The organism is Streptomyces sp. NPDC085937 (assembly GCF_044540535.1).
Lineage (GTDB): Bacteria > Actinomycetota > Actinomycetes > Streptomycetales > Streptomycetaceae > Streptomyces.
On sequence record NZ_JBITSH010000007.1, the window covers coordinates 1 to 57,671 of the forward strand.

Sequence of the window (57,671 nt, forward strand, 5' to 3'; positions counted from 1 at the left end):
TCTCAGGCCGGCTACCCGTCGTCGCCTTGGTGAGCCATTACCTCACCAACAAGCTGATAGGCCGCGGGCTCATCCTGCACCGCCGGAGCTTTCGATCATCCAAGATGCCTAGGATGATCAGTATCCGGTATTAGACCCCGTTTCCAGGGCTTGTCCCAGAGTGCAGGGCAGATTGCCCACGTGTTACTCACCCGTTCGCCACTAATCCCCACCGAAGTGGTTCATCGTTCGACTTGCATGTGTTAAGCACGCCGCCAGCGTTCGTCCTGAGCCAGGATCAAACTCTCCGTGAATGTTTACCGGTAATCCGGTGCACACATCACGAGAGCGGAACGTCGGGAGGAATAGTCCCGACGTTCACAGCGTCCTCGCTGTGTTTATTTCAAAGGAACCTCGACCATCCGAAACCGGATGGACGGGGTATCAACATATCTGGCGTTGACTTTTGGCACGCTGTTGAGTTCTCAAGGAACGGACGCTTCCTTTGTACTCACCCTCTCGGGCTTTCCTCCGGGCGCTTCCCTTCGGTCTTGCGTTTCCGACTCTATCAGATCTTTCCGATCCGATTTCCTCGGTGCTTTCCAGCGCCAGCGCTTTCGCGCTTTCCCTTTCCGGCGGTTCCGACTTTATCAGATCCAGTTTCTCGCTCTGACCCCCAGTCAGCGGGGCTTGTCTTCCCGGCCGTTGGGCCGTTCCGACGTCTCAAACCTTAGCGGACTCTCTCCGTGTTCCCCAAATCGGGAGTGCGGAATTGAATTCGGACATGCCGATGTCGATCCCGCTGGGAGGTCGTACTGAGGTGTGATGCCGCTGTCGCGGCGGAAGTGCTGCCGGAGAACCGTTACGGCCCCGTGGCAACCCGAAGAACCTTACGGATCGGGTGGGGGCGCGTCAAGTACCCACGCCCAAGATCTTTCGTACCGGGGTCGAGCCCCGGTCAGTCCAGGTCGGTGAGGCGTCCGCCGGCGTCCGGCTGGGCGTCCTCCACCCGACGCAGGAGGCGGGTGAGGACGTCGCCGAGGGTCGCCCGCTCGTCGTGGTCGAGGTCCTGCAGGAGGTCCGCCTCGAAGACGGTGGCCATCCGCATGGCCTCCTGCCACTTCTCCCGGCCGGCCGGGGTGAGCTCCACGATGACACGCACCCGGTTGTTCTCGTCCCGCTCCCGGGTGACCAGACCTTCCGTGACCATGCGGTCGATGCGGTGGGTCATGGCGGCCGGCGTCAGACCCAGGCGCTTGGCCAGGTCACTGGGGCCCATGCGGTAGGGGGCGCCGGAGAGGACGAGGGCCTTGAGGACCTCCCAGTCGGCGTTGGTGATGCCGAGCTCGGCGGTCTGACGGCCGTAGGCGACGTTCATGCGGCGGTTCAGCCGGGACAGCGCGTTGACGATCTTCTCGACCTGGGGGTCGAGGTCCTGGAACTCGCGCTGGTAGGCGGCGATCTGCTCTTCGAGTGTCGGCTCTTCGACGCCGGGGGTGTCGCCCATGCCCCGCAGTATGGCACGACCCTTCTTTGCCTTGAAGTCCTTCTCTATGTACTCTTTAGCTTCGAACTTTAGCTTCTAAGTCTTCACTCCTAACGTGTGAGAGAGGTGAACGTGACCAGGGCGATGGGCGCAGCGATGCGCCGGATTCACGTGGGCAACGCACTCAGCGCTTTCGGGCTGGGCTTCACGGTCCCGTACCTGTACGTCTACGTGGCGCAGGTGCGCGGGCTGGGACCGGTGACGGCGGGGCTCGTCCTCGCCGTCTTCGCCGTGGCCGCGCTGATCGTGCTGCCGCTGGCCGGGCGGGCCATCGTCCGGCGTGGCCCGCTTCCGGTGCTGCTCGCCGCCTTGGTCACCGCCGCGATCGGGGCGCTGAGCCTCGGACTGTCGGGCAGCGCGGCGACCGTGCTGCTGTCGGCGGCGGCGCTCGGTGCCGGACAGGCGGTCATGCAGCCGGCGCTCGCGACGATGATCGTGGAGTGCTCCGGTCCGGAGACCCGGTCCCGGGCGTTCGCCATGCAGTTCTTCCTGCAGAACCTCGGGCTCGGCGTCGGCGGTCTCATCGGCGGTCACCTGGTGGACCCGAGCAAAGCGGGCTCCTTCACCCTTCTCTTCTCCCTCGAAGCGGCGATGTTCCTGCTGCTCGTCGTGGTGATGGCGACGGTGCGGACGCCGCGCTCGCCGCGGCTCGACGGCGCCCCCGCCCAGTCGGGCGGCAGCAGCTGGAAGCAGCTGTTGGGCAACCGGGCGATGGTGCAGCTGTGCGTGCTGGGCTTCGTGCTGTTCTTCGCCTGCTACGGCCAGTTCGAGTCGGGCCTGAGCGCCTACGGCGTCGAGGCCGCCGGGATCTCCACGTCCGCGCTGGGGACGGCACTGGCGGCGAACACGCTGGTGATCGTCGTCGCGCAGTTCGCGGTGCTGCGCTTCGTGGAGCGGCGCAAGCGGTCGCGGGTGATCGCCTCGGTCGGTCTCATCTGGGCCGTGGCGTGGGCCGTGGCCGGGTACGCGGGCCTGGGCCACGGGAGCCAGACGATGGCGACCGCCGCGTTCGTGTCGACGTACGCGCTCTTCGGGCTCGGGGAGGCGATGCTCTCGCCGACGCTGGCGCCGCTGGTGGCCGATCTCGCGCCGACCGGCATGGCCGGTCAGTACAACTCGGCCTTCGCGCTGGTGAAGCAGCTCGCGCTGGCCGTGGGACCGGCCGTGGGCGGCCCGCTGGGCGCCTCGCTGCACGCGCCGTACATCGTGGTCTTCCTGTTGTTCTCGCTGGGCATCACCGTGCTGGCCGTGCGGCTGGGGCGGCAGCTCACCGAGGTGCAGGACCATCCGTCGATGGCGCGCAGCCGGGTGGTGGCGCAGGGCGGTGCGGAGCAGGCAGCGGCGCGCGCCTGACCGCACGCCCCACCTGTCACACGGCGACGCCGGCGGGCTGGGGCAGCAGGAACTCGCACCAGACCGCCTTGCCGCCACCCGGTGTGCGCCGGCTGCCCCAGGTGGAGGCGATCGTCGCGACGATGGCGATGCCCCGGCCGGCCTCGTCGCCGGGCTCCGCGCGACGGCGCCTCGGCAGGTGGTCGTCGCCGTCGGTGACCTCGATGATCAAACGGCGGTCTGTGCGGCGCAGCCGCAGCCGCATCGGGGGTGTGCCGTGCTGGAGGGAGTTGGCGACCAGTTCGCTGGTCGCCAGCACGCCCAGGTCGTGCAGTTCGGCGGGGAATCGCCAGCTGGTCAGCACGCCCGACGCGAAGGCACGCGCGCGGGGTGCCGCCTCGACCCCGCCCAGCAGTTCGAGCGCGGCGTTGCGGAACAGCTCGCTCTCCGCCCCCGTACGCGCGGGATGCTGCAGGACCAGGACGGCGACGTCGTCGTCGTGGTCCGGGGTGACGCCGGCCGAGCGGACCAGGCGGTCGCAGACGACCTGAGGGCTGCCGGTGGCTCCGGCCAGGGCCCGCTCCAGGGCGGCGATGCCCTCGTCGAGGTCCTCGTCACGGCGCTCGACGAGCCCGTCGGTGTAAAGGACGGCGGTCGAGCCCGGGCCGAGCGGCACGGACCCCGAGGAGTGCATCCAGCCGCCGGTGCCGAGCGGGGGGCCGGTCGGTTCGTCGGCGCGCCGCACGGTGCCTTTCTCGTCCCGGACCAGGATGGGGAGGTGGCCCGCGGAGGCGTACACCAGGCGTCCCTCGTTGGGGTCGTGGATGGCGTACACGCAGGTGGCGATCTGGTTGGCGTCGATCTCCATGGCGAGGCCGTCGAGCAGCTGCAGCACCTCGTGCGGCGGGAGGTCGAGGCGCGCGTAGGCCCGGACGGCCGTGCGCAGCTGGCCCATGACGGCGGCGGCCCGCACGCCCCGGCCCATCACGTCGCCGATGACCAGGGCGGTGCGGCCGCCGCCGAGCGTGATCACGTCGTACCAGTCGCCGCCGACGGCCGCCTCGGTGCCGCCGGGGTGGTAGGTCGCCGCGATCCGCAGGTCGTCGGGCTCCTCGAGCTCCTGGGGGAGGAGGGAGCGCTGCAGGGTGACGGCGGTCTCGCGCTGTCTGCGCTCGCTGGCGCGCAGCCGCTCGGCGGCCTCGGCGTGGTCGGTGACGTCGGTGGCGAAGACCAGCACCCCGCGGCCGTCGCCCTCGCCGGCCGGGGTGCAGGTGAACGTGTAGGAGCGGCCGTCGGGGGCCTTGCGTGACTTCACCGTGCGGGGCTTGCCGCTGCGCAGGACCTGGTCGAGGAGGGGAAGCAGCCCCAGCTCGTCGAGTTCCGGGAGCGCTTCCCTGGCGGGCGCGCCGAGGGGGCGGACGCCGAAGGCGGCCGTGTAGGCGTCGTTGACGTAGGCGATGCAGTGTTCCGGGCCGTGCACCAGGGCGACGAGGTAGGGGACGCGGTCCAGGACCTCGCGCACCGCGAGTTCGTCCACCGCGGGCGCGGGGCGCTCGCCGTCGGTGAGCTGTTCGGCGCGGGCCGCGGGCACGGAGCCCTCTCCCCGCCGGTCCGGGGAAACCGTCTGCTCGGTCCGCGCTGCGGCGCGGCGCTGCGTTCCGGGGAGCCGGGCGCTCCAGCGCGTGAAGTTCACGAATGTTTGCCTCGTGTAGTTGTCGGCGGCCGGATACCGGGACCGGCCGGGGCCCGGGGGCCGCACCGGGGGCGGGCCGTCCCGCCCCGCGGTGGTGGCCCAGTCTGGCAGGGTCCGGCCGGGCCGACATCCGCTAGACGCCGGTCCGGCCGCGAGAGTTCCTGGGTCCGGTCAGGACGACCCCTTCGGGTCGTGCGGTGGGTCCTGGGAAGGCTTTCCACCGGCCGCCAGTTCGAACTCCGCCCGAGGATGTTCGAGTGAACCGAGCGAGACGATCTCCCGTTTGAAGAGCCCCGCGAGCGTCCACTCCGCGGCCACGCGCGCTTTCCGGTTGAAGGTCGGCACCCGGCTGAGGTGATAGGTCCGGTGCATCAGCCAGGCGGGGTAGCCCTTCAGCTTGCGCCCGTAGACCTGGGCGACCCCCTTGTGCAGCCCCAGGGAGGCGACGGAACCGGCGTACTTGTGGGCGTACGTCTCCAGGGGTTCGCCGCGCAGGGCGTGGACGACGTTGTCACCGAGCACCCGGGCCTGGCGCAGGGCGTGCTGCGCGTTGGGGGCGCACTCCCGCCCCTTCTCCCCCGCGGTGACGTCGGGCACGGCGGCGGCGTCACCGGCGGCCCAGGCGTGGGCGGCACCCTCGACGGCCAGTTCGGCGGTGCAGCGCAGCCGGCCCCGCTCGTTCAGCGGCAGGTCGGTGGCCGCCAGCACCGGGTGCGGCTTCACCCCGGCCGTCCATACGACCGTCCGCGTCGGGAAACGCGATCCGTCGCTCAGTACGGCCACCCGGTCGGCGCAGGACTCCAGGCGCGTCTCCAGACGTACGTCGATGTTGCGCCGCCGCAGTTCGGTGACCGTGTAGCGGCCCATCTCCTCGCCCACCTCGGGCAGGATCCGGCCGGACGCCTCCACGAGGATCCACTTCATGTCCTCGGGGCGGAGGTTGTGGTAGTACCGCGCGGCGTACCGGGCCATGTCCTCCAGCTCGCCGAGCGCCTCCACGCCCGCGTAGCCGCCGCCGACGAAGACGAACGTCAGCGCGGCGTCCCGGACGGCGGGGTCGCGCGTGGAGGAGGCGATGTCCATCTGCTCCAGCACGTGGTTGCGCAGTCCGATGGCTTCCTCCACCGTCTTGAAGCCGATGGCGTGGTCGGCGAGGCCCGGGATCGGCAGGGTGCGCGCCACGGAGCCGGGGGCGAGGACCAGTTCGTCGTACGCGATCCGCTGCCCGTCCGTGCCTTCCTCGTCGGTGGCCGGCGTGCGCACGGTGGCCGTCCGCGCGGCGTGGTCGACGGCGGTGGCCTCCCCGATGACGACGCGGCACCGGTCGAGGACACGACGCAGCGGTACGACGACATGGCGAGGGGAAATGGCACCGGCGGCCGCTTCGGGAAGGAAGGGCTGATACGTCATGTACGGATCCGGCGTGACGACCGTGATCTCGGCGTCGCCTCTCGCGAGCTCCCGTTTCAGCCTTCGTTGCAGGCGCAGGGCCGTGTACATCCCGACGTAGCCGCCGCCGACAACGAGAATGCGCGCACGTTCCTTCACCATCCCATGACGCACCCGTCGCTTCCGTTTGTCCACAGCCTCGACGAATTGTGTGACCGGAGGACTTCACCGGCCGTGGTTGGCCGATTTACCGACCCACACCCCCTTTCCGCAGGTCACACCGGATGATCGCCACCCATTCGGGGGAACATTCAGGACGTATACGACTCGTGCTCCGATCGAGGGGCGCTCCGTGCGGAACGTGCCCCTTCTGAATTGACTCCCGCTCAACTATGTTCGTGTGTCGACGGGGTGCAGGGGGATGTGCTCATCGGGTCCGCGACGGGCGGGACCGACAGGCCGGTCCCGTTCCACACGCCCCGGTCGTCAATGGCGGGGAGAGTCTCCGGGGGGAGACGTCATTACCGGGGGAATACACATGCATGTTCAGGACTCTCATTGGTCGTCCGCTGTCGCCGCCGGCGCCACGATGAGCGCGGCCTCGGGCGGACGCCCGGACGGCGGACGCACCACACCGCTGCGCGTGGACGCGCAGCGGAACCTGGAGCACGTGCTGCGCGCCGCGCGTGAGGTCTTCGGCGAGCTGGGCTACGGCGCGCCCATGGAGGACGTGGCCCGCCGGGCCCGGGTCGGTGTGGGCACCGTGTACCGGCGGTTCCCGAGCAAGGACGTGCTGGTACGGCGGATCGCCGAGGAGGAGACCTCCCGGCTGACCGAGCAGGCGCGTGCGGCGCTGGGCCAGGAGGACGAGCCGTGGTCGGCGCTGTCCCGCTTCCTGCGCACGTCGGTCGCCTCCGGCGCGGGGCGGCTGCTGCCGCCGCAGGTGCTGCGGGTCGGTGTGGCGGAGGAGCGGGGTCTGCCGGAGCACGCGCGGCTGCCGCAGCAGCGGACGCAGCCGGCGGGGGAGTTGCGGCTGGTGCCGGAGGAGCGGGCGGAGGACGACGCGGGGGCGGCGGAGCTGCTCGACGTCGTCGGTCAGCTGGTGGACCGGGCGCGGGCGGCGGGTGAGCTGCGGGCGGACGTGTCCGTGTCGGACGTGCTGCTGGTGATCGCCACGTCGGCGCCTTCGTTGCCGGATGCGGCGCAGCAGGCGGCGGCGTCGGCGCGGTTGCTGGACATCCTCCTGGAGGGCCTCCGCAGCCGCCCCTCCTGACCCAGGGTCACTTTTCCGCCACCCAGGCCGGCACCCGCGGGGCCCATACCCCCCCCCCGGGCGCCGGCCTGCGTACGTGAGCCCCAGGCGGCACGACTGCCCGCGGCTAGCGGTGCTGTGGCCGCGTACGGCGGGGAGGGGACGGGGTGGGGGTGGGCGCCCGCAGCGGCCGGCACGTCAACACCCCGCACCCCACAGACACGCCCCATCGCGCCAGACCGAGGACGACCACCCCCCCCCCGGCCCCGCACCACCCACCCCACCGTGGGCGGTCCACCAGCCCCGGCGGCAGCCCTCGGCGACAGCCCTCAGCGCAGCCCCCTCAACGGGACCCCGCTGCCCCCGCCCCCAGCGCCCCCCGCTGCGGCGCGATCCCCCCCGGCACCGCCCGCTGCCGCGCCGGCGTCCCCGTCCAGCACGTCCCCCGCCGCGCCAGCAGCCTCCGCAGCCACACCTCCAGCGCCACCAGATCCGCCAGCCCGTCCAGCGGCAGCGCCTCCCCCTCCGCCGCCCCCCGCAACGCCTTGCGCACCACCCGCGCCTCCACCAGCCCCGCCTCCGCCAGCAACGGCGTGTCGAACAGCGAGATCAGCGTTCCCGCCGCCACCCGCAGCCCCGTCCGCGCCGCGACCGCCGACGTGGCCACCCCCGGCGTCCCCCACCCCGCCGGCAGATCCCGCACTCCCGCACCCTCCAGCACCGACCGCAGGATCGACGCCCGGGCCCCCGGCTGCACCCGCAGCGCCTCCGGCAGGGCGCGGGCCGCCCGCACCACCTGGTTGTCGAGAAACGGCGTGTGCAGCCGCTGCGACCGGATCTCCGCCGCCTGCTCCAGCACCCGCACGTCCGCCGCGTACCGCGCCAGCGCCGCCCGCGCCCGGAAGTCCCCCGGCCGCTGCCCCGGCCCGACCTCGGACCGCCATGTCGACGCCTGGAGGCGAACCGATACTTCAGCCAGCGCCTCACCGGTCAGCCAACGCGCCGCGGGCCCGGGTCTCCCCCAGGTCAGCGCTGCCAGCGAGGCGTCCGCGGCCCCGCCCGGCCCGTCGTCGCCGAGCTTCCGCCGCAGCAGCCGCTCCGCGAGGGACTCCAGCCCCGTCCGGTACGGCGTCCGCGCCAGCCGCCGCGCCGCGGCGTAGACGCGCGCCGGCACCATCACGGACCCGTCCGCCTTGGCGAGGGCGGCGACCGGCCGCACCAGGTGCCGCCGCTTGCGGTCCAGCAGCAGGTCGGCCAGGCGCGCCGGGTGCGCGTCGAGCACCTGCTTGGCGCCGTACCCGGTGAAGTGGTCCGCGCTGCCCGCCGCGAGCCGCGCCCGGTGCCGCGCGGCAGCGACCAGGGACGGCCCCGGCTCGTCGGTCAGCGGCCCGTCCAGCTCGACGTACGGAAGCGTCGACTCGCCGCCCGTGACCACCACGTGGTGCAGCCGCGGGTTGGCGGCCAGCGCACCGGCCCGCTCCAGCTCGCCCTCGTCGCGCCCGCCGGCGTCGCCGGCCGCGAGGTCGTTGAAGGTGACGGCCAGCAGCCGCTCCCCCGCGCCGGTGCCGTGCCCGAGGACGGTGCCCGGCATCCCGGGGAGCCCGGCGGCCAGCAGAGCGAGCGCCCCCGAGGCCGGCCCGCCGGACAGGTCGGCCCCGATCCCCGCGACCGGCGTGCCCCGGGCCGCCCGCCGTTCGGCCGGCCCCATCCCCGGTACGGGGCCGGGGTCCATGTCGGCCCCGGGGACGTGCCGGGGAGCGGCCAGCCGGGTCCGTACGGCCTCCACCAGCGCGTCCCGCACGGCGTCCACCGCGTGATCGGGGTCGGCGGGCGGGGCGGCGACGGCCAGCGAGGCAACGGGTTCGTACCCGGCGACCTCACGGGCACCGGCACGCAGGATCAGCGCGTGCCCCGGCGGAATGCGTTTCACGCCGTCGTACGGGGTGGAGTCCTGCAGCGCGGCGGGCACGTCGGGCGCCGCGAGCAGTGCGGCGAGGTGCCCGAAGTCGAGGTTGGCCTCGACGAGGTCGGCGAGCGGCAGGGCGGCGGTGGCGTACGCGGTGCCGCCCGCCCAGGGGGTGTAGAAGACGGGCCGGGCGCCAGCGAGGTCGCCGCACACGGTGACCCGGCGGCCGACCTGGACGACGGCCGTGTAGCTGCCCGGCCAGGCGGTGAGGTGCCGCAGCGCCCCGCCCCGGGCGGCGAAGAGGGCGACGCGCAGCTGTTCGTCGGAGGCGCCGCAGGTGCCCAGGACGGCGATGCGGGTCTGCGCGTCGGACGAGACCACCCGTACCTCGTCGGGGCGCCAGTCGCCGACCGCCCACAGGGGATCGGGGTCGCCCCACAGCAGGTGGGAGCCGACCGGCTGCACGGTCTCGCCGTCGACGCCGGTGGCACCGGCGGAGCCGACGGGGCCGTAGCCCCCGGCCGCCGCGGCGGTGCTGCTCCATCCCACCAACCACCGCATCGCCGCCTCCACAAGCTGTGGACAACCAGTGCACCGTACGAACCGGTTCCCCATGCTGCCATGAAGGAGGCGCTCGGTAACGCCGCCGGAGCGGTGTGTGCTCCGCCGAATGCGCCCCGGCGGATACACCCACCCTCCGCGGGCGTTGACCCGGTGCGCACCCGAACACCCGCCCGAGACAGGGAGATCGACGTCAGGGCGCCCGCCGCCCACCAGGCCACTTCGACGCGAATGCGCCCCCGTAGCGCGCCCCCAAAGCCACCAACGCGCCCTCAACTACCTGGGTAGAAAGGCGGATACGCCGAAAAGAGTGGCAACGATTTTCGGCCATTTCGAAGCGGTGAGATCACACTCGAACACGCTCCGTGCAGGCTCTGCGCACCACCGCGGGGCGCACGGTCCGGGAGGCGGAGCACGCCTCCCGGACCGTTCCGCCGCCCGCGGGGATGTAGGCGGCGGTGTTCCCCCAGCCCACTGGATCCAGTACAGCGGGCCGACCCACGCACCGACCATGGAACCGCTCCCGTGATGGCCGGAGAAGAGCGCACGGACGGGCGCACGGCCACACACCGGGAGCACGCCGCAACTGCGCGTATCGGACCCGTACTTCAGTACGGACCACAATCCCGCCATCCGGAAGAATGCCCCTTAACGCTTGGGATGCGGCGAACTACGCTGGGTTTACGAATGCCGCGTGGTTATGCCAGTGCGGCAGCCGTCTGTGTCGAGGGGTGGCGCATGTCCAGGGAGCAACGCGGGCCGAACGAAAAACTCGGCGCCGTTCTCGCCCTCGCGGGAATCTCGAACGCCGGCCTCGCGCGGCGCGTCAACGACCTTGGCGCACAGCGAGGACTGACGCTTCGCTACGACAAGACGTCGGTGGCGCGCTGGGTGTCGAAGGGAATGGTGCCCCAGGGTGCCGCCCCGCACCTGATCGCCGCCGCCATCGGCCAGAAGCTGGGCCGTCCCGTGCCGCTGCACGAGATCGGTCTGGCGGACGCCGATCCCGCGCCCGAGGTGGGTCTCGCCTTCCCCCGTGACGTCGGCCAGGCGGTGCGCAGCGCGACGGAGCTGTACCGGCTGGACCTCGCGGGCCGCCGTGCCGGCTCCGGCGGCATCTGGCAGTCCCTGGCCGGGTCGTTCGCGGTGAGCGCGTACGCGACCCCCGCCTCACGGTGGCTGATAACCCCGGCCGACAGCTCGGTGGCGCGCGAGGTGAGCCCGTCCGACGGCTCCGGCGCACCGCTCAAAGTCGGCCACAGCGACGTACGGAAACTGCGTGAGGCCGCGGAGGACGCCCGGCGCTGGGACTCCAAGTACGGCGGCGGCGACTGGCGTTCGTCGATGGTGCCCGAGTGCCTCAGGGTCGAGGCGGCCCCGCTGCTGCTCGGCTCCTACTCCGACGACGTGGGCCGCTCCCTCTTCGGCGCGTCGGCCGAACTCACCCGCCTCGCGGGCTGGATGGCCTTCGACACCGGTCAGCAGGAGGCGGCCCAGCGCTACTACATCCAGGCCCTGCGGCTGGCCCGCGCGGCGGCCGACGTGCCGCTCGGCGGCTACGTCCTCGCCTCGATGTCGCTGCAGGCGACCTACCGCGGCTTCGGCGACGAGGGCGTGGACCTCGCCCAGGCGGCACTGGAGCGCAACCGGGGCCTGGCCACCGCCCGCACCCTGAGCTTCTTCCGTCTGGTGGAGGCACGCGCGCACGCACGCGCCGGTGACGCCCACGCGGCCGGCGCCGCGCTGAAGGCGGCGGAGAGCTGGCTGGAACGGTCCCGCCCCGGCGACAGCGACCCGACCTGGCTCGGCTTCTACTCCTACGACCGTTTCGCCGCCGACGCCGCGGAGTGCTACCGCGACCTGAAGGCGCCCCGCCAGGTCCGCCGCTTCACCGAGCAGGCGCTGTCGAAGCCGACCGAGGAGTTCGTGCGCTCGCACGGCCTGCGCCTGGTGGTCTCCGCGGTCGCCGAACTGGAGTCCGGCAACCTGGACGCGGCCTGCGAGCAGGGCGTACGGGCCGTGGAGGTGGCGGGCCGTATCTCCTCCGCCCGCACCACGGAGTACGTCAGGGACCTGCTGCACCGTTTGGAGCCCTACGGCGACGAGCCGCGCGTGGTCGAGCTGCGCGAGCGCGCCCGCCCGCTGCTGATGACGACGGCCTGACCGCTCCGCCGGCCACGGCGGGACCGTCCGGCCCGGGCCTCCCCCTGGTTTGAAGCCGTTGTCAGTGGCGCAGTGCACTATCGACACGGGAGGTGGCACAGGTGGTGGCGGGGTCGTACGACTGTGACGTGGTGGTGATCGGCGGCGGGATCGTCGGCCTGTCGACGGCGTATGCCCTCGGGCGGGCGGCCCCCGGGACGCGGGTGACGGTGCTGGAGAAGGAGCCCGGCCCGGCCCGGCACCAGACGGGCCGCAACAGCGGGGTGATCCACAGCGGCATCTACTACCGCCCAGGCTCGCTGAAGGCGCGGTACGCGGTGCGGGGCGCGGCGGAGATGGTGAAGTTCTGCGCCGAGTACGACATCCCGCACGCGGTGACGGGCAAGCTGATCGTCGCCACGGCCCGCGAGGAGCTGCCCCGGCTGCACGCCCTGGTGCAGCGCGGCCGGGAGAACGGCCTCGCGGTGCGCGAGCTGTGCGGCGCGCAGATCGCGGAGTACGAACCGGAGGTCGAGGGCCTCGCCGCGATCCACGTCGGCACCACCGGCATCTGCGACTACGGCACGGTCGCCCGCCGGCTGGCGGAGGCGTCCGGCGCCGGCCTGCGTTACGGCGCCGAGGTGGTCCGCGTGGACCGGCGCCCCGACCGGGGCGTGGCCGTCCTGACGGCGGCCGGCGACATCGTGCGCGCCCGCATGCTGGTGAACTGCGCGGGACTGCACTGTGACCGGATCGCCCTGCTCACGGGCGACGAACCCGGCGCCCGCATCGTGCCCTTCCGTGGCGAGTACTACGAACTGGCCCGCCCCGACCTGGTGCGGGGCCTGGTCTACCCGGTGCCCGACCCGGCGTTCCCCTTCCTCGGCGTCCACCTCACCCGCGGCACGGACGGCGGGGTGCACGTCGGGCCCAACGCGGTCCCGGCCCTGGCCCGCGAGGGCTACGACTGGCGGACGGTGCGTCCGCGCGAGCTGGGCGCCACCCTGGGCTGGCCGGGCTCCTGGCAGCTGGCCCGCCGCCACTGGCGGTACGGCACCGGCGAGCTGCACCGCTCGCTGTCCAGGCCCGCCTTCGCCCGGGCGGTGCGCCGGCTGCTGCCCGCCGTGCGGGACGAGGACCTGGTGCCGACGGCGGCCGGGGTGCGGGCGCAGGCGGTGCTGCGGGACGGCACACTGGTCGACGACTTCCTGATCCGGGAGGCCCCCCGCGCGGTGCACGTGCTGAACGCCCCCTCGCCCGCCGCGACGGCCTCGCTGCCGATCGGCCGGGAGATCGCCCGCCGGGCGCTGGACGGCCTCGCCGCGAGCGAGCGATGAGACCCGGGCCGCCGCCCGCGCCGTCCCCGTAAAATCGAGGGCACTGTGTCTGAATCCGTGATGAGCACCCCCGAAGCACCGCACGCCGACATGCCGGCCGGCGAGCCGGCCCACCGCGCCCGCGCGAAGGGGGAGCCGCGCTTCCCCGACGGCCCGAAGGCCGACCCCGCCGGGTCGCACTTCGAGCGGCGCATCCGCTCCTTCCAGCCGCGCCGCAGCCGGGTCACCGCCGGTCAGGCGGACGCCCTGCAGCGGCTGTGGCCGGTATGGGGGCTCGACATCGACGGCAGCCGCCGCCTGGACCTGGCCGAGCTGTTCGGGAACGACCACCCGGTCGTCCTGGAGATCGGCTTCGGCATGGGCGAGGCGACCGCGCGGATGGCCGCCGCCGACCCGGGGACCAACGTCCTCGCCGTGGACGTGCACACCCCCGGCCAGGGCCATCTGCTGCACCTCGCCGAGGAGCGCGGGCTGAGCAACGTCCGCGTGGCGAACGGGGACGCGATCATCCTGCTGCGCGAGATGCTCACGCCGGACGCCCTGAGCGGGCTGCGCGTCTACTTCCCCGACCCCTGGCCGAAGAAGCGGCACCACAAGCGGCGGCTGATCCAGCCCGAGTTCCTCACCCTCGCCGCTACCCGCCTCGCCCCGGGGGCCGTGCTGCACTGCGCCACGGACTGGGAGCCGTACGCGGAGCAGATGCTGGAGGTGCTCACGGCGCACCCCGCCTTCGAGAACACCCGGGCGGACGGCGGTTTCGCTCCGCGTCCGGAGTTCCGGCCGCTCACCCGTTTCGAGCGTCAGGGCCTGGACAAGGGGCACGTGGTGAACGACCTGCTCTTCCGCCGCGTACCGCACGACCACCCTGCCGGGCACCGGGACGGGGACCGTCCCTGAGACCCCGCGCCCCCGAGGCCCCGAGCCGGCACGCCGCCCTGCCCCTCCCTCGTTAGGGTCGATCCCGTGGCCAGCAGCCCTCCGTACCCGCCGTACCCCGGCGCAGCGCCCGGCCCCGGTCCGCGGCACCCGCACTGGTGGCAGCGACCCGCGGTGCGCTACGCGGCGCTGGTCACCCTGCTGGCCCTGTCCGGGCTGGTGATCCTGGCGCTGGTGCGGGAGCAGACGGGCACGCGGGGCTTCCTGGTCGGGCTGGGACTGGCCGTGCTGCCCGTCCCGCTGCTCCTGGCCGCCTTCCGCTGGCTGGGCCGGGTCGAGCCGGCCCCGTGGCGGAACCTGCTGTTCGCCTTCGCCTGGGGAGCGTGCGCGGCGGCGCTCATCGCCATCGTGGCGAACAGTTTCGCCACCCGGTGGATCGCGACGACGACCGCCGACCCGGCCGGCGCCGACACCCTGGGCGCGACGGTCATAGCGCCGGTGGTGGAGGAGTCCGCGAAGGCCGCGGCGGTCCTGCTGCTCTTCCTCTTCCGCAGACGCGACTTCACCGGGATCCTCGACGGCGTGGTGGTGGCCGGGGTCACCGCGACCGGGTTCGCGTTCACCGAGAACGTCCTCTACCTCGGCAACGCCTTCGGCGCCGACCAGCTCACCGGCGGCAGCGGCATCGCCTCGGTGACCGCGGCGACCTTCTTCGTCCGTATCGTCATGTCGCCGTTCGCGCACCCCCTGTTCACCGTGCTCACCGGCATCGGTTTCGGTGTCGCCGCGCTGGCCACGGACCGGCAGCGGGTGCGCCGGGTGCTGCTGCCGCTCGCCGGGCTGCTCCTGGCGATGGGCATGCACGCGCTGTGGAACGGCTCCGCGACGCTCGGCCAGTTCGGCTTCATCGCGGTGTACGGGGCGTTCATGGTGCCGGCGTTCGGGCTGCTGACCTGGCTGGTGGTGTGGACGCGGCAGCGGGAGCTGCGGACCGTGCGCACGGAGCTGCCCGCGTACGCGATCGCGGGCTGGCTGAGGCCCGCGGAGCCGTTCGCGCTCGGCTCGATGCGGGCCCGTCGCCTCGCCCGGCGGTACGCGCGCGAGCACGGCGGGAAACCGGCGGCGCGCGCGGTCGCCCAGTACGAGGCGTACGCGACCTCGCTGGCGTTCCTGCGGCACCGGGGCCGGACGGGGAAGGCCGGGGCGGACTTCGTGACCCGGGAGCGGCAGCTGCTGCTGGAGCTGTGGCACCGGCGCGCGGCGGCCCGCCCGGCGCTGGACCACGCGGCCCGCCTCACGGCGCCCCGCGTTCCGTACGGCGCCGCGTGGACCGGCCAGGCACCGCACGGGATGTACGGACGGACCCCTTACGGGCAGGCCGGGCAGGCCCCACACGGACAGCCCGCCCTGCACGGACAGCCCCCGTACGGACTGCCCTCGCACGCGCCGTTCCCCTACGGACCGCCCCCGCAGGGGCGGCCGCCCCACGGCGGGCCGTATCCGGGCCCGGCGGCGAGAACCCCTACCGTCGCTGACCGCACGGGCGGCGCCCCGGACATGCGTGACCGGCAGCCCTGACGTCGGGGGGTCGTCGTCGGGACTGCCGGCGTTCACGGCGTGGACGGCCGGGACCGGCCGCCCGTGGATCAGATGCTGAGGCCCTTGCCCGCCAGCCAGGCCGCCGGGTCGATGCCGGAGGAGGAGCCGCCGGTGTGGACCTCGAGGTGGAGGTGGGCGCCGGTGACGTTGCCGGTGGCGCCGACGCGGCCGATCACCTCGCCGGTGCTGACCTTCTGGCCGACGCTGACGTTGATCGACGACTGGTGGGCGTACCAGATCTCGGTGCCGTCCTCGAGGGTGAGCACGGTCTTGTAGCCGTAGGAGCCGTCCCAGCCCGCGGAGGTGATCGTGCCGGTGTGCACGGCCTTGATCAGCGTCCCCGTGGGGGCGGCGAAGTCGAGACCGGTGTGGTAGCCGGAGGACCAGTAGGCGCCGGCCTGACCGAAGGTCGAGGTGATGGTGTACGAGGAGGTCGGCAGGGCGTACTGCTTGGCCAGCTCGGCGAGGCGCTCGGCCTCGGCCTTCTTCGCGGCCTCTTCCTCCGCCTTCTTCTTCGCCGCCTCGGCCTTCTCCTTGGCCTCCTTCTCCGCCTTGGCGGCCGCGTCGGCGGCCTCCTTCTCGGCGGCGGCGAGGGCGGCGGCCTCGGCCTTGCTCTGGGCCTGGCCCTGCTGCTGCTCGACCTGGGCCATGATGCGGGCGCGCAGCGCCTCGCCGGCGTCGGCGGCGCCCTCCTCGGTGTCGGCACCGGTCATGCCGATGCTGCTGAGGGGGGTGGCCGAGCCCTTGGGTGTTTCCTCGTCGGAGATGAGGGAACCCACGTTGGGCAGGTCGGGCATGGAGATGGAGACGGGCGGCTTGCCGGTCTGGGCGCTGGCCATGCCGCCGGCGCCGACGGCGGCTATGACGCCGACGCCCAGGACGGTGGAGCTGCGGGCGAGTCCGCCCCCGCGCTGCTTGGCGACGCGGTGCCGGCCGCGTACCGGGCGAACGGACTCCGCGGTGGGGTTCCACTCCTCGAAGGGTCCCTCTTCGGCACCGTAGGCGAAGGTGTCGCTCGGCTTGAACGGGGCCTCGGGGGCAGGCGGGTTGGACGCCACGTGGGCGCGCTCCTTTCCTTCCTTCTCGCCTACCGGGTTAGCTGACGGGTTCGGAGCAGGAAGGTCTCCTACGCGCGTATACGAGCCGTGTCTCCACGGCGGTATCCGCACGATTCACCCCAAGAGGTGGTTCCCCGGTTCCCTCGCGGGATTCGGCGCGTGCGCACGGAGCCGACTTCTGTGACGGCTGGGACGACCGCGCTGCGTTATCGAACGTTAATAGACCCGGGGGGCGGATTCCAAGCCGTTCCTCTTGATCATTAACGATTTCCGCCCGGACTTAAGCGCCACGAGCGGGCGAAAACGGGCGAGTTGACCGCCCCTCAGGCGACCGGGCAAACCTGACGGTTCGTCAGTTGTTATGCGTTGAGACTCCACACGATCACGTTCGGTGACGCGCGACGGCAGAGCACGCAGGAGACCGGGAAACACCGAGGGCCGGAACCCTTTCGGATTCCGGCCCTCGGCCTTCAGTAGCGGGGACAGGATTTGAACCTGCGACCTCTGGGTTATGAGCCCAGCGAGCTACCGAGCTGCTCCACCCCGCGTCGTTGAACACAAGTGTACGGCATCATCGGGGCAGGTCGCACACCCCTCGGGCGGGGGGCGCGGTCAGCGGCCCAGGAGATGCCCGTTCGGCGCCTTGGCCCGCTCCTCGTACTCCGGCAGCACCACCACGGTGGCGCCCCCGTCGGCCAGTACCGCGCTGCCGTCGGCGTCCGCCACGAACGTGTCCGGCTCCCGCCAGGCCGTGACCACCCGCCGCACCCCCGCGTCCAGGATCAGCCGCGCGCAGGGCGCCGGCCGGGACGCGCGGCGGGCGCAGGGTTCCAGGCTGGAGTAGACGGTCGCACCGGCCAGCCGGGGGTCCATGGGGTCGGTCTTGGCCAGCGCGGCCTCCTCGGCGTGCACCACGGGGTCGTCCCCCTCACGGGAGTACCCCCGCGCCAGCTCGGTGCCGTCGGCGGCCACCACGACCGCGCCCACGCTGAACGCGGTCCGTGAGGGAGGGCACCGCTCCGCCAGCTCGCAGGCGAGGGCGAGCCAGTGGTGGTCGGCCGCGGACGGCAGCGGACCGGTGCCGGGCGCGGTGGGCTCGTAGCGCGTCAGGACGACGTCGCCGACGGGCCGGGTCTCGACCAGGCGCAGCCGCCCACCCTGGTAGGGGCCGGGGCCGAACAGGCGGGGGGCGTCCGGGTCGCCGACGAACAGCGGGGCGAGGACCAGCTGAAGCTCGTCGGCGAGCCCCTGGGTGATCAGCTGGGTGTGGATGCGCCCGCCGCCCTCCACCATCAGCCGCCGCACCCCCCGCACGTCGTGCAGGTGCTCCAGCAGCCGCCGCCAGTCCAGTTCCGTGCCGAGCGGCACGACGTCGGCGGCGATGCCCAGGGCGTGGGCCCGCTCGGCGCCCTCGTCGGTGGTGTAGAGCACCTTCTCGCCGCCGGTGTGCCAGAAGTTGGCCGTCGGGTCCAGGTCGCCCGAGCCGCTCACCGTGACCTTCAGCGGGTACTCGGGGCGGCCGTCCGCGACCCGGGCGGCCCGGCGCTCGGGCGAGTTGACCAGCAGGCGGGGGTTGTCGGCGCGGATCGTGCCGGCGCCGACCAGGATGGCGTCCACGGACGCCCGTACCTCGTCGACGCGGTCGAAGTCGGCCGGGCCCGACAGCAGCAGCCGCTCCGGGCCGGAGTCGTCCAGGTAGCCGTCGAGGGAGACGGCGGCGGACAGCAGGACGTACGGATGCGGCATCGGCGGGCTCTCCGGGTGCGGGGCGGCGGCGGGACCGCTGCGCGGTCCGGCTCCAGTCTGGCAACCCGTGCGGCGGGGAGCCGGCCGCGCCCCGGTCCCACGGGCCGCGGGTCAGGGCTCGATCAGGCCCACGCGGATGGCGTAGCGGGTCAGTTCCAGGCGGTCCCTGAGGCCGAGCTTGGCCAGCAGGTTGGCGCGGTGCCGCTCCACCGTCTTGGGGCTGATCACCAGCATGTCCGCGATCTGCTGCGAGGTGTGGCCCTCGGCCACGAGCTTGAGGATCTGCTCCTCGCGGTCGGTGATCGCCTTGGCGGGCAGGGAGCGGCCCTCCCGTGCGAGGTCGAGGTAGTTGTGGATGAGGGCGTTCACGGCCCCCGGGTAGAGGAAGGGCTCGCCGCGCATCGTCGCGCGGCAGGCCTCGACGAGATCGCGGTCGGCGACCGACTTCAGGACGTAGCCCGAGGCGCCGGCGGCCAGCGCCTCGAAGAAGAACTGCTCGTTGTCGTACATGGTCAGTACGAGGATCCGGGTCTCCGGCGCGGTGCGGGAGAGCTCACGGGCCGCCTGCAGACCGGTCAGGCGCGGCATGGCGATGTCGAGGATGGCCAGGTCGGGGCGGTGCTCCCGGGCCAGTTCGAGGGCTTCGGCACCGTCGGCGGCCTCCGCCACCACGGTCAGATCCGGTTCGCCGTCCAGGATGAGTCGAACCCCCCGGCGGACCAGTGCGTGGTCGTCGGCGAGGAGGATGCGGGTGGGGGACGGGTCGGTCATGGTTCAGCGTTTCCGGTCGAGGGACATCGGTCACGGGGGCGGGGCGTGCGCGGGCGCGGACCGGCGCAGGACGGCGGGGGTCTTCGAGGGGGCGGACTCCCGTACGGGCCGTACGGGAACGGGGACGTGCGCGGGGAAGCGCGCCGGGACGGGGACGGCCAGCCGCAGCTCCGTGCCGCCGCCGTGCCCGGGCTCCACGGTCAGGTCGGCGCCGACGAGCAGGGCCCGTTCGCGCATCCCGCGGATGCCGGCGCCCTCGTCCGCGCCGCCGATGCCCCGGCCGTCGTCACGGACGCGCAGCTCGACACCGCCGGGTGCGCGCCGCAGGGCCAGCTCGGCCCGGCGCGCACCGGCGTGCCGGACGATGTTGGTGAGGCCCTCCTGGGCGACCCGGTAGAGCACCAGCTCGGACTCCCGGTCCAGCTCGGGCAGGTCGGGGTCGAGACTGTGCTGCACGCCCAGCCCCGGCCCGCCGAACTCGGTGGCGAGGGCCTTGAGGGCGCTGGCCAGCCCCAGCTCGTCCAGCACGCCGGGGCGCAGCCGGCGGGCGATCCGCCGGATCTCCTCCAGGGAGTCCCGGGTGGTCTCCTGCACCTGGCGCAGTTCGTCACCCAGTCCGGCCGGTGCGTGGTCGGCGGCCCGCTTGAGCTGGAGCAGCACGGCGGTCAGCGACTGGCCGACCTCGTCGTGCAGCTCGCGGGCGATGCGGCGGCGCTCCGCCTCCTGCGCGGACAGCGCGCGGGCGCTGCTGGTGGCCCGCTCGTCCTCCAGCCGGTCGAGCATCGTGTTGTACGTGGTGATCAGCTCGGCGATCTCCCCGCGCCCGCCGACGGCCGGCCGGTGTCCCGGGCGCAGCAGGTCGGTGGTGGTCATGGCGCGGGTGAGGCGCTGCAGCGGGGCGAGCCCGACGCGCAGCAGCAGCGCGTTGGCGACGAGCATGGCGGCCAGCCCGACGGTCAGCACCGCGGCCTCGGTGAGCAGCACCGGGGTGGACACGGTGACGGGTCCGAGCAGCAGGGCGGTGGCGACGATGAGCACGACGGCGTTCAGCAGGAAGATGCGCCAGAACAGAGGCACTCAGTTCCGCCTCCTCGCCGTCGGTATGCTCACAAGGCTCCGACAGCCCGCGACCGGGGGCGCGGCGCGGGCCGTCACCGTCCAGCCTCCGCCTCCCGCCGGGGCGGCGCCATCGGTGACAGTCCCCATTTTCCGGTCGTCCGCCGACCCGTGCCCCGCGTCTCCTGCATACCGGCCCCCCATGAGGATGGGGCCCGCGACGGATGGCCCCGGGGGGTGTCGCCGGGCGAGGGTGGAGGCACCGTACCGGGCGGGTGACGACGTCGGCGCACGGGCAAACTCCTTGAAACCGGCCCGAGTTCGCGGCAAGCCGGCGGTTCGCGCATGTCCCGGTGCTCGGAGCGACGGCCGTCGGCGGTGTGACCGGGCGGCCACCCCCTGGGAAGGAGGAGCCGTGCCCCAGTCCGACGACGATCGTCTGGTCGACCTCGCGGCCCGACTCGAACACGAGGACCCCCGTTTCGCCCGTTCCCTCGCCGCCGGCCGTCCGGCCCGTCCGCGCGAGTACCGGCGCGCCGGCGCCTGGTGGGTGCTGATCGCCGGGCTGGGCATGCTGGTCGCGGGCATCGTCGTCCCCGACGGACTGCTGATCGCGGCGGGCCTCGTGACCAGCGGAATCGGCGTGCAGCTCATCGACCCCTACCGGCGCCCGGGCGAGGAGGACGTCCGCCGCCCGTCGCGTCGCTGAACCGCCCGCGCGACGACGACGGCGCTCGTACCGGCCGGGCCGGTACGAGCGCCGTCTCGCGCGTCGGAGGGGGTGCGCCCCTCCCGCGGGAAGTAGGCCCTGTGGGACTCGAACCCACAACCAATGGATTAAAAGTCCACTGCTCTGCCAATTGAGCTAAGGGCCCCTGGCGATGTTGCCTCCCCGAGCATAGCCGGACGCGGCCGGGGAGCCGATCGGGTATCGGGCAGGCGCGTGGCGGACACATGCCGCACACATGCGCGAGGGCCCGCGCGACGGAGTGTCGCGCGGGCCCTCGGGCTTGCGGATGAGGCGGTGTCAGCCGTTGCGCTTCCAGCGCGGCTTGTCCTCGCGGCGGCCGAAGGAGCCGCCACCACGGTGGTCGTCACGACGGCCGTACGGGCGGTCGTGGCCGCCGGAGCGGAAGCCCGGGCGGTCGCCCTGACGGTCGCGGTTGAACGGGCGGTCGCTGCCCCGGTGGCCGGTGCGGTCGTCCCGGCGGAAGCCGCCGCGGTCGCCGCCCTCACGACGCTCGAAGGAACGGCCGCCACGGTCGCCGCCGTCACGGCGCTCGAAGGAACGCCCGCCACGGTCACCACGCTCGTCACGGCGGAAACCGCCACGGTCGCCGCCCCGGTCACCACGGTCACCACGGTCGTCACGGCGGAAGCCACCGCGGTCGTCCCGCTCGTCCCGGCGGAAGCCGCCACGGTCGTCACGGCGGAAGCCACCGCGGTCGCCGTCACGGCGGTCGTCACGGCGGAAGCCGCCGCGGTCGTCGCGACGCTCGAAGGAACGTCCACCGCGGTCACGGTCACCGCGGTTGAAGCCGCCACGGTCGCCGCCGTCACGGCGCTCGAAGGAACGCCCGCCACGGTCACCACGGTCGTCGCGGCGGAAACCGCCACGGTCGCCGCCCCGGTCACCACGGTCACCACGGTCGTCACGGCGGAAGCCACCGCGGTCGTCCCGCTCGTCCCGGCGCTCGCGCCGCTCGTACGGGGCCGCGGCCTCCGTGCGCTCGGTTCGCTCGACGTCCGGCGCGGCCGGCTGCTCCGGGAGGGTCACCTCGGCCTCGGCGGACGCCACGACGGCCGCCTCGGCCACCGCGGCCTGCGGGTCCTCGCCGCGCTCGCGGGCGGAACGGGCCAGCAGGCGGTCGGCCTCCTCGCGCAGCTCGGTGGCACGGCGCTGGGCCCGCTCCAGCTCCTTGGTGAGCTGGGCGACCTCACGCTCGGCCTGCTGGGCGGCGTTGCCGGCCGACTCGGCCTGCACCTCGGTCATGGACCGGGCGCCGGTGATCTCGGCGACCTCCGGGTCGAAGGCCGCGCCGCCCTGGATGATGTGGCGCGTGGCGTCGACGCCCGCGTCCTCCATCAGCCGGAAGATCTGGCGCCGCTGGTGCGGCAGCGACAGGGAGACGACCGTGCCGGTGCGGCCGGCGCGCGCCGTGCGGCCCGCGCGGTGCAGGTAGTCCTTGTGGTCGCCGGCCGGGTCCACGTTGAGGACCAGGTCGATGCCGTCGACGTGGATGCCCCGGGCGGCGACGTCGGTGGCGACCAGGACGTTGACGTAGCCGTCCTTGAAGTCGGCCAGGGTGCGGGTACGCGCGCCCTGGGTCATGCCGCCGTGCAGGGCCTCGGCCTTCGCGCCGGCGTCCCGCAGCTGCTCGGCGACGCGGTCGGCGCCGAGCTGGGTGCGGACGAAGATGATGGTGCGGCCCTTGCGGGAGGCGATGGCCGCGGTGACCGGCGCCTTGTCCTTGGGCTTCACGACGAGGATGTGGTGCGACATGGTCGTCACCGCGCCCTGGGCCGCGTCGACCTCGTGGTGGACCGGGTCCTTGAGGTACCGGTCGACGAGGGTCTTGATCTCGTTCTCCATGGTGGCGGAGAACAGCATGCGCTGGCCGCCGGCCGGGACCTGGTCGAGCAGCTCGGTGACCTCGGGCAGGAAGCCCAGGTCGGACATCTGGTCGGCCTCGTCGAGGACCGCGATCTGCACGTTCTCCAGGGAGCAGGCGCCGCGGTTGATGATGTCGCGCAGGCGGCCGGGGGTGGCGACGAGGATGTCGACGCCGCGCTCGAGGGCGTAGATCTGGTTGCCCATCGAGGTGCCGCCGCAGACGACCTTCATCTTCAGGCCGAGGACGTCGCCGTAGGGCTGGAGGGCGTCGGCCACCTGCATGGCCAGCTCGCGGGTCGGCGTCAGGATGACGGCGCGCGGCTTGTGCTTCTCGGTGCGGCCGCCGGAGAGCTGCGCCAGGGTCGGCAGACCGAAGGAGAGGGTCTTGCCGGAGCCGGTGCGGCCGCGGCCGAGGATGTCCTTGCCGGCCAGGGCGTCCGGGATGGTCGCGGCCTGGATCGGGAAGGGGCTGGTCACGCCGTTCTGCGCGAGCTTGCGCACGACGCCCTCGGGCAGGCCGAGATCGGCGAAGGTGAGTTCGGGGGCCGCCGCCTCGGTGGCGGCGGTGGTGTCGGTGTCCTCGGTGTTCTCGGGCACGACGACGTGATCAGTACTGGCGATGGGCATACGAATGCGAAACCTTCCGGAGTCTCTTCGGCACGCGCCCGTCAACTCCGTGATTCGCAGTTCGCAATTACGACCGCCTCAATGCGGTCCACCACGGCAAGGGAGAGAGTACGCGCCACACGGCGCGCTCTGCAGTGGCGCCGGGCAAATAGGATCAAACGATCTGCCACCATACGCACTCGGGCCCCTCGAATGCAAACTGGCAGGTGAGCGGGGTGCCGCTGAGCGGCGGGGCCGCTGCCCAGGTTACGCCGGCGCGCCCGCTTTCGGCGCGGGCTCCCGCTGCGCCAGCTGGGTGTCGGGCGGCTGGTGGGCGGACGACGACGGCTCGGCCTGGGTCGGCTCGTGCGAGGGCCCCGGGTCGGGCTGCGTGGCGGAGGGCTGCGGGTCCGGTGTCCGGGTGGGCTCAGGCGGGTCGGGCCGGTCGTCGGGGGTGGGACGCGCGGGCTCGCCGGGCCCGTCGGCGGGTGCGCTGCGGCTCGCCCCCGCGGACGGCCGCTCACCGGACGGGGACGGCTCGGCGTCCTCGCCCTTCTTCCGGCCCTTCCCGCGCTTGCCCTTGCCCTCGTTCCCGCGCTCGCCGTCGGCCGCCGCGGCCCCGTACCCGGCGCCATCGCCCGACCGTGCCGTGCCGCCGTCCGGGGCCTCACCGCCCTGACGGCCCGCGGAGTGGGACGGACCGGCCTTCCCGCCGGCGCCGTCGTCACCCACGCTCACGCATCCGGCGGCAGCGGCGACGGCCAGGGCGGTGGCGGCCAGGCGGACGGGTACGTACAAGCGGCGCACGGGGCCACCTCCGGTTGGAGTGCAGGGTCGACAACCCCAACTCCCGCCACCCGCAAGAAGACACGCGGACGGCCTATCCGTAGCCGAGCGCGTGCAGCCGGGCGTCGTCGATCCCGAAGTGGTGCGCGATCTCGTGCACCACCGTGATCTCGGTCTCGGCGACCACGTCCTCCCGGGACTCGCACATCCGCAGGGTCGGCCCCCGGTAGACGGTGATCCGGTCGGGCAGCACCCCGGCGTACCACTCGCCCCGCTCGGTCAACGGCGTCCCCTCGTACAGCCCGAGCAGCTCCGGGTCGTCCGCCGGCGGCTCGTCCTCCACGAACACCGCGACGTTGTCCATGAGCCGCGTCAGCTCCGGCGGGATCCGGTCCAGCGCCTCGGCGACCAGCTCTTCGAACTCCTCGCGCGTCATCTCCAGCACGATGCCATTGTCGGGGACGATCGGTCCGTACGAGAGGCGGGCGACGCCCGCATATCCGGCCGCCCGTACGGGCATAGGGGATCAATGGCCCGCGTCCCGACTGCCGTCATGAACCTGTTCCACCGCGTCCCCCGGCTCCCGCAGGCCCTGACCCACCGCCGCTCCACCCGTCCCCCGGCCGTACCGGCCGCCGCCCTGGGCCCGCGGCCGCGCCCCTGGGCGCGGGCCTTCGGGCTGGTCGCCGTGGTCCTGCTCGGCGCCTGGCTCGGCCTGCTCGTCGTCGGCAACGTCCGGGTGCCGGTCGGCCCCATGAACACCACCATGACCCTGCGGCCGTCCTTCACCGGCGGCACGAAGATCAATGTCTCGCCGCTGGGCGCGCTCCAGCTCGACAGCCACATCGCCCCGGTACGCCTGGACGTCAACGTCGACCAGCTGGACCCCGAGCGCTCCCGGGCCCTGGTCGACCACCCGGAACGCCTCTCCGGCCTGCAGGACGAGGTCACGCAGGACATCGCCCGCGGCACCGCGGACCTCGCCGTGCGGTCCTGCGTCGCCGTCGTCACCGGCGCCGCCACGCTCGGGCTGCTCGTCTACCGCCGCCCGCGCCGCGCCCTCGCCGCCGGGGGTCTCGCCCTAGGCCTGCTGGCCGCGTCCGGCGGCACCGCGTACGCCACCTGGAACCCGGACTCGGTGCTGGAGCCGAAGTTCTCCGGGCTGCTGTCCTCCGCGCCCTCCCTGGTCGGCGACGCGCGCAGCATCGTGACCGAATTCAACGTCTACCAGCAGGAGTTGGCCCGCCTCGTCACCAACGTGACCAAGCTCTACGACGCCACCTCCACGCTTCCCGTCTACCAGCCGGACCCGACCACCATCCGCGTCCTGCACGTCTCCGACATCCATCTCAACCCCGCGAGCTGGAAGATCATCGCCTCGCTGGTGGAGCAGTACCGGGTGGACGTGATCGTGGACTCGGGCGACACGATGGACCACGGCACGGCCGCCGAGAACGGCTTCCTGGACCCGGTCGAGAACCTCGGCGCCCCGTACGTCTGGGTGCGCGGCAACCACGACTCGCTCGTCACCCAGCGCCACCTGGAGGGCATGAAGAACGTGCACGTCCTCGACGACGGCCGGGCGACGACCGTCGCGGGACTGCGCTTCGCCGGCATGGGCGATCCGCAGTTCACCCCCGACCGCACCCAGCGGACGGGCGCCGAGCAGTCCCAGGAGCTGGCGGGCGCCCGCCTCGCGTCCTCGATGCGGGACCAGCGCAGGGCGGGCACCCCCGTGGACGTCGCCGTCATCCACGAGCCCTCGGCGGCCCGGGAGGTCGACGGCACCGTGCCGCTGGTGCTCTCCGGACACATCCACCGCGAGGAGTCCGAGGTCATGCGGTACGGCACCCGGCTGCGGGTCGAGGGGTCCACCGGCGGCAGCGGGCTGCGCGCGATCGAGGGCAAGTACCCCGACCCGATCGAGACGTCGATCCTCTACTTCGACCGGGACACCCGGCGCCTCCAGGCGTGGGACTCGATCGAGCTCGGGGGTCTCGGTCTGACCACGGCGGAGGTCAGCCGGCACCTCCCCGAGGAGAACCAGCCGGGCGCGGACACCTCCCCGTCGCCCTCCGGGAGCCCGTCCGGCTCCCCCTCCGGCACCCCGTCGGGAAGCACCCCGTCGGCCGCCTCCGCCACGCCGTCGCGACCTCGCCCCTGAACCGTTTTGGCGAACCATCCCGCCATCCCATATGCTTCTCACGTCCCCGACGCGCTGAGAAGCGCCAGGCGGGCCGATAGCCCTCATCGTCTAGCGGCCTAGGACGCCGCCCTTTCAAGGCGGTAGCACGGGTTCGAATCCCGTTGGGGGCACGCACCACCCTGTGCGACACTGTCGTACGACACGCTTGGTCCTGTGGAGCAGTTTGGAGTGCTCGCCACCCTGTCAAGGTGGAGGCCGCGGGTTCAAATCCCGTCAGGACCGCTGGTGTTTCACGTGAAACACCTCGGCTGGGTAGCTCAGTTGGTACGAGCGATCGCCTGAAAAGCGATAGGTCGCCGGTTCGACCCCGGCCCCAGCCACCGCAGACAAGGCCCCGATCTCTGATCGGGGCCTTGTCGTGTGCCCCGGCAAAATGACTCGCCGCGTTTTTCCGCGGTCTGAGATCCTGGAGTCCGTATGTCTACGCACTCTGCCCCCGCCCTCGGCTCCCTCGCCTCCCGCCTCACCGCACTGTCGCTGCGCGATGCGCACCGGCTCGGACGGCGGCTCGAAGGGGCCCGCAAGATCCGTAAGCCGGAGGCCCGTGCCGCCGTGATCGGTGAGATCGAGGCGGAGGTCGCCGCGGCCGAGGAGCGGATGGCCGCGCGCCGGGCCCGGGTGCCGGAGGTCCGGTATCCCGAGCAGCTGCCCGTCAGCCAGAAGAAGGACGCCATCGCCGAGGCCATCCGCGACCACCAGGTGGTGATCGTCGCCGGCGAGACGGGCTCCGGGAAGACCACGCAGATCCCGAAGATCTGCATGGAGCTGGGCCGGGGCGTCCGCGGCATGATCGGGCACACCCAGCCCCGGCGGATCGCGGCCCGTACCGTGGCCGAGCGGGTCGCCGAGGAGCTGGACACCCCGCTCGGGGAGGCCGTCGGCTGGAAGGTCCGCTTCACCGACCAGGTGAACCCGGACGCCACCTTCGTCAAGCTGATGACGGACGGCATCCTGCTCGCGGAGATCCAGACCGACCGCGAACTGCGCGCCTACGACACGATCATCATCGACGAGGCGCACGAGCGGTCCCTGAACATCGACTTCCTGCTCGGCTATCTCGCGCAGCTGCTGCCGAAACGTCCCGACCTCAAGGTCGTCATCACCTCGGCGACCATCGACCCGGAGCGTTTCTCGCGGCATTTCGGCGACGCCCCGATCATCGAGGTCAGCGGGCGGACGTATCCGGTGGAGGTGCGCTACCGGCCGCTGCTGGAGGAGGACTCCGACGAGGCCGACCGCGACCAGATCACCGCGATCACCGACGCCGTCGAGGAGCTGATGGCGGAGGGGCCCGGCGACATCCTGGTGTTCCTCTCCGGCGAGCGGGAGATCCGGGACACGGCGGACGCGCTGACCAAGAAGCGGTACCGGTCCACCGAGGTGCTGCCGCTGTACGCCCGGCTGTCGCACGCCGAACAGCACCGGGTGTTCCAGCAGCACGGCGGACGCCGGATCGTGCTGGCCACCAACGTGGCCGAGACCTCCCTCACCGTCCCCGGCATCAAGTACGTCATCGACCCCGGCTTCGCCCGTATCTCGCGCTACAGCCACCGCACCAAGGTGCAGCGGCTGCCGATCGAGCCGGTCTCGCAGGCCAGCGCCAACCAGCGCAAGGGCCGCTGCGGCCGTACCTCGGACGGCATCTGCATCCGGCTGTACAGCGAGGACGACTTCCTCTCCCGCCCGGAGTTCACCGACGCGGAGATCCTGCGCACGAACCTCGCCTCGGTCATCCTGCAGATGACGGCGGCGGGCCTCGGCGAGATCGAGAAGTTTCCCTTCATCGACCCGCCGGACCACCGCAACATCCGCGACGGCGTCCAGCTGCTGCACGAACTGGGCGCCCTCGACCCCACGCAGAAGGACCCGCGCAAGCGCCTCACCCAGACCGGCCGGAAGCTGGCCCAGCTGCCGGTCGACCCGCGGCTGGCGCGCATGGTGCTGGAGGCCGACCGCAACGGCTGCGCCCGCGAGGTCATGGTCATCGCGGCGGCCCTGTCGATCCAGGACCCGCGCGAGCGGCCCTCCGACAAGCAGACGCAGGCCGACCAGCAGCACGCCCGCTTCCGCGACGAGACCAGCGACTTCCTGGCCTTCCTCAACCTGTGGCGGTACGTCCGCGAGCAGCAGAAGGAGCGCGGCTCGTCGTCGTTCCGGCGGATGTGCAAGCAGGAGTTCCTGAACTTCCTGCGCATCCGCGAGTGGCAGGACATCTACACGCAGCTGCGGACCGTCGCCAAGCAGATGGGCATCCACCTCAACGAGGAGGACGCCCCCGCCGACCGCATCCACGTCTCCCTGCTGTCCGGTCTGCTCTCGCACATCGGCATGAAGGACGTGAAGGAGTCCAAGGACTCCGGCCAGGGCGGCCGGCGCGACGGCGGACGCAACGAGTACCTCGGCGCGCGCAACGCCAAGTTCGCCGTCTTCCCGGGCTCCGCGCTGTTCAAGAAGCCGCCGCGGTTCGTGATGTCCGCCGAGCTGGTGGAGACGTCCCGGCTGTGGGCGCGGGTCAACGCCAAGATCGAGCCCGAGTGGGTCGAGCCGCTCGCGGAGCACCTGCTCAAGCGCACCTACAGCGAGCCGCACTGGGAGAAGGACCAGGCGGCCGTGATGGCCTACGAGAAGGTCACGCTGTACGGCGTGCCGATCGTGGCGCAGCGCAAGGTGAACTACGGGCGGATCGACCCGGAGGTCTCCCGCGAGCTGTTCATCCGGAACGCGCTGGTCGAGGGCGACTGGCGCACGCACCACAAGTTCTACGCGGACAACCGCAAGCTGCTGACCGAGGTCGAGGAACTGGAGCACCGGGCCCGGCGCCGGGACATCCTGGTCGACGACGAAACCCTGTTCGACTTCTACGACCGGCGGATCCCGGACCACGTCGTCTCGGGGGCCCACTTCGACTCGTGGTGGAAGCACAAGCGGCGCGAGGAGCCGGAGTTCCTCGACTTCGAGCGGGAGATGCTGATCCGTGAGTCGGCGGACGCGGTCACCAAGGCCGACTACCCCGACACGTGGCGGCAGGGCCCGCTGAAGTTCCGTGTCACGTACCAGTTCGAACCGGGGGCGGACGCGGACGGTGTGACGGTCCACGTCCCGCTCCAGGTGCTGAACCAGGTGACGGACGAGGGCTTCGACTGGCAGATCCCCGGCCTGCGGGAGGAGGTGGTCACGGAGCTGATCCGGTCCCTCCCCAAGCCGATCCGGCGGAACTACGTGCCGGCGCCGAACTACGCCAAGGCGTTCCTGGAGCGCGCGGTGCCGCTGCAGGAGCCGCTGACCGTCACGATGGCCCGCGAGCTGAAGCGGATGGTCGGTGTGCCGTTCGAGGCGGACGACTTCGACTGGGCGCGGGTCCCGGACCACTTGAAGGTGACGTTCCGGATCGTCGACGAACGGCGCCGGACGCTCGCCGAGGACAAGGACCTGGGGGCGCTCAAACTCACGCTTCGGCCCAAGGCGCGCAAGGCGCTGTCACAGGCGGCCGCAGCCACGGCCCAGCGCGAGGGCGGGGAGTCGCTGGAGCGCCGGGGGCTGACGGACTGGACGATAGGTTCGCTCACCCGGGTGTTCGAGACGCGTCGGGCCGGCCAGCCGGTGAAGGCGTACCCGGCCCTGGTGGACGACGGCGACTCGGTGTCGGTCCGGCTGTTCGACTCGGAGGCCGAGCAGGCGGAGGCGATGTGGAAGGGCACCCGGCGGCTGGTCCTGCTGGGCATCCCGGTCAACCCCGCGAAGTTCGCGTCCGAGAAACTGACCAACCCTCAGAAGCTGGCGCTGTCCGCGAATCCGCACGGCTCCGTGCAGGCGCTGTTCGACGACTGCGCCACGGCCGCGGCGGACAAGCTGATCGCGGACTTCGGCGGCCCGGTGTGGGACGAGGAGTCGTTCCGCAAGCTGTTCGACAAGGTGCGGGCGGAGATCGTCGACACCACGGTCCGCGCGGTGGGTCAGGTCCAGCAGGTCCTGGCCGCCTGGCAGGCCTGTGAGCGCCGCCTGAAGGGCGTACGCAGCCCCGCGCTGCTGCCGAACCTCCAGGACGTCCGGAAGCAGCTGGACGGGCTGGTACGGCCGGGCTTCGTGACCGAGGCCGGGCTGCGGCGGCTGCCGGACCTGATGCGGTACCTGGTGGCCGCGGACCGCCGGCTGCAGCAGATGCCGACGAACGCGCAGCGGGACACCACGCGCATGGCCAAGGTCCACGAGATGTCGGACGAGTACGCCTGGCTCCTGGAGCAGATGCCGCAGGGGCGGCCCGTGCCGCAGCAGGTGCGGGACATCCGCTGGATGATCGAGGAGCTGCGGGTCAGCTACTTCGCCCACGCGCTCGGCACGGCCTACCCGGTGTCGGACAAGCGGATCGTGAAGGCGATCGACGCGGCGGTGCCGTGACGGGACCCGCACGCAGGGTGAGTTCGACCAGGGGGCCGCTGCTCCTGTACAGTCCTTCTCGCAGCGCAACGCAAGAAAGCGCCGTGAAACCTGGTCCTGTGGAGCAGTTTGGAGTGCTCGCCACCCTGTCAAGGTGGAGGCCGCGGGTTCAAATCCCGTCAGGACCGCTTGACCGAAGGCCCGCCCCCCGCGAGGGAGGCGGGCCTTCGGCATGCACGGCCCCCTTCACCGGCCCGTCCGGGCGCGACGCAGGGCATGCCGGCGGATGCATCCGCGCACCGGGGCGCAGAACCCGTGCCGCGGGCCCCTGTGCCGTCTTGACGGGCCCCGCATCCCTCGGTACTCCAGGAACAAGGGCACGAGCCCACGGGGGTCCCGGAGGTGGCGTAATGGCGGCATCGCCCAGGCACGAGACGCGGGCACTGCTCCGCGCGCACCTCGCGGCCGCTTCGTCGTACCGGCACCTCACCCGCCACTGCCCGGTCTGCCACCGTCTACAGCGTCTGGCGATGGATTCCGCGACCGGCGACCGCGCCGAGGCCGCGGAGCCCGCCGAAGACCCGCGGGAACAACCGGCCGTCAACACGCGTTCCGTCTAGCGCATATGCCGTCGGCTCAACAACCCGACTGGTATGTGACGGGTGTCACCGTATGAATTTTGACAAGGGTGGAACTTACGCCCCACCTACAACAGGTCAATTTAATATGTGCAATTGCACTGCCCCGAGGGCTCCGCGTCGGCCGCCCCGCAGGTGAGCCCACAGCGACCCCACAGGCGCCCCCAGAGTCCGACAAGCCCGCGCACGGCGCGCCGTTGGAGCCGCTCAGGCCCGCGAGCGGACCGACACCAGCGCACAAAAAAGATCGCGCTGGACCCGGCGGAGTCCAGCGCGATCGACGACGTACCCGTTGTTCAGTTGCCTGAGAAGCTCTGATTCGGTTGGGCGAAGGGCCTGTTGGGGCAGTCCCCGCGTCGTTTGGAGCTAGTGTGCCCGGGCGTCGGGGCCGGTGGGGGACCAGCCGGTTCTGCCCGGTTCATGCAGGTTCAGGCCTCGCTGCGCTGCTGCGGAATGCCCGCGAGCAGTGCGCGGACCTCGGCTTCGCGGTAGCGGCGGTGCCCGCCGAGCGTGCGGATCGACGTGAGCTTGCCGGCCTTCGCCCAGCGCGTGACCGTCTTCGGGTCGACGCGGAACATGGTGGCAACCTCAGCGGGGGTCAGCAGCGGCTCGGCATCAGGGGTGCGAGCGGTCATGAGCGGCCTCCTCGGGAGAACCGAACCTTCTCGGTTCTTTCCTCTAAATTCTGCACCTTGACCCGCGTTGCCCGAAATGGCGGACGCGAGTCGAGTCGGTTATAGGACGAACGGCTTGTCCTCGGCACTACAACTACACCATCTGTCCAGCCACGTCGGCCAAACCGATGGAATTGCCCTCCCAGGTGTTCATCAGCCGCGGAAGCCGATGGACCATGCCATAGCGGACAGTCACGCCCCTGTGACGATCAGTCACAGCAGCATGCAGGAGTCACCGGACCCCCCAAAGCGTGCAATGCTGAGATTCCGCCCATAGTGGAGCACAGCAGGACGGAGGAGCCCTCCCCGGACTCCTTGTCCTATTTTGGCATGAGGAGGGGCAAGGGACGCAAGAGCCCCGTACGTGCGGTCCGTCACGCTTGACACGCTTGAGACAAACGCCCGGAACGGCTGCTACGTCCGTTGTCGCGTCCGGATTGACGCGACTTCACACACCTCAGGTGCGAAGACAAAACCCCAAGAAGGGCGTTTGGTCAAACGTCAGTTCGCCGAGCGCAGGTCGCGCACGGCGCGCCAGCGCTCCACGAGGCGCCCGTAGGCCTCCCCCGCGCCCTCCTCGTCACCGCGCCGCAACGCCGCGATCCCCTCGCCGACGTCGGCCGCCGAGTGGTCGTCCTCCAGGACGCCGGCCGGCAGCGCGTGCACCAGTCCCCCGTAGTCCAGCTCGACCAGCGAGCGCGGGTGGAACTCCTCCAGCCAGCGGCCGACGTCCACCAGGCCGTCGATCAGCAGGCTCTCGTCCACGGCGTCCCGAAGCGTCCGCAGCCCGCGGGCCACACGCCGCCGTGCCTGGACCATCGGGGTCCGGTAGCGCAGCACCGGGTCCTCGTCGGCGGAGCCCTTCACGTGCTCGCGCTCGTCGTCGTCGAACAGCACGAACCAATTGATCGGCACCTGCCAGGTGGAGGACCGGATCCACGGCCGCGCGTCGGGGTGCTCGGCCAGCCAGCGCTCGTAGTTCCGGGTGGCCTGGTGCCGTACGACCGGGGGCAGCAGGGCGTCCAGGACGGGCAGGGGGTACTCCTCCGCGAGGTCGCCCAGCGCCTGCCAGCCGCGCAGCCGGGTGCGCCACGGGCAGACGCAGACCACGCCGTCCGCCTCCAGGACGAAGGCATCGTCGCTCTCGTGCACCGGCACCGCGACCGGTGGGGTGGGCGCCAGGCCGGCCAGCGACCGGCGCAGTTCCTCCTGGTAGGAGGGGCGGTCGGGGCGGCGCGCGTAACGCGCCCAGTGTCCGCGCTCCGGCTCCGGGAAGGCGGCCAGCGGTTCGTACACGCGCAGGTAGGTCGCGTAGGGGACGATCACCGAGGACACCTTGGGCACGCTCTGCTCCCTCCCCCGCGGACCGCTGCGAAAACCTGTCCGGCCCCCGCCCGGACGGGTGGGAAACCCCGGCAAATCGTCGCACGCGGTACTCCGGACGGAGGTGATCCGGGACACAGTGCCGCCGTCGGGCGCGCGAGGATCTACTCTCGTGCCACAGCCCCCGCCACCCGTACGGGAGCCCGTCCCACCCGCCGCTACTTACTCAGGAGTCACCACCGTGACCGACGTATCTGACGGCGTCCTGCACACCCTGTTCCGTTCGGACCAGGGCGGTCATGAGCAAGTCGTGCTCTGTCAGGACCGTGCCAGTGGCCTCAAGGCCGTGATCGCCATCCACTCCACCGCTCTGGGCCCCGCCCTGGGCGGTACGCGCTTCTACCCGTACGCCTCCGAGGAGGAGGCCGTCGCCGACGCGCTGAACCTGGCGCGCGGGATGTCGTACAAGAACGCCATGGCCGGTCTCGACCACGGCGGCGGCAAGGCCGTGATCATCGGGGACCCGGAGCGGATCAAGACCGAGGAGCTGCTGCTGGCCTACGGCCGGTTCGTCGCCTCCCTCGGCGGGCGCTACGTCACCGCCTGCGACGTCGGCACGTACGTCGCCGACATGGACGTCGTGGCCCGGGAGTGCCGCTGGACCACCGGCCGCTCCCCCGAGAACGGCGGCGCGGGCGACTCCTCGGTGCTCACCTCCTACGGCGTCTACCAGGGCATGCGGGCCGCGGCCCAGCACCTGTGGGGCGACCCCTCGCTGCGCGACCGCAAGGTCGGCATCGCGGGCGTGGGCAAGGTCGGTCACCACCTGGTGGAGCACCTGCGGGCCGAGGGCGCCGAGGTCGTGATCACCGATGTGCGCGAGGACGCCGTACGCCGGATCCTCGACCGGCATCCCGAGGGCGTGTCCGCCGCGGCCGACACGGAGGCGCTGATCCGCACCGAGGGCCTGGACATCTACGCCCCGTGCGCGCTCGGCGGCGCCCTGAGCGACGAGACCGTGCCGGTGCTGACCGCCAAGGTGGTCTGCGGCGCGGCCAACAACCAGCTCGCGCACCCGGGCGTGGAGAAGGACCTCGCCGACCGCGGGATCCTCTACGCGCCCGACTACGTGGTGAACGCCGGCGGCGTGATCCAGGTGGCCGACGAGCTGAACGGCTTCGACTTCGACCGGTGCAAGGCGAAGGCGTCGAAGATCTTCGACACCACGCTCGCCATATTCGCACGTGCGAAGGAGGACGGTATTCCGCCGGCCGCCGCGGCCGACCGGATCGCCGAGCAGCGGATGGCGGAGGCGCGTCCGTCGCGGTGAGTCCGTACGAAGGCGCCCCCGATCGGGGCGCCTTCGTACACATGAGCGGTACCCGTCGGCGGGCACTTCGAGAGAACTCTCACTTCTCCCGGCGGGTCGACCGTCGATAAGTGGTTAAAATCGCCGTTGACCAGCGAGGACGGGGCGCCTCGAAGGTTCTGGGCACGGGCACGTCATGCGGGCGACGTACCGTATGGGCGCGGGCTCAGGTACCGTGGAAGCCCTACGGACCGGTCTCTCCATGGAGAGCCCGTTCTGGACCATGAACGCGTGTCAAGACTCTGGGGCCGTCGAGCCCCGTCGTTGAGGGGGTCGAGCCATGGGGCGCGGCCGGGCCAAGGCCAAGCAGACGAAGGTCGCCCGCCAGCTGAAGTACAACAGCGGTGGGACTGACCTCTCACGCCTGGCCGAGGAGCTGGGTGCATCGCCTTCGAATCAGCCACCGAATGGTGAGCGTTTCGAGGACGATGAGCAAGACGACGACCTGTACGCACGGTACGCCGACCTCTATGAGGACGACGAGGACGAGGACGGCCCGTCCTCTCAACGTCGCGGCGCCTGACCTTGCGTGGTGCATGAGCCCGGTCGGTGACTCCGGTCACCCACCGGGTTCAGTGCTGCCCGGACCGGCCTCGCGGGCCGGTGCGCTGCCCGCCCGCTCCTCGTGCGGGCAGCGTCCCGGAGCTCAGTTCGCGTAGTCACCGACAAGAGCGGCACCCGTGGTGTGGTCACCGCGGTCGGTGATCTCGCCGGCCACCCAGGCGTCCACGCCACGGTCGGCCAGCGTCGCCAGCGCCACGTCCACGGACTCCTGGGGCACGATCGCGATCATGCCGACGCCCATGTTCAGCGTCTTCTCCAGCTCCAGCCGCTGGACCGAACCGGTCCGCCCGACCAGGTCGAACACCGGAGCGGGCGTCCAGGTGGAGCGGTCCACCGTGGCGTGCAGCCCGTCGGGGACGACACGCGCCAGATTGGCCGCCAGCCCGCCGCCGGTGACGTGGCTGAACGCGTGCACCTCGGTGGTGCGGATCAGCGCCAGGCAGTCCAGCGAGTAGATCTTGGTGGGCTCCAGCAGCTCCTCGCCGAGGGTGCGGCCCAGCTCGTCGATCCGGGCGTCCAGGGCGAGGCCCGCCCGCTCCAGCAGCACGTGCCGGACGAGCGAGTAGCCGTTGGAGTGAAGTCCGGAGGACGCCATGGCGATCACCGTGTCACCCGTACGGATGCGATCCGCGCCGAGCAGCCGGTCGGCCTCCACCACGCCCGTACCGGCGCCGGCGACGTCGAAGTCGTCCGGACCCAGCAGGCCGGGGTGTTCGGCCGTCTCACCGCCGACCAGGGCGCAGCCGGCCAGCACACAGCCCTCCGCGATGCCCTTGACGATCGCGGCGACGCGCTCGGGGTGGACCTTGCCGACACAGATGTAGTCGGTCATGAACAGCGGCTCGGCGCCGCACACCACGATGTCGTCCATGACCATCGCGACCAGGTCGTGGCCGATGGAGTCGTAGACGCCCATCTGCCGGGCGATGTCGACCTTGGTGCCGACGCCGTCCGTGGCGGAGGCGAGCAGCGGGCGCTCGTAGTTCTTCAGGGCGGAGGCGTCGAAGAGGCCGGCGAATCCGCCGAGGCCGCCGAGGACCTCGGGGCGCTGCGTCTTCTTCACCCACTCCTTCATCAGCTCGACCGCGCGGTCGCCCGCTTCGATGTCGACGCCCGCCGCTGCGTAGCTGGCACCAGTGTTCTGGGACATGGCTGTGAGAGCTTTCGTGTCGTCCGTCAGGGTTACGGGCGGCGGATCGCGTCGACCGCGGCCGGGGCGGCGGTGCCCGCGGCGAGCTCGGTCTCCAACAGCTGCTTGCCGAGGAGCTCGGGGTCGGGCAGCTCCATCGGGTACTCGCCGTCGAAGCAGGCGCGGCACAGGTTGGGCTTGGCGATGGTGGTCGCCTCGATCATGCCGTCGATGGAGATGTACGCCAGGGAGTCGGCGCCCAGCGAGGTGCCGATCTCGTCGATGGTCATCCCGTTGGCGATGAGCTCGGCGCGGGTGGCGAAGTCGATGCCGAAGAAGCAGGGCCACTTCACGGGCGGCGAGGAGATCCGGATGTGGACCTCGGCCGCGCCCGCCTCGCGGAGCATGCGGACCAGGGCGCGCTGGGTGTTGCCGCGGACGATCGAGTCGTCGACCACGACCAGGCGCTTGCCCTTGATGACTTCCTTGAGCGGGTTCAGCTTCAGGCGGATGCCGAGCTGCCGGATGGTCTGCGAGGGCTGGATGAACGTACGGCCGACGTACGCGTTCTTGACCAGGCCGGCGCCGAAGGGGATGCCGGAGGCCTCCGCGTAGCCGATGGCGGCCGGGGTGCCGGACTCGGGCGTCGCTATCACCAGGTCGGCGTCGGCGGGCGCTTCCGCGGCGAGCTTGCGGCCCATCTCCACCCGGGACAGGTACACGTTCCGGCCGGCGATGTCGGTGTCGGGACGGGCCAGGTACACGTACTCGAAGACGCAGCCCTTGGGCTTTGCTTCCGCGAATCGTGACGTGCGAAGGCCGTTCTCGTCGATGGCGACGAACTCGCCCGGCTCGATCTCGCGCACGTAGCTCGCGCCGCAGATGTCGAGGGCGGCGGACTCGGAGGCGACCACCCAGCCGCGCTCCAGCCGGCCGAGGACCAGCGGGCGGATGCCCTGCGGGTCACGGGCGGCGTAGAGGGTGTTCTCGTCCATGAAGACGAGGCTGAAGGCACCCCTGACCTTGGGCAGGACTACGTGCGCGGCCTGCTCCACGGTGACCGGCTCGCCGTCGGCGGCGCGCTGGCCGGCCAGCAGGGCGGTGATCAGGTCGGTGTCGTTGGTCGCGGCCACCTTGGGCGCGCGGCCGTTCTCCTTGGGGAGCTCGGCGACCATGTCGGCGAGCTGCGCCGTGTTGACCAGGTTGCCGTTGTGGCCGAGCGCGATCGATCCGTGCGCGGTGGCGCGGAACGTCGGCTGGGCGTTCTCCCACACGGAGGCTCCGGTGGTCGAGTAGCGGGCGTGACCGACCGCGATGTGACCCTGGAGGGAGCCGAGGGAGGTCTCGTCGAAGACCTGGGACACCAGGCCCATGTCCTTGAAGACGAGGATCTGGGAGCCGTTGCTGACCGCGATACCCGCGGATTCCTGGCCCCGATGCTGGAGGGCGTAGAGCCCGAAGTACGTGAGCTTGGCGACCTCTTCACCCGGAGCCCAGACACCGAAGACGCCACAAGCGTCCTGGGGGCCCTTCTCGCCGGGGAGCAGGTCGTGGTTGAGTCGTCCGTCACCACGTGGCACGTCTCCGAGTGTAGGCGAGATCGACCACTGGTCCGAATGCCCGATGCGGCCACGGCGGTGGATCAGCGGGCCGCGACGGCCCGCACTTCCGCGCCGTTTTCGCTGGTCAGCGTGAGGGTGTTGCCGTCGATGGCGTAGTCGGCGGTGCCGTTGAAGAGCTTCGTCAGGGCCTTCTCGGCGTCCATGAGTGAGTCTTCGCACATCATTCGGGTCAGGGACGGGACGCCGAGGGTGATATGGCCGTCGCGCACGGTGGCGTCGGCGTTCACCTGGTTGCAGCCGAGGTTCCCGGAGACCGCGCCGCGCTCCTTGTCGAAGGTGAGGTGGGCGCGGCCGGCGACGGCCGGGGTGGTGACGGTCCAGCGGGTGCCGCGCAGCGGGCTGTCCTCCGTCTCGCTGAGGCGCACGGTGTCGCCGGAGCCGGTGGTCAGCGTCAGGCGGCCGTCGGAGGCGTCGGCCTTCAGCACGCCGTCGCCGAGGGCGCGGGACACGGCGCCCTCCCCGTCCATGATCGCGTCGGAGCAGGCCCTGAGGGTGGTCTCGGGGTCGGTGAGCCGGATGCGGTCGCCGTCGGTGCGGACCCGGGCCTCGAACAGGTTGCAGCCGTAGCTGCCGGTGGCCCGGCCGTCCTCGCCGAGGGTGAGGTGCGCGCCGTCGGGGGCCCGGTGCGTGGTGCCGTCGACGGTCACGCTGTCGACGGTCCAGCGGACGCCGGTGACCGGCTGCTGCGCCTCGGCGGTGCCGCTGCCGGCCCCCGCCCTCTCGTTGCCGCAGGCCGCCGCGAGCGGGACGACGAGCACGGCGACGGCCGTCAGGGTCATGCGCTGGGTGTGCTTCTGTCGGTCCATGCCGGTTCGACGGGAGGGCGGAGCGGGTGGTTCCCCTCCTCCGTGCGGGATCGGTGGCCCACGCCGTCCGGAACGGGCTCGGCCGTCCGCGGCTCAGCCGAGCAGCGGCAGGTACGGCCCGAGGTCCGCTCGTTCCCCGCTGGCGCTCACCTCGGCGGTGGCCAGGGCGTCCGCCCAGCTGATCCGTCCGCCGGCCAGCCGGATCCAGGTGAGCGGGTCGGTCTCCACGACGTTCGGCGGGGTGCCCCGGGTGTGCCGGGGGCCCTCGACGCACTGCACCACCGCGAACGGCGGGACGCGCACCTCCGTGGAACCGCCGGGCGCCTTCGCGGCGAGCGCGTCGGCCAGCAGCCGGACGCAGGCGGCGAGGGCCTGCCGGTCCACGGGGACGTCCAGGCCGGGGACGGCGGCGTTGAGGTCGTCGGTGTGGACGACGAGTTCCACGGTGCGGGTGACGACGTAGTCCGCGAGGGGCAGGGCGCCCGCGCTGGTGGGGAGCAGCCTGGTGCCCGGGTGGGCGTCGAGGCGCGCGGTGAAGCGCTGCTCGAGGTCCGCGAGGTAGGCGTCGAGGTCGGCGTGATCCGCCCCGAGCCGGTGCGCGGTGTCCGCGATGGCGGGGGCGTCGGCGGCGATGGCGGTGGGCCAGTCGGTCAGCCTGGCGTCCTGCTTGGCGGGCTCCGGCTCGTCCAGCAGCCGGTCCACGGCCTGCAGCGCGGTGCCGATGTGGGCGACCAGCTCCCGGACGGTCCAGTCGCCGAGCCGGGTGGGCCGGGCCAGCTGCTCCGGGGTGAGGGTGCGGACCGCCGAGCGGACGTTCCCGAACTGCGCCAGGACGGCGGCGCGGGTCTTGGCGGGGTCGTAGGAGCGGGGGCGTTTCCTGGCCGGTGGCATGGCGGAAGCCTATGCGGGGGCGCCGGTCCGCCGGGCCGGTATCTCGAACACCTCGTTGTTGCGGGGGACGCCGGTGCCGCGCCAGGTGAAGGGGATGCCGCGCGCGGTGTCCGGGTCGGGGCCGTCCATCAGCTGGAAGTGCAGGTGGGGTTCGGTGGAGTTGCCCGAGTTGCCGACCTGGGCGAGCACCTGGCCCGCCCGCACCCGGTCGCCCTCGCGGACGGTGAGGGAGCCGCGCCTGAGGTGGGCGTAGGCGGCGAAGACGCCGTCGCCGAGGTCGAGGACCACGTGGTTGCCGATGATCCTCCCGGCTCCGAACAAGTCCCGGACGTTCGCCTCGACGAGCATCAGGTACGCCAGTGCGGGCAGCGAGCCGCGGCTGAGGTGGTCGCGCGCCCGGTCGGTGGCGCGGACGACGGTGGCGTCGGCCACCGCGTGCAACGGGGCGCCGAAGGCCGGGAAGTCGGCGTTGCGCCGGGTTATGGGCCACAGCACGCGGAACGCCGGACGGGAGCCCGGCTCGGGCTCGGCCACGACGTCGATGGCGAAGGTCTGGCCGTAGGCGTGGGTGCGGTGGCTCGGGGTGTGGTCGGCGGGGCTGTTCATCGCGATCCAGCGGCCGGTGACCGGCGGCTCCACCTCGACGGCCTCCCGGGCGGCCCGGGGACTGTCCGGGGCCCCGCCCCAGCGGTTGCCCGCCACCAGCAGGACGTAGGCCAGCAGGAGCGGGAGGAAGTCCCACCACACCGAGTGGCCGAGGTCCAGCGCCACGTGGGCGATCACCAGGCCGAAGAAGGTGATCAGGAGCCCGCGATAGGCGGTCTTGAGGAGTTTGCGCGCGGACATGCTTCCCCCAGGGCTCGTCGGTGTGTCAGGGCCGCGCCGCCGACAGCGCCACCAGCAGCGGCACGACCCGGCCCGCCGGGACCTCGTGCCGGCCCCGGCCGGTGGTGTGCAGCCAGCCGGCGGCGCTGAGCTGGCGCAGGTGGTGGTAGATCTGCCCGGTCGTGCCGATGTCGTCCAGCTCCGCCAGTTCGGCGGCGGTCCGACGGCCGCCGACTATCTCGCGCAGCAGCCGCAGCCGGACCGGATGTCCGAGCGCGGCGAAGGACTCGGCGGCGTCCGGCCACTCGTAGGTGATCAGGTCGGCGGTGAGCGCGCCATGCTGCCAGTCGTACCGCTCGCCGGTCGGCATTCGCACCGCGCCGGTGAACAGCACGCCTCCGTCGGCTGCCTTCAGCTCCGCGAGCTGCTCCTTGAGCCCTTCCAGGGCCCAGAAGTCGCCCTCGCCCAGGCGGGGAGCGGCACGGTCGGCCCCTTCGAGCGCCGCCAGCCGGCGCTCGAGCTCGGTCATACGCTCTTCGAGTTCCACGCCTTCGAGATTACGTAACTACGTAATCCCGCGCAAGGGCCTTGCACACCTGTGGACGACCGGCCTGGCCCGGCGGCCCGACCGCACCCCGCCCCGGCGGCCGGACACGACGAAGCCCCCGCCGGTGAGGGCGGGGGCTTCGCGGGAGAGGGGTGCTGCGGCTCAGGCCAGCAGCGCCGGGATCGTCCCCTCGTGGGTCTCGCGCAGTTCGGTCAGGGTGAGGGAGAACTCGCCCTGGACCTCGACCGCGTCACCGTCCACGACGCCGATGCGGGTGGCCGGGAGACCGCGCGCACCGCACATGTCGTTGAAACGGAGCTCCTCCGAGCGCGGCACGGCGACGACCGCGCGGCCGGCCGACTCGGAGAACAGGAAGGTGAACGCGTCCAGCCCGTCGGGCACCACCAGACGCGCGCCCTTCCCGCCGAGCAGGGCCGACTCGACGACCGCCTGGACCAGACCGCCGTCCGACAGGTCGTGCGCGGAGTCGATCATGCCGTCGCGGGAGGCGGAGATCAGGATCTCGCCGAGCAGCCGCTCACGCTCCAGGTCGACCTTCGGGGGCAGGCCGCCGAGGTGGTCGTGGATCACCTGCGACCAGGCCGAACCGCCGAACTCCTCGCGGGTGTCACCCAGGAGGTACAGCAGCTGGCCCTCCTCCTGGAAGGCGACCGGGGTGCGGCGGGCCACGTCGTCGATGACACCGAGGACGGCGACCACGGGGGTCGGGTGGATGGCGGCCTCGCCCGTCTGGTTGTAGAGCGAGACGTTGCCGCCGGTCACCGGGGTGCCGAGCTGCTTGCAGCCGTCCGCCAGACCGCGCACGGCCTCCGCGAACTGCCACATGACCGCCGGGTCCTCCGGAGAGCCGAAGTTCAGGCAGTCGGAGACGGCGAGCGGCTTGGCACCGGTCGTCGCCACGTTGCGGTAGGCCTCCGCAAGGGCCAGCTGCGCGCCCGTGTAGGGGTCGAGCTTGGCGTACCGGCCGTTGCCGTCGGTGGCGATCGCGACACCGAGGCCGGACGCCTCGTCGATGCGGATCATGCCGGAGTCCTCGGGCTGGGCGAGGACGGTGTTGCCCTGCACGAAGTGGTCGTACTGCTGGGTGATCCACTGCTTGGACGCCTGGTTCGGCGAGCCGACCAGCTTCAGGACCTGGTCCTTCAGCTCCTCGCCCGTCGCCGGGCGCGGCAGCTTGTTCGCGTCGTCCGCCTGGAGCTCGTCCTGCCAGGACGGGCGGGCGTAGGGGCGCTCGTAGACCGGGCCGTCGTGGGCGACCGTGCGCGGGTCGACGTCGACGATCTTCTCGCCGTGCCAGAAGATCTCCAGGCGGTCGCCGTCGGTCACCTCGCCGATGACGGTGGCGATGACGTCCCACTTGTCGCAGATCTCGAGGAACCGGTCGACCTTGTCGGGCTCCACGACCGCGCACATGCGCTCCTGCGACTCGCTCATGAGGATCTCCTCGGGCGAGAGCGTGGAGTCGCGCAGGGGCACGTCGTCGAGGGTGACGCTCATGCCGCCGGAGCCGTTGGAGGCGAGCTCGGAGGTGGCGCAGGACAGGCCGGCCGCGCCGAGGTCCTGGATGCCGACGACCAGCTTCTCGGCGAACGCCTCCAGGGTGCACTCGATGAGCAACTTCTCCTGGAAGGGGTCGCCGACCTGCACCGCGGGACGCTTCGACGGCTTGGCGTCGTCGAAGGTCTCGGAGGCGAGGATCGACGCGCCGCCGATGCCGTCACCGCCGGTGCGGGCGCCGTACAGGATGACCTTGTTGCCCGCGCCGGACGCCTTGGCGAGGTGGATGTCCTCGTGCCGCATGACGCCGATGGCACCGGCGTTGACCAGCGGGTTGCCCTGGTAGCAGGCGTCGAAGACGACCTCGCCGCCGATGTTCGGCAGGCCCAGGCAGTTGCCGTAGCCGCCGATGCCGGCCACCACGCCGGGCAGCACGCGCTTGGTGTCGGGGTGGTCGGCGGCGCCGAAGCGCAGCGGGTCGACCACGGCGACCGGACGGGCGCCCATCGCGATGATGTCGCGGACGATGCCGCCGACGCCCGTGGCCGCGCCCTGGTAGGGCTCGACGTAGGAGGGGTGGTTGTGCGACTCGACCTTGAAGGTGACCGCGTAGCCCTGGCCGACGTCCACGACGCCCGCGTTCTCGCCGATGCCGACGAGCAGCGCCTCGAACTCGGGGGCCTTCTCGCCGAACTGGCGCAGGTGCACCTTGGAGGACTTGTACGAGCAGTGCTCGGACCACATGACGGAGTACATGGCGAGCTCGGCTCCGGTGGGCCGGCGGCCGAGGATCTCCACGACCCGCTCGTACTCGTCCTTCTTCAGGCCCAGCTCGGCCCAGGGCAGCTCGACGTCGGGGGTCGCGGCCGCGTGCTCGACCGTGTCCAGGGGCGTCTTGCTCATGCGGTGACCAGCTTCTTGAGGATCGACGTGAAGAAGGGCAGGCCGTCGGTACGGCCCGTACCGATCAGCGACTCGACGGCGTGCTCGGGGTGCGGCATGAGACCGACGACGTTCCCGGCCTCGTTGGTGATGCCGGCGATGTCGTTGAGCGAGCCGTTCGGGTTGACGTCGAGGTAGCGGAACGCGACCCGCCCCTCGGCCTCCAGCTTGTCCAGCGTGTACCGGTCGGCGACGTAGCGGCCGTCCATGTTCTTCAGCGGGATGTGGATCTCCTGGCCGGACTCGTAGTCGGCGGTCCAGGCGGTGTCCGCGTTCTCCACCCGCAGTTTCTGGTCGCGGCAGATGAAGTGCAGGTGGTCGTTGCCCAGCATGCCGCCGGGGAGCAGGTGCGCCTCGGTGAGGATCTGGAAGCCGTTGCAGATGCCGAGGACCGGCAGACCGGCCTTCGCCTGCTCGATGACGGTGTCCATGACCGGCGAGAAGCGCGCGATGGCGCCGGCGCGCAGATAGTCGCCGTAACTGAAACCGCCGCAGAGCACGACGGCGTCGACCTGCTTGAGGTCCTTGTCCTTGTGCCAGAGGGCGACGGGTTCGGCACCCGCGACGCGGATCGCGCGCTGGGTGTCCCGGTCGTCGAGGCTGCCCGGGAAAGTGACGACGCCAATACGAGCGGTCACTTCGCGGCCTCCGCGACTTCCTCGACCCGTACGGTGAAGTCCTCGATCACGGTGTTGGCGAGGAAGGATTCCGCAAGATCGTGGATACGGGCGAGCGCGGCCTCGTCGACCGGCCCGTCAACTTCCAGTTCGAATCGCTTTCCCTGACGGACGTCCGAGATCCCTTCGAAACCCAGTCGCGGCAGTGCGCGCTGCACCGCCTGGCCCTGGGGGTCGAGGATCTCCGGCTTGAGCATGACGTCGACTACGACGCGTGCCACTGGCACTCCCGGTGTGTGGTGCTGAGCAGGTTCCTTCAGACTACCCGCACAAAATTTCTACGCGGGTAGAGTTGTAGGAATCTACGTGAGCACCGTCACGATTCGGCATCGCGGGGAGGCGACCGGGAAAAGATCCGGGAAAGATCCCCCTTCTCCCGCACATCGCTATTGCGCCCCGGACACGCGGACAGATTTAGTCGGGCTTCACAATGCATTGCCGGGCACTGTACAAATGAATTGTCATTAGCAGATACTTTGCCCGATTACAGGCGGACAGCCGACATCTCGGCGACGTACCGGCACGTCATCAAGGACGTCCGGGCGGAGAGGTGTCGCACGAAGGGACCGATATTCGTGGCGCAGAAGGTCGTGGTCACTCTCTTTGACGACATCGACGGCTCGGAAGCGGCGGAAACGATCGCCTTCGGACTCGACGGCAAGTCGTACGAGATCGACCTCAACGAAGCCAATGCCAGGAAACTGCGCGAGGCGCTCGAGCCCTACGTGGACGCCGGCCGCAAGCGGGCGCGCTCCGGCAAGGCCTACCGGCAGACGGAGGTCGCCCCCGACCCGGCGGCCGTGCGCGCCTGGGCGCAGGCGAACCGGATGGACGTCCCCGCCCGGGGCCGGATCCCCAAGAGGGTCTACGAGGCGTTCACCGCGGCGCAGTGAACCGCACGCGCGTGCACCGCCCGACCCGTTCGGGTGGGCCTGCCGACGGCCGGTCACCGGCCCCTCGACGCAACCGACTTGCGCTGCCCCCCTGCTGATCAGCTAAAGTCTGGAGCACGCCGAGGGGCGAGGCCGAAAGGCCCGGCCCGAGGAGTACATGCGGGTGTAGTTCAGTAGTAGAACATCCCCCTTCCAGGGGGAAGGCGCAGTGTGCAATTCCTGTCACCCGCTCTGCATCGCCGTACCGACCACACTGGTGGATCAGGTAGGCTGGTGCCCGCGCCGATCGGTGAGAGCCGGTCGGAGGCAATGCGGACGTAGCTCAGTTGGTAGAGCGCAACCTTGCCAAGGTTGAGGTCGCGAGTTCGAGCCTCGTCGTCCGCTCGGGAACAAGACCCCGGTCCATCGGACCGGGGTCTTTTCGTGTGCCCCTGCCCCGGGTCCTTCCGGCGATCTTTCTCCTCCCCTTCTCCGCCCGGCCGTCTGACATTTGTCATGTCCGGTGATGACACGGCGCACTGCCGGGCGCTCGCGCCGCCCCGGAAGCTCGAGGCATGGAAACAACCGAACGCGAGCACGTGATCGAGGTCACCGATCTGCGACGTGTCTACGGGGGCGGGTTCGAAGCGGTGCGCGGGATCGACTTCTCCGTGCGGCGCGGGGAGATCTTCGCGCTGCTGGGCACCAACGGGGCCGGCAAGACCTCCACCGTCGAACTGCTGGAAGGGCTCGCCGCGCCGGCCGGCGGGCGGGTCCGGGTCCTCGGCCACGACCCCTACACCGAGCGCGGCGCCGTACGGCACCGCACCGGCGTGATGCTCCAGGAGGGCGGCTTCCCCTCCGAGCTGACCGTCGCCGAGACCGCCCGCATGTGGGCAGGCTGCGTCAGCGGCGCCCGCCCCACGCGGGAGGTGCTGACGATGGTGGGCCTGGAGTCCAAGACGGACGTCCGGGTCAAGCAGCTCTCCGGCGGCCAGCGGCGCCGCCTGGACCTGGCCCTCGCGCTGCTCGGCGACCCCGAGGTGCTCTTCCTCGACGAGCCGACCACCGGTCTCGACGCCGAAGGCCGCCATGACACCTGGGAGTTGGTGAGCGCCCTGCGCGACGCCGGCACCACCGTGCTGCTCACCACGCACTACCTGGAGGAGGCCGAGAGCCTCGCCGACCGGCTCGCGATCATGCACGACGGCAGGATCGCCGTCACCGGCACCCCGGCCGAGGTCACCGCGACCGAGCCGTCCCGCATCACCTTCGACCTTCCCGACGGCTACTTCCTGGGCGACCTCCCGCCGCTCGGCGAACTCGGCGTGAGCGACCACACCGTGGACGGCCGCACCGTCCGGCTGCGCACCCGCGAACTTCAGCGTTCGGCCACCGCGCTGCTGCTGTGGGCGCGGGACGCCGGGGTGGAACTGCGCCGGCTCGACGTGCGCTCCGCCTCCCTGGAGGAGGCGTTCCTCACCATCGCCCGGGACGCCTCGGCCGCCACGGCGGACGGCACGACCACGCAGGAGTACGCCGTATGAGCACCCCCACGACCACCCCGGTCAGCCGGATGACCTCCCTGGCCCGGGCCGAACTGACCCTGCTCGGACGCAGCAAGGGCACCCTCTTCGCCGCCCTGTTCGTGCCGCTGATCCTGCCGCTGAGCGTGCGGTCCGCGGCCGAGGAGATGGACCTCGCGGAGGCCGGGCTCACCCCCGGCACGCTGGTCCTGCCCGCCGCCGTCGGCTTCTCACTCCTGTTCGCCGTGTACTCCTCGCTGGTCGGCGTCTACGTCGTCCGGCGCGAGGAACTCGTGCTGAAGCGGCTGCGCACGGGCGAGCTGCGGGACGCGGAGATCCTCGGCGGATCCGCGCTGCCGGCCGTCCTCACCGGGCTGGTGCAGTGCCTGCTGCTGATCGCGGGCTGCACCGTGCTGCTCGACCTGTCGGCGCCGTCCGCGCCGCATCTGGCCGTCGTCGGCCTGCTGCTGGGACTGGTGATGAGCGCGGCGCTCGCCGCCCTCACCGCCGGCTTCACCCGCACCGGTGAGAGCGCCCAGGTGACGCCCATGCCTCTGATGATCGTGTCGATGCTCGGCTCCGGAATGTTCGTCCCGCTGGAGCTGTTCCCGGACCAGCTGGCGTCCATGTGCGAGCTGCTGCCGCTGACCCCGGTCGTCAGCCTGGTGCGCGGAGGCTGGACCGGCGACCTGTCGGCCGGGGAGTCTTTGGGTGCGCTCACGGTGGCGCTGGCCTGGACCCTGCTGGCGGTGTTTGCTGTACGCCGGCGGTTCCGCTGGGAGCCGCGGCGCTGAGGCAGGCGTGCGCGGCGCCTAGGGGCGTGCGCGGCGCCGTGGAGCGTGCGCGGCGCCGTGGAGCGTGCGCGGCGCCGTGGAGCGTGCGCGGCGCCCGTAGGGCAGCGCGGACGACCGGCGTGCGCGGCGCTGAGGCTGGCGGGCGGCTTCGAAAGGCGGCGCGCGGCTTCGAATGACGGCTGCGGCGCTGGAGGGCGGCGTGGATAGGGGCGCCGCGCTCATGCGGGCGGCGCCGCGGATCGGGGTGCCTCGCTCATGCGGTCGGCGGACCGGAGGCAGCTCCTCGGACCGGACGCGGCCCCTCGGGCCGCAGCCGGCAGAGAGCGGGCGAGGACGCCGGCCTCGTGGACAAGCCGCGCAGGGCGCGCGGGCATCGGGACGGACGGGAGACACGGCGGATGGGCAGTCCGGGCGGCTGGTGGGGGCGTAAGAGCACCCCCGCCAAGGTCGAGACGTACACACGGTGGTCGTTCTACTTCATCGCGCTGTCCGAACCCACGGTGATCGGCGTGACCGCCTTCGGCCACCTGGACGTGCGCGCCGGGCTGCTGCTGATGCTCCCGGTCGCCGGGCATGTGGCGCTGGCCGTGGTGACCGCCTCCCGCGCCCTGGACTGGACGTGCGGCCGGCGGCCTCAGCCGTTGCGGCTGCTGTGGACGCTCGGCGCCGCGACCGCGGCACTCGCGGTCGTCGCCCTCGCCTTCGCCCGGCACGGCTCCCACGGGGACGACACCGCCACAGTCCTGGGGGCGGTGTTCGGCGTCACACTCTGCTACGGCGTGGGTCTGATGGCCCTCGCCATGCAGGACCGGCGGCGCGTCGTCTGGCTCGTCGGCGGGTTCGGGGTCGGCGCGGGCCTGGTGACCTGGGCGCTCGGCATGCCCGCCCTCGCCGCGCTCGGCACGCTCGCGTTCGTGACGGCCGCCAGTGGCTTCTTCGCCGCCACCTCCGGCTTCTCGATCTGGCTGCTCAAGGCCGTCTACGCCCTCGACGAGGCGCGCGAGACCCGGGCTCGGCTCGCGGTCGCCGAGGAGCGGCTGCGCTTCGGCCGGGACCTGCACGACGTGATGGGCAGGAACCTCGCCGTGATCGCGCTGAAGAGCGAGCTGGCCGTGCAGCTGGCGCGACGCGAACGGCCCGAGGCGGTCGAGCAGATGATCGAGGTGCAGCGCATCGCCCAGGAGTCCCAGCGGGAGGTGCGGGACGTCGTGCGCGGCTACCGCAGGGCCGACCTGGAGGCCGAACTCAGCGGTGCGCGCGGAGTACTGCGGGCGGCCGGAATCGACTGCGAGGTCAGCGGAGAGACGGACGGACTGCCCGCCGAGGTGCAGTCCGCGCTGGGCTGGGTGGTACGGGAGGCGACCACCAACGTGCTGCGGCACGGGGACGCGAAGAAGTGCACCGTCACGGTGCGCAGACCGGAAGGGCGTGTGGTGCTGACGGTGCGGAACGACGGGGCCGCCGCCCCGCACGGCCCGGCCCGTACGGGCGGGACCGGACTGGCCGGGTTGCGCGAACGGCTGTCCGCGGTGGACGGCACGCTGGACGCCGGTGGGACCGGCGACGGCGACTTCACGCTGGTCGCGGAGGTCCCGCTGACCGCGTGGGCCGTACTGGAGGTCGCGTCGTGACGGACGTGGTGCGGCTGCTGCTCGCCGACGACGAGCATCTGATCCGCGGGGCGCTGGCGGCCCTGCTGTCCCTGGAGGACGACCTCCTCGTGGTCGCCGAGGCCGCCTCCGGACCGGAGGCCCTGGCCATGGCACGGGCCCACGAGCCGGACGTCGCCGTACTGGACCTGCAGATGCCCGGCGCGGACGGTGTGAAGGTGGCCACATCCCTGCGGACCGAGCTGCCCGGCTGCCAGGTGCTGATCGTGACCGGTCACGGACGGCCGGGGCATCTCAAGCGGGCCCTCGCGGCGGGGGTGCGGGGCTTCGTCCCCAAGACCGTCAGCGCCCAGCGGCTCGCGGAGATCATCCGCACCGTGCACGGGGGAAACCGCTACGTCGACCCCGAGTTGGCCGCCGACGCGATCGCCGCCGGCGACTCACCGCTGACCGCGCGCGAGGCGGAGGTGCTGGAGCTGGCGGAGGACGGGGCGCCCGTGGCCGAGATCGCGGAGCGGGCCGCGCTCTCCCAGGGGACCGTGCGCAACTACCTCTCCTCGGCCGTCTCCAAGCTCGGCGCGGAGAACCGCCACACCGCGGTGCGCCTCGCACGCGAGCGAGGTTGGGTATAGTGGTGCTCGCGCCACGGCGCAGGCGAACGTAGCTCAGTTGGTAGAGCGCAACCTTGCCAAGGTTGAGGTCGCGAGTTCGAACCTCGTCGTTCGCTCAAGGAACAAGGCCCCGGTCGATGACCGGGGCCTTCGTCGTGGGCGGATGCCCCGGCGGGGGTGGCGGGGCCGGGGGCGTGCCACCCCGGCCCCGGGCCCTCGTCAGCTCCAGGTGGTGCCGGTCAGGCGCTCGTACGCCTCCACGTACTTCGCCCGGGTGGCGTCCACGACCTGCTGCGGCAGCGGCGGCGGGGGCTGCTCGCTCCTGCGGTCCCAGCCCGACTCGGCCGAGGTGAGCCAGTCCCGCACGAACTGCTTGTCGTACGACGCCTGCGCGCGCCCCGGCTCCCACTGCTCGGCCGGCCAGAAGCGGGACGAGTCCGGGGTGAGCACCTCGTCGGCGATGACCAGCTTCTCCCCGTCGAAACCGAACTCGAACTTGGTGTCCGCGAGGATGATGCCCCGGTCCCGCGCGATGTCGCGGGCGCGCGAGTAGGCGGCGAGGGTCGCCTGGCGCAGCTGGGCGGCGGTCTCCGCGCCGACCTGGCGGGCGACCTCCTCGTAGGAGACGTTCTCGTCGTGCTCGCCGACGGCCGCCTTGGTGGCCGGGGTGAAGATCGGGGCGGGCAGCTCGGAGCCGTCGACCAGGCCGTGGGGCAGGGCCAGCCCGCAGACCGTCCGGTTCTCGTTGTACTCGGCGAGGCCCGAGCCGGTGAGATAGCCGCGGGCCACGCACTCCACCGGGACCATGTTCAGCGACTTGCACACCAGGGTGCGGCCCGCCCAGTCTGCGGGGGCGCCGTCGGGGAGCTCGGTGCTCAGCACGTGGTTGGGCAGCAGGTCGGCGAGCTGGTCGAACCACCACAGGGAGAGCTGGGTGAGCACCCGGCCCTTGTCCGGGATCTCGGTCGGCAGCACCCAGTCGTAGGCCGAGATGCGGTCGCTGGCGACCATCACGAGGTCGCCCGCCTCGTTCCGGTACAGCTCGCGCACCTTGCCGGTGTGCAGATGCACCAGGCCCGGAACCTGGATCGGCTCGGGCTTGTCGACGAATCCGGACACGGTTCCTCCGCGTGATCGAACAGAAGGGACGCCCGCTGCGCTCCTGTTCCCGTGGGCTCCCCGGGGGGCGTGGCGGGAGGGGCAGGGCGATACGTCGATTCTCCCGTATGTGGGGACGGAGCGAAGGTCGGGGTGGTGCGGGGAGGGCCGGGGAGGGCCGGGCGGAGCGGCGGAGGCGGCGGGGGACCCGGCCCCGGGACCCGGCCCCGGTGGGAGCGCGGGCCCCGGGATCCGGGCCCCGGTCAGTCCCGTTTGCAGATGCGGTCGAGGAGGTTGGCGGTGGCGCGCTGGACGAGGGGGTCGGTGTGTCCCGGGCGGTCGAGGGCCGGGGACCAGGCGAGCGTGCCGGAGGCGAAGACCCAGGCGCCGGACGGTGCCCGGTACAGGGAGGTCTCCTGGTGGCGCCGGGCGCCCTGCCGGTCGCCGTACGGGGAGTGCGCGAGCAGCACCCGTTCCTCGTGGTAGGGCAGCGGGGTGCGCGGGTAGTAGCGGTCCGCGCACCCCGCGACCATGCCGTCCAGGGCGTCGCCCTCCTGCGCGCCGGTCGCCTCCCACATCCAGTGGCCGCTGTTGCGGACGATCAGCGGCCGGGGCCGCGGGACCCGGCCCGCGTACTGGATGCCGAGCAGCTGCTGCTCCGCGCGGTCGTGCTCCCGCCACAGCGCGGGCCCGTTCTGCCCTCGGCGCCGGCCGCAGGTGAGCAGGCGGTCCGGGCCGGACGGGGCGGGGGCGAGCTCCACCTGCCGGTGCAGGGTGCGGGCGGACAGGAACACCAGGGACGTGCCGTGCTCCCGGGCGCCCTCCACGGCGGTGCGCATCTCCGTGGTCCAGTACTCGTCGTGGCCGGGGAAGACCAGGCCCCGGTAGCGGGTGGGGTCGATCCGGCCGGCGTGCAGGTCACGGGCGTCGGCGTAGGCGAGGTCGTAGCCGTAGCGCTCCGCCCAGCGGATGACGTCGTAGGCGTGCCCGGCCTGCGGCGGGAGGCCGTCGCCCGCGTAGGGGCGGTCGAAGGAGACGGTCGTGACGGCGTCGGTCCCGTCGAGCGGGCGGGCCTGGTCGTCGTGGCCCGGGGCGAGGCTCGCGCCGGCGTCCGCGGCCGGGTAGGGGTTGTACGCCTGCCAGGTGACGTCCGGCAGCACGAGCAGCAGGTCGGCCGGCCGGTCGTCGCGCACGGTGAACGGGATGTGCGCACGGTGGCGCCCGTCGGCCGTGGTGAGCACGGCGACGTACGCGCCGACGTTCCAGTACGACGGCACCGCCAGCCGCCAGGACAGCCACCAGTGGTGGCAGGAGACGGTGCGCCCGGCGGTGAGCGGCGGAAGCTGGGCCAGGCCGGGGAGGAGGGGGCTGGAGGTCATCGCGGTCGCGCCGTGGCCGTCGTGGTGGCCGACGCGGTGGACGTCGATCCGGAACGGCCGGGGCGGTTCGACGGTGACGTGGAAGTCGATCGACGTGCCAGGGGCGACGGCACCGGCGGAGGTGAAGCCCGCGATCCGGCCGTCCGCCGCCTCCTTGATGGCGGATGCCGGGGAGCGGGGCGTGCCGGTGTCGGAAAAGGCCTGCCACGGAAGGGTGACGGGTGCGAAGGCGTCGCTCCCGTCCGGCGCCGGCGTCTCCGCATGGCGCTTGCGCTCCGGCGTCATGACCGTCCCCCTCCCCCGAGCGTGAACGGCCCCAGCACATCACATACCGCACGCGCGCCGTCACCGTTCGTCGTGAATCGGTGCGAGGTGAGGGACCAGGCTCCGGATCAGCCGAGGCGTACGGGCCGGCTCCGGATCAGCCGAGGCGTACGGGCTTCTCGGCGCGTATGCCCTGACGGGTCAGCCATCCCTCCAGGGCCGCGGGGTCACCCTCCTCGATCAGGCTCAGCACCCGGGGCGGGAGATCCGTGGCGCGGGCGCCGCCGACGAGGAGCGTGGGCCCGTCGAGCCAGTCGAGGCCGGGCGCGGCCCCCACGGTGTCCATCGCCGCGCAGCAGACCATCGCCGTGATGTGGTCGGTGAGCAGCTCCCGCCCGGTGCGGGGCGGCTGCAGCGGGAAGAGGGGGAGCGCGCCGTCGTCGCGGACGGGGTCGGGGTCGGACATCGCGGTGCCGGGAGAGGCGGAGGCCGCGGCGGCCTCCTCGCGGGCCAGCTCCGCGGTGAGCCGGGCGGCGAGGGCGGCGCCGTGGGCGGTGCCGCCGGCCAGGTCGTCCTCGTCGTCGGGGACGGACGGAAGGGGGGCGCGGGTGACGTCCGGCGGGGCGGCCAGGTGGGCCAGGACCCGGGCGAGGGTGGGGCCGTCGGGAGCCTGCGGCCCGTCGGCCGACGGCGGCACGCCGAGGGCGTCGAGTATCCGGTGGAGGCGGGCGGCGTCGGTACGCCACTTCCGGTCGACGACCTCCTCCGGGTAGTCGCCCCAGTGGACCGGCGACCAGTCGGGGCCGGTGCGGGCCGGGCCGCCGTGGAAGAGGCGGGCGGCGAGCAGCGAGGTGGCCTCGTCGACCGCGCCGGGCTCCTCGAGGAGGTCGCAGGCGGGACGCTCACCGAGGCGGGAGGCGAAGCCCTCGGCCAGCCGGTCCCGCCGGGACAGCTCGGTGAGGGCGGCGACCACGCCCGCGTTCAGCCGCGAGGGCCAGCGGCCCATCCGCCAGGCGGGCAGCGCCACCCGGGTCAGCAGCCTGTCCCAGCCCGCGTACGCCAGGCCCACCTGCTCCTGGGCGACGATCCGCAGGCCGTAGTCCACGGCCTTGGCGCGGTCGGCGGCGGCCGCGGCGACCCCGCGCTCCATCTCGGCCGCGTGCACCCGGCTGCCGTGCAGCATCAGCCGGACGATCCAGCCGACGCCGCCGAGCACCGCACGGTGCGCCGGCCCGCGGTCCGGCGCCGACGTCACGGCCGCCGCGGCGTCCAGGCCGCGTACGAAGCGCCGGGCGGCGGCTATGTCGGGGTGGGCGGACGGGCCCGTACCGGCGACGACCGGGGCGAGGAGCGCGCGCAGCTCGGCCACCCGCATCCACCACAGGAACGGCGAACCGATGACCAGCACGGGCGCGGCGGGCGCGCGGCGGGCGGGCCGGCCCGCGCGCGCCACGTCGTGGTGCTCCTCGGGCGGCGGGGGGCCGTGCGCCGGGTGGGTGCGGTCCTCCAGCCAGCTGTCGCAGTCAGGGGTGAGCGCTATCGCGGACGGCGCGGGGACACCGAGGCGGTCGGCGAGGTCCCGCACCATGCGGTACAGGTCCGGGGCGGCCTCCTCGGCGATCGGCACGGTGGGGCTCACGGCGGGCCGGGCGCGGGCGACGACCAGGGCGACACCGGCGGCGAGCAGCAGCACGAGGACCGCGACGGGGGTGAGGATCCGGCGGGCGAGGTCCCAGCCGGGGCCCGGCAGATGGCCCGTGGACCCGCCGACCAGCAGGATCACTGCGGCGGCGGCCGGCAGCAGGGCGACGGCCAGGGCCCGGCTGCGGATGCGCAGCACCGCCAGTGCCCGGGAGCGCGCGCTCCGAGTGCCCGTGTCTCTGCCCACTCCGCTCGCGGTCATGGTCCGGCCTCACCCCCTCCCTGCGCCTGACGCTGTCCTGGCGTTGTCCATGCCCCCCACTGTGGCACCCGCCACTGACATCGCAATGCCGGTGGGCCAAGTGCCGGAACGCTTGCGCGGCACCCTAGTTGGGGCTCCGGCCCCCGTCAGCCGGATGGCACATCGCTCACTCGATGGAATGGCTTTGGGGAGAGGTGGTCGACGGACGGCAAGGGTCAGGCCCCGGATCCTGCGGGGATCCGGGGCCTGTGAGGTTCTTCGGTACGTGCGGGGCGGGACGGGCGGTCCGGGAGCTCGGCACGGGCGGCCGGTCCGCTGCGGTGGCCGGCACGGCGGGCGGTCCGGGAGCTCGGCACGGGCGGCCGGTCCGCTGCGGTGGCCGGCACGGCGGGCGGCCCGGGTGCTCGCCGGGCGGGCGGGAGCCGGGTCGCGAGGCGGCCCGGGCGAGATCCGGGTCGCCAGGCGTCGGCCCCGTCAGGCCTCCCGGGCCGCCTTCGCCGCGATGTCCGTCCGGTGCTGGGAGCCGTCGAGGCCGATGCGGGCCACCGCACGGTAGGCACGGTCGCGGGCCTCGGTGAGGTCCTTGCCGGTCGCCGTCACGGACAGCACGCGCCCGCCCGCGCTGACGACCGCGTCGCCCTCCTGCCGGGTCCCGGCGTGCAGGACGTAGGCGTGCGGAGCGTCCTCGGCGGCGACCTCGTCGAGGCCGGTGATCGGGTCACCGGTGCGCGGGGTGCCGGGGTAGTTGTGCGAGGCGACGACCACGGTGACCGCGGCCTCGTCGCTCCACCGCGTCGGCTCCAGGTGGGCGAGGTTGCCGGTGGCGGCGGCCATCAGCAGTCCCGCCAGCGGGGTCCGCAGCCGGGCCAGCACGACCTGGGTCTCGGGGTCGCCGAACCGGGCGTTGAACTCGATCACACGGACACCGCGCGAGGTGATCGCCAGACCGGCGTAGAGCAGACCGGAGAACGGCGTACCGCGGCGCCGCATCTCGTCCACGGTCGGCTGGAGCACCGACTCCATGACCTCGTCGACCAGCTTGGGGTCGGCCCAGGGCAGCGGGGAGTACGCCCCCATGCCGCCGGTGTTCGGGCCCTCGTCGCCGTCCAGGGCACGCTTGAAGTCCTGCGCGGGCTGGAGGGGGACGACGGTCTCGCCGTCGGTGATCGCGAAGAGGGAGACCTCGGGGCCGTCGAGGAACTCCTCGACGACCACACGCTCGCACCCGGCCGCGTGCGCACGGGCCGCCTCGACGTCGTCGGTGACGACGACGCCCTTGCCGGCCGCGAGCCCGTCGTCCTTGACGACATAGGGGGGACCGAACGCCCCGAGGGCCGCGTCGACCTCGTCCTCGGTGGTGCACACGTAGGAGCGGGCGGTGGGCACGCCGGCCGCCGCCATGACGTCCTTCGCGAAGGCCTTGGAGCCCTCGAGCCGCGCGGCCTCCTTGGAGGGGCCGAAAACCGGGATGCCCGCCTCGCGCACGGCGTCGGCGACACCGGCGACCAGGGGCGCCTCCGGGCCGACCACCACGAGGTCCGCGCCGAGCCGCGCGGCCAGCGCGGACACGGCGGCGCCGTCGAGGGCGTCGACCTGGTGCAGCTCGGCGACCTCGGCGATGCCGGCGTTGCCGGGCGCGCAGTGCAGCGCGGTGACATCGGGGTCGAGGGACAGGGAGTGGCACAGGGCGTGTTCGCGGGCGCCGCTTCCGATGACGAGGACCTTCACGGGGGTCAGCCTAACGGCAGCGGACGTATGCCCTTTGTGCGGGCTTCCGAAGGGACGGGGAGGCGGCGCTCGTACGTTCCTCCAACGGCGGGCGGGACCGCCGCGGGCGCCCTCGGGCTCGGACGGACGCCGCTACTCGTTGGTGAACTCCTCGACGACCGTCGCGCCCAGCTCGCGGACCAGCAGCTCCCTGCCGGACAGGGCGGATTCGTTCAGGTCGGGGTCGTCGTCCTCCGGGATGTCGTCCTCGGGGGAGACGGGAGGAGGTTCCGGGGCGGACGGCCTGGCCGCGGGTGCCGGGGCGGGGCCGGGCGCGGACGCCGGTGGAGCGGCCGGGGGCGGTGCGGGGGCGGACGGGGCGCCCGCCGGCGGGGCGGAGGGCCGACGGCCGTCGCCGCCTCCATAACCGCCGCCACCGGCGCCGCTGCGGCCGCCGGGCGGTCCCGCGGGGGCGGAGACGCCCGAGCCGCCGCCGGACGGGTCGACGACCGCCTCGATCTTCCACTGCACGTTGAACTGTTCGGCCAGCGCCTGGCGCAGCACGTCCTCGCTGCCGCTGCTGAGGAAGTTGTCCCGGGCGCCCGCGTTCACGAAGCCGATCTGGAGGGTCGTGCCGTCGAAGCCGGTCACCTGGGCGTTCTGGCTGAGCAGGATCCAGGTGAAGCGGCGGCGGTTCTTGACCGTCTCCAGGATGTTCGGCCAGAGCATGCGGGGGTCGAGGCCGCCACCGCCGCCCGAGGGCGCGGGCGACGGCGCGGGCTGGGCCTGCGGCGCGGGCGTCGGGGCGGGGGCGGGGGATGCAGCCGGGGGCCTGTTTCCGCTGCCCGCCGGGGCGGCCGTGGGCCAGCCGCCGGGACGCCGGGCCGCACCGCCGCCGGCGGGGGAGGCGGTGGGCCAGGCGCCGGGCGCGGGGGCGGCCGGAGCGGCATCCGGTGCGGGGCCTGCCGGGGATTCGGAGGCCGCCGGGGCCGGGGTCGGTGCGGCCGGAGGGGCGGCCGGGGGCGGAGCCTGGGCGGGCGGAGGCGTGGGAGCCGGCGGGGCCGCGGAGGCGGCGGGTCCTTGCGCCCGTACGGCGGCCCGGGCGGCGGCGGGACCGCCCCCCGGCTCGACGGCGGGCGCGGGCGACTGAGCCGCCGCTCCGTGCGCCTCCGGACCGGGGACGTACCCCATCGCGGGCGCGGCGGCCGCCGCACCCGGGGAGAACTGCACGCCACGCTCGATGCGGTCCAGCCGCGCCATGAGCGAACGCTCGTCGCCGTACGCGGCGGGCAGCAGCACGCGCGCGCAGATCAGCTCCAGCTGGAGACGGGGCGAGGTGGCGCCGCGCATCTCGGTGAGGCCCTCGTTGACGATGTCGGCGGCGCGGCTGAGCTCGGCGGGTCCGAAGGTGCCGGCCTGCGCCTGCATCCGCTCCAGGACGTCGGCGGGGGCGTCGATCAGGCCCTTGTCGGTGGCGTCGGGGACGGCGGCGAGGATGACCAGGTCGCGCAGCCGCTCCAGCAGGTCGGCGACGAACCTGCGCGGGTCGTTGC

The 57,671-nt window shown here is 72.6% G+C and carries 44 protein-coding genes, 9 tRNA genes, 1 rRNA gene and 1 riboswitch (1 of these 55 running past the window's edge); of the genes, 24 read left to right on the forward strand and 30 right to left on the reverse strand.

Annotated elements, in window-relative coordinates; genetic code table 11:
- Positions 1-293 (reverse strand): 16S ribosomal RNA (locus ACIF8S_RS16520); the annotation flags it as partial.
- Between the two features lie 644 nt (positions 294-937).
- Positions 938-1,486, reverse strand: a complete 549-nt coding sequence (locus ACIF8S_RS16525) for a MarR family winged helix-turn-helix transcriptional regulator (protein WP_399999825.1) — start codon at positions 1,484-1,486, stop codon at positions 938-940.
- 123 nt (positions 1,487-1,609) lie between these two features.
- Here ACIF8S_RS16525 and ACIF8S_RS16530 point away from each other — a divergent pair, with 123 nt between their 5' ends.
- Positions 1,610-2,878, forward strand: coding sequence for an MFS transporter (locus ACIF8S_RS16530; RefSeq protein WP_400000055.1), 1,269 nt, complete (start codon positions 1,610-1,612; stop codon positions 2,876-2,878).
- Between the two features lie 16 nt (positions 2,879-2,894).
- Here ACIF8S_RS16530 and ACIF8S_RS16535 read toward each other — a convergent pair whose 3' ends face one another.
- Positions 2,895-4,550: a SpoIIE family protein phosphatase gene (locus ACIF8S_RS16535; protein WP_399999826.1), complete on the reverse strand. Its 1,656-nt coding sequence runs from the start codon at positions 4,548-4,550 to the stop codon at positions 2,895-2,897.
- Between the two features lie 171 nt (positions 4,551-4,721).
- Positions 4,722-6,101, reverse strand: coding sequence for an NAD(P)/FAD-dependent oxidoreductase (locus ACIF8S_RS16540; RefSeq protein WP_399999827.1), 1,380 nt, complete (start codon positions 6,099-6,101; stop codon positions 4,722-4,724).
- Between the two features lie 376 nt (positions 6,102-6,477).
- Between ACIF8S_RS16540 and ACIF8S_RS16545 the strand changes: the two genes are divergently transcribed.
- A complete protein-coding gene (locus ACIF8S_RS16545) occupies positions 6,478-7,212 on the forward strand; it encodes a helix-turn-helix domain-containing protein (protein WP_349795884.1) in 735 nt (244 codons plus the stop codon).
- A 322-nt stretch (positions 7,213-7,534) separates the two neighbouring features.
- Here the strand turns inward: ACIF8S_RS16545 and ACIF8S_RS16550 are convergent, their stop codons facing one another.
- Positions 7,535-9,658 carry an asparagine synthase-related protein gene (locus ACIF8S_RS16550; protein WP_399999828.1) on the reverse strand — a complete coding sequence of 708 codons (2,124 nt, stop codon included), beginning with the start codon at positions 9,656-9,658 and terminating at the stop codon, positions 7,535-7,537.
- A 738-nt stretch (positions 9,659-10,396) separates the two neighbouring features.
- Here ACIF8S_RS16550 and ACIF8S_RS16555 point away from each other — a divergent pair.
- From ACIF8S_RS16555 to ACIF8S_RS16570, 4 genes are all read left to right on the forward strand, one after another.
- A complete protein-coding gene (locus ACIF8S_RS16555; RefSeq protein ID WP_349795880.1) occupies positions 10,397-11,821 on the forward strand; it encodes an MFS transporter in 1,425 nt (474 codons plus the stop codon).
- Positions 11,822-11,913: 92 nt separating this feature from the next.
- A complete protein-coding gene (gene lhgO / locus ACIF8S_RS16560; protein ID WP_399999829.1) occupies positions 11,914-13,137 on the forward strand; it encodes an L-2-hydroxyglutarate oxidase in 1,224 nt (407 codons plus the stop codon).
- A 60-nt stretch (positions 13,138-13,197) separates the two neighbouring features.
- Positions 13,198-14,034 (forward strand): tRNA (guanosine(46)-N7)-methyltransferase TrmB, encoded by an 837-nt coding sequence (gene trmB / locus ACIF8S_RS16565; protein WP_400000056.1) that lies wholly within the window; start codon positions 13,198-13,200, stop codon positions 14,032-14,034.
- 66 nt (positions 14,035-14,100) lie between these two features.
- The gene (locus ACIF8S_RS16570; protein WP_399999830.1) at positions 14,101-15,591 is read left to right on the forward strand and encodes a PrsW family glutamic-type intramembrane protease; all 1,491 of its coding nucleotides are present in this window, start codon (positions 14,101-14,103) and stop codon (positions 15,589-15,591) included.
- A gap of 68 nt (positions 15,592-15,659) precedes the next feature.
- On the opposite strand, the gene ACIF8S_RS16575 is transcribed toward ACIF8S_RS16570, so the two are convergent.
- The 5 genes from ACIF8S_RS16575 to ACIF8S_RS16595 form a co-directional block, all read right to left on the reverse strand.
- Positions 15,660-16,670, reverse strand: a complete 1,011-nt coding sequence (locus tag ACIF8S_RS16575) for a M23 family metallopeptidase (RefSeq protein ID WP_399999831.1) — start codon at positions 16,668-16,670, stop codon at positions 15,660-15,662.
- 11 nt (positions 16,671-16,681) lie between these two features.
- Positions 16,682-16,838, reverse strand: a riboswitch (cyclic di-AMP (ydaO/yuaA leader).
- A gap of 306 nt (positions 16,839-17,144) precedes the next feature.
- Positions 17,145-17,218: transfer RNA gene (locus ACIF8S_RS16580), tRNA-Met, on the reverse strand.
- 64 nt (positions 17,219-17,282) lie between these two features.
- Positions 17,283-18,416 (reverse strand): dihydrofolate reductase family protein, encoded by a 1,134-nt coding sequence (locus ACIF8S_RS16585; protein WP_399999832.1) that lies wholly within the window; start codon positions 18,414-18,416, stop codon positions 17,283-17,285.
- 111 nt (positions 18,417-18,527) lie between these two features.
- The gene (locus ACIF8S_RS16590; protein WP_349795868.1) at positions 18,528-19,187 is read right to left on the reverse strand and encodes a response regulator transcription factor; all 660 of its coding nucleotides are present in this window, start codon (positions 19,185-19,187) and stop codon (positions 18,528-18,530) included.
- A gap of 30 nt (positions 19,188-19,217) precedes the next feature.
- Positions 19,218-20,264: a HAMP domain-containing sensor histidine kinase gene (locus ACIF8S_RS16595; RefSeq protein ID WP_399999833.1), complete on the reverse strand. Its 1,047-nt coding sequence runs from the start codon at positions 20,262-20,264 to the stop codon at positions 19,218-19,220.
- Positions 20,265-20,658: 394 nt separating this feature from the next.
- Here ACIF8S_RS16595 and ACIF8S_RS16600 point away from each other — a divergent pair, with 394 nt between their 5' ends.
- Positions 20,659-20,952, forward strand: coding sequence for a DUF3040 domain-containing protein (locus ACIF8S_RS16600; protein ID WP_349795864.1), 294 nt, complete (start codon positions 20,659-20,661; stop codon positions 20,950-20,952).
- Positions 20,953-21,045: 93 nt separating this feature from the next.
- Here ACIF8S_RS16600 and ACIF8S_RS16605 read toward each other — a convergent pair.
- From ACIF8S_RS16605 to ACIF8S_RS16620, 4 genes are all read right to left on the reverse strand, one after another.
- Positions 21,046-21,118, reverse strand: a tRNA-Lys gene (locus ACIF8S_RS16605).
- Positions 21,119-21,270: 152 nt separating this feature from the next.
- Positions 21,271-23,484, reverse strand: a complete 2,214-nt coding sequence (locus ACIF8S_RS16610; RefSeq protein WP_399999834.1) for a DEAD/DEAH box helicase — start codon at positions 23,482-23,484, stop codon at positions 21,271-21,273.
- A gap of 246 nt (positions 23,485-23,730) precedes the next feature.
- On the reverse strand, positions 23,731-24,270 hold the full coding sequence (locus ACIF8S_RS16615; RefSeq protein ID WP_399999835.1) for a hypothetical protein: 540 nt from the start codon (positions 24,268-24,270) through the stop codon (positions 23,731-23,733).
- Positions 24,271-24,343: 73 nt separating this feature from the next.
- Positions 24,344-24,694: a metallopeptidase family protein gene (locus tag ACIF8S_RS16620; RefSeq protein WP_024886119.1), complete on the reverse strand. Its 351-nt coding sequence runs from the start codon at positions 24,692-24,694 to the stop codon at positions 24,344-24,346.
- Between the two features lie 84 nt (positions 24,695-24,778).
- On the opposite strand from ACIF8S_RS16620, the gene ACIF8S_RS16625 reads away from it, so the two are divergent.
- The 7 genes from ACIF8S_RS16625 to ACIF8S_RS16655 all read left to right on the forward strand — a co-directional run bounded on the left by ACIF8S_RS16625 (position 24,779) and on the right by ACIF8S_RS16655 (position 31,449).
- On the forward strand, positions 24,779-26,413 hold the full coding sequence (locus ACIF8S_RS16625) for a metallophosphoesterase (RefSeq protein ID WP_399999836.1): 1,635 nt from the start codon (positions 24,779-24,781) through the stop codon (positions 26,411-26,413).
- Positions 26,414-26,492: 79 nt separating this feature from the next.
- Positions 26,493-26,565 (forward strand) — tRNA-Glu (locus ACIF8S_RS16630).
- 37 nt (positions 26,566-26,602) lie between these two features.
- Positions 26,603-26,677, forward strand: a tRNA-Asp gene (locus ACIF8S_RS16635).
- 24 nt (positions 26,678-26,701) lie between these two features.
- Positions 26,702-26,775: transfer RNA gene (locus ACIF8S_RS16640), tRNA-Phe, on the forward strand.
- 97 nt (positions 26,776-26,872) lie between these two features.
- The gene (gene hrpA / locus ACIF8S_RS16645) at positions 26,873-30,850 is read left to right on the forward strand and encodes an ATP-dependent RNA helicase HrpA (protein ID WP_399999837.1); all 3,978 of its coding nucleotides are present in this window, start codon (positions 26,873-26,875) and stop codon (positions 30,848-30,850) included.
- 92 nt (positions 30,851-30,942) lie between these two features.
- Positions 30,943-31,017 (forward strand) — tRNA-Asp (locus tag ACIF8S_RS16650).
- Positions 31,018-31,239: 222 nt separating this feature from the next.
- Positions 31,240-31,449, forward strand: coding sequence for a DUF6274 family protein (locus ACIF8S_RS16655; RefSeq protein WP_399999838.1), 210 nt, complete (start codon positions 31,240-31,242; stop codon positions 31,447-31,449).
- A 446-nt stretch (positions 31,450-31,895) separates the two neighbouring features.
- On the opposite strand, the gene bldC is transcribed toward ACIF8S_RS16655, so the two are convergent.
- A complete protein-coding gene (bldC, locus tag ACIF8S_RS16660) occupies positions 31,896-32,102 on the reverse strand; it encodes a developmental transcriptional regulator BldC (RefSeq protein ID WP_003949541.1) in 207 nt (68 codons plus the stop codon).
- Between the two features lie 540 nt (positions 32,103-32,642).
- A complete protein-coding gene (locus ACIF8S_RS16665) occupies positions 32,643-33,485 on the reverse strand; it encodes a hypothetical protein (protein ID WP_399999839.1) in 843 nt (280 codons plus the stop codon).
- 220 nt (positions 33,486-33,705) lie between these two features.
- On the opposite strand from ACIF8S_RS16665, the gene ACIF8S_RS16670 reads away from it, so the two are divergent.
- Positions 33,706-34,794, forward strand: coding sequence for a Leu/Phe/Val dehydrogenase (locus ACIF8S_RS16670; protein ID WP_399999840.1), 1,089 nt, complete (start codon positions 33,706-33,708; stop codon positions 34,792-34,794).
- 319 nt (positions 34,795-35,113) lie between these two features.
- Entirely contained in the window at positions 35,114-35,356 is a 243-nt protein-coding gene (locus ACIF8S_RS16675; protein ID WP_399999841.1) for a DUF3073 domain-containing protein, read from the forward strand.
- A gap of 123 nt (positions 35,357-35,479) precedes the next feature.
- Here ACIF8S_RS16675 and purM read toward each other — a convergent pair whose 3' ends face one another.
- The 9 genes from purM to purS all read right to left on the reverse strand — a co-directional run bounded on the left by purM (position 35,480) and on the right by purS (position 44,575).
- Positions 35,480-36,547 (reverse strand): phosphoribosylformylglycinamidine cyclo-ligase, encoded by a 1,068-nt coding sequence (gene purM / locus ACIF8S_RS16680; protein WP_399999842.1) that lies wholly within the window; start codon positions 36,545-36,547, stop codon positions 35,480-35,482.
- A gap of 32 nt (positions 36,548-36,579) precedes the next feature.
- Positions 36,580-38,106 carry an amidophosphoribosyltransferase gene (gene purF, locus ACIF8S_RS16685; RefSeq protein ID WP_024886127.1) on the reverse strand — a complete coding sequence of 509 codons (1,527 nt, stop codon included), beginning with the start codon at positions 38,104-38,106 and terminating at the stop codon, positions 36,580-36,582.
- 62 nt (positions 38,107-38,168) lie between these two features.
- Complete coding sequence (locus ACIF8S_RS16690) at positions 38,169-38,954, reverse strand: META domain-containing protein (protein ID WP_399999843.1); 786 nt, start codon at positions 38,952-38,954, stop codon at positions 38,169-38,171.
- Between the two features lie 93 nt (positions 38,955-39,047).
- A complete protein-coding gene (locus tag ACIF8S_RS16695; protein WP_399999844.1) occupies positions 39,048-39,845 on the reverse strand; it encodes a sterol carrier family protein in 798 nt (265 codons plus the stop codon).
- 9 nt (positions 39,846-39,854) lie between these two features.
- Positions 39,855-40,691, reverse strand: coding sequence for a M23 family metallopeptidase (locus ACIF8S_RS16700; RefSeq protein ID WP_399999845.1), 837 nt, complete (start codon positions 40,689-40,691; stop codon positions 39,855-39,857).
- A gap of 25 nt (positions 40,692-40,716) precedes the next feature.
- The gene (locus ACIF8S_RS16705; protein ID WP_399999846.1) at positions 40,717-41,217 is read right to left on the reverse strand and encodes an ArsR/SmtB family transcription factor; all 501 of its coding nucleotides are present in this window, start codon (positions 41,215-41,217) and stop codon (positions 40,717-40,719) included.
- Between the two features lie 162 nt (positions 41,218-41,379).
- Positions 41,380-43,638: a phosphoribosylformylglycinamidine synthase subunit PurL gene (gene purL / locus ACIF8S_RS16710; RefSeq protein ID WP_399999847.1), complete on the reverse strand. Its 2,259-nt coding sequence runs from the start codon at positions 43,636-43,638 to the stop codon at positions 41,380-41,382.
- On the reverse strand, positions 43,635-44,315 hold the full coding sequence (purQ, locus tag ACIF8S_RS16715; protein ID WP_145829555.1) for a phosphoribosylformylglycinamidine synthase subunit PurQ: 681 nt from the start codon (positions 44,313-44,315) through the stop codon (positions 43,635-43,637). The genes purL and purQ overlap by 4 nt, the downstream gene beginning before the upstream one ends.
- Entirely contained in the window at positions 44,312-44,575 is a 264-nt protein-coding gene (gene purS, locus ACIF8S_RS16720) for a phosphoribosylformylglycinamidine synthase subunit PurS (protein WP_006133353.1), read from the reverse strand. Before purS ends, purQ begins: the two co-directional genes overlap by 4 nt.
- 354 nt (positions 44,576-44,929) lie before the next feature.
- Here purS and ACIF8S_RS16725 point away from each other — a divergent pair, with 354 nt between their 5' ends.
- The 8 genes from ACIF8S_RS16725 (at position 44,930) to ACIF8S_RS16760 (ending at position 49,883) form a co-directional block, all read left to right on the forward strand.
- Positions 44,930-45,247, forward strand: a complete 318-nt coding sequence (locus ACIF8S_RS16725; RefSeq protein WP_215214000.1) for an Lsr2 family protein — start codon at positions 44,930-44,932, stop codon at positions 45,245-45,247.
- Positions 45,248-45,406: 159 nt separating this feature from the next.
- Positions 45,407-45,478, forward strand: a tRNA-Gly gene (locus ACIF8S_RS16730).
- Positions 45,479-45,558: 80 nt separating this feature from the next.
- Positions 45,559-45,631, forward strand: a tRNA-Gly gene (locus ACIF8S_RS16735).
- A 170-nt stretch (positions 45,632-45,801) separates the two neighbouring features.
- Positions 45,802-46,773 carry an ABC transporter ATP-binding protein gene (locus ACIF8S_RS16740; RefSeq protein ID WP_399999848.1) on the forward strand — a complete coding sequence of 324 codons (972 nt, stop codon included), beginning with the start codon at positions 45,802-45,804 and terminating at the stop codon, positions 46,771-46,773.
- The gene (locus ACIF8S_RS16745; protein WP_349795840.1) at positions 46,770-47,546 is read left to right on the forward strand and encodes an ABC transporter permease; all 777 of its coding nucleotides are present in this window, start codon (positions 46,770-46,772) and stop codon (positions 47,544-47,546) included. Before ACIF8S_RS16740 ends, ACIF8S_RS16745 begins: the two co-directional genes overlap by 4 nt.
- Positions 47,547-47,944: 398 nt before the next feature.
- Positions 47,945-49,177, forward strand: a complete 1,233-nt coding sequence (locus tag ACIF8S_RS16750; RefSeq protein WP_399999849.1) for a sensor histidine kinase — start codon at positions 47,945-47,947, stop codon at positions 49,175-49,177.
- Between the two features lie 5 nt (positions 49,178-49,182).
- Entirely contained in the window at positions 49,183-49,788 is a 606-nt protein-coding gene (locus ACIF8S_RS16755) for a response regulator (protein WP_400000057.1), read from the forward strand.
- Positions 49,789-49,810: 22 nt separating this feature from the next.
- Positions 49,811-49,883: transfer RNA gene (locus ACIF8S_RS16760), tRNA-Gly, on the forward strand.
- A 103-nt stretch (positions 49,884-49,986) separates the two neighbouring features.
- On the opposite strand, the gene ACIF8S_RS16765 is transcribed toward ACIF8S_RS16760, so the two are convergent.
- The 5 genes from ACIF8S_RS16765 to ACIF8S_RS16785 form a co-directional block, all read right to left on the reverse strand.
- Positions 49,987-50,886 carry a phosphoribosylaminoimidazolesuccinocarboxamide synthase gene (locus ACIF8S_RS16765; RefSeq protein WP_349795836.1) on the reverse strand — a complete coding sequence of 300 codons (900 nt, stop codon included), beginning with the start codon at positions 50,884-50,886 and terminating at the stop codon, positions 49,987-49,989.
- Positions 50,887-51,128: 242 nt separating this feature from the next.
- Positions 51,129-52,529 (reverse strand): N,N-dimethylformamidase beta subunit family domain-containing protein, encoded by a 1,401-nt coding sequence (locus tag ACIF8S_RS16770; RefSeq protein ID WP_399999850.1) that lies wholly within the window; start codon positions 52,527-52,529, stop codon positions 51,129-51,131.
- Positions 52,530-52,665: 136 nt separating this feature from the next.
- Positions 52,666-54,411, reverse strand: coding sequence for a hypothetical protein (locus ACIF8S_RS16775; protein ID WP_399999851.1), 1,746 nt, complete (start codon positions 54,409-54,411; stop codon positions 52,666-52,668).
- A 474-nt stretch (positions 54,412-54,885) separates the two neighbouring features.
- Positions 54,886-56,139, reverse strand: coding sequence for a phosphoribosylamine--glycine ligase (gene purD / locus ACIF8S_RS16780; RefSeq protein ID WP_399999852.1), 1,254 nt, complete (start codon positions 56,137-56,139; stop codon positions 54,886-54,888).
- A 132-nt stretch (positions 56,140-56,271) separates the two neighbouring features.
- On the reverse strand, positions 56,272-57,671 hold the 3' portion of the coding sequence (locus tag ACIF8S_RS16785) for a DNA polymerase III subunit gamma and tau (RefSeq protein ID WP_399999853.1). The gene runs 832 nt beyond the window's last position; 1,400 of the gene's 2,232 nt are visible here — the last part of the coding sequence; its start codon lies off the right edge, out of view — the gene reads right to left on this strand; it ends in the stop codon at positions 56,272-56,274.

Coding starts and splice junctions, on each gene's coding strand:
- ACIF8S_RS16550 (WP_399999828.1), bottom strand. CDS start 9,658: ATGCGGTGGTTGGTGGGATGGAGCAGCACCGCCGCGGCGGCCGGGGGC.
- ACIF8S_RS16655 (WP_399999838.1), top strand. CDS start 31,240: ATGGCGGCATCGCCCAGGCACGAGACGCGGGCACTGCTCCGCGCGCAC.
- purL (WP_399999847.1), bottom strand. CDS start 43,638: ATGAGCAAGACGCCCCTGGACACGGTCGAGCACGCGGCCGCGACCCCC.
- ACIF8S_RS16625 (WP_399999836.1), top strand. CDS start 24,779: ATGGCCCGCGTCCCGACTGCCGTCATGAACCTGTTCCACCGCGTCCCC.
- ACIF8S_RS16590 (WP_349795868.1), bottom strand. CDS start 19,187: ATGACCGACCCGTCCCCCACCCGCATCCTCCTCGCCGACGACCACGCA.
- ACIF8S_RS16585 (WP_399999832.1), bottom strand. CDS start 18,416: ATGCCGCATCCGTACGTCCTGCTGTCCGCCGCCGTCTCCCTCGACGGC.
- ACIF8S_RS16610 (WP_399999834.1), bottom strand. CDS start 23,484: ATGCCCATCGCCAGTACTGATCACGTCGTCGTGCCCGAGAACACCGAG.
- ACIF8S_RS16545 (WP_349795884.1), top strand. CDS start 6,478: ATGCATGTTCAGGACTCTCATTGGTCGTCCGCTGTCGCCGCCGGCGCC.
- bldC (WP_003949541.1), bottom strand. CDS start 32,102: ATGACCGCTCGCACCCCTGATGCCGAGCCGCTGCTGACCCCCGCTGAG.
- trmB (WP_400000056.1), top strand. CDS start 13,198: ATGAGCACCCCCGAAGCACCGCACGCCGACATGCCGGCCGGCGAGCCG.
- ACIF8S_RS16540 (WP_399999827.1), bottom strand. CDS start 6,101: ATGGTGAAGGAACGTGCGCGCATTCTCGTTGTCGGCGGCGGCTACGTC.
- ACIF8S_RS16740 (WP_399999848.1), top strand. CDS start 45,802: ATGGAAACAACCGAACGCGAGCACGTGATCGAGGTCACCGATCTGCGA.
- ACIF8S_RS16690 (WP_399999843.1), bottom strand. CDS start 38,954: ATGGACCGACAGAAGCACACCCAGCGCATGACCCTGACGGCCGTCGCC.
- ACIF8S_RS16745 (WP_349795840.1), top strand. CDS start 46,770: ATGAGCACCCCCACGACCACCCCGGTCAGCCGGATGACCTCCCTGGCC.
- ACIF8S_RS16555 (WP_349795880.1), top strand. CDS start 10,397: ATGTCCAGGGAGCAACGCGGGCCGAACGAAAAACTCGGCGCCGTTCTC.
- hrpA (WP_399999837.1), top strand. CDS start 26,873: ATGTCTACGCACTCTGCCCCCGCCCTCGGCTCCCTCGCCTCCCGCCTC.
- ACIF8S_RS16675 (WP_399999841.1), top strand. CDS start 35,114: ATGGGGCGCGGCCGGGCCAAGGCCAAGCAGACGAAGGTCGCCCGCCAG.
- ACIF8S_RS16770 (WP_399999850.1), bottom strand. CDS start 52,529: ATGACGCCGGAGCGCAAGCGCCATGCGGAGACGCCGGCGCCGGACGGG.
- purM (WP_399999842.1), bottom strand. CDS start 36,547: ATGTCCCAGAACACTGGTGCCAGCTACGCAGCGGCGGGCGTCGACATC.
- ACIF8S_RS16530 (WP_400000055.1), top strand. CDS start 1,610: ATGGGCGCAGCGATGCGCCGGATTCACGTGGGCAACGCACTCAGCGCT.
- ACIF8S_RS16525 (WP_399999825.1), bottom strand. CDS start 1,486: ATGGGCGACACCCCCGGCGTCGAAGAGCCGACACTCGAAGAGCAGATC.
- ACIF8S_RS16700 (WP_399999845.1), bottom strand. CDS start 40,691: ATGTCCGCGCGCAAACTCCTCAAGACCGCCTATCGCGGGCTCCTGATC.
- ACIF8S_RS16695 (WP_399999844.1), bottom strand. CDS start 39,845: ATGCCACCGGCCAGGAAACGCCCCCGCTCCTACGACCCCGCCAAGACC.
- ACIF8S_RS16750 (WP_399999849.1), top strand. CDS start 47,945: ATGGGCAGTCCGGGCGGCTGGTGGGGGCGTAAGAGCACCCCCGCCAAG.
- ACIF8S_RS16775 (WP_399999851.1), bottom strand. CDS start 54,411: ATGACCGCGAGCGGAGTGGGCAGAGACACGGGCACTCGGAGCGCGCGC.